We start from the raw sequence: 57,671 nt of genomic DNA, 5'->3' as shown, positions 1-57,671 counted from the left end.
TTTATCCTCATTTTTTCTTCCATTCCCTGTTCGTCGGCTATAAAAAATGGCTGCTCTTTGAGTGCGTCGGGAAAATGCTGTCGTTGCACATAATGATTAGGTTCTTTTACAAGGCATAGCCCACCACTTCATTCAGATCTAAAAGTCGATTGTATTTTAGACCCTTAATTTCTCCTTATGATTAACGACTTTTGACTAATAACTCGATTGCCTCTTGAACAAGTTTACCGCCCAGTGTTTCTTGGAAATGAAAAATGCCCCCGCAAGGAGGCATTACTTTCTGTTTTCTTTGTCGTAATATCGAGCATAAATTTTTGATTCGGTTCCTGAATTTTGCGGGAAGTAAAACTTTTCGTTCTGAATTTCAGGCGGCAAGTACTGCATTTTGGAGTTGGGATTATCAATCGGGTTTATATAGCTTCTAGAGCCGTCTCTGATGTTTTCCGGAACAGGATAAGCACGATGATTTCTAACCGTCTGAAATGCGCTTGCAAGCCCTTTATAAACACTATTGGACTTAGGACTCTCCGTAATGTAAACCGTGGCGTGAGCAAGCGCTAAACGTCCCTCGGGCATCCCGACAAATTCAACCGCTTGCTGCGCCGCTATCGCTATTTGTAAAGCATTTGGATTTGCCATTCCGACGTCTTCTGATGCATGAACAACAAGTCTTCGGGCAATGTATAACGGATCTACACCAGAGTCCAGCATACGGGCAAGCCAATAAAGAGCCGAATCCGTTTGGGAACCGCGCAAAGATTTGCAAAAAGCAGATACAATATCATAAAAATCCGTAGTTGTTATGGAATTCACTCTGGAATCGTATGCCTCACGAATATGCTGTAGTTCAATAAGATTTCCTTCGTAAAGGGAGTAAGCAGCCATTTCCAGTGCATTAAAAGCGCTCCGCACATCCCCATTACACACATCGGCCAAATACTCCAAAGCTTCGTCCGTAATCTCAAATTTGTTTTCCAAACCTCTATTGCTTTTCAGCGCACGAACAATGATTTCTTTCAAATCATTGTGGTCTAATGCCTTTAAGGTAAAAGTACGGCATCTGGAAACCAGCGGCGGAATTAAATCGTGAGCAATGGATTCGGTGGTCAGTCCGATCAGAATGATAGTCCCGTCTTCTACATGTGGAAGCAATGCCATTTGAACATTACTTTTCATAGCGTGAATTTCATCTATCATTACAATGGTTTTTTGACCGTACATTTTTAAATTGTCTTTAGCGGTACTTATGGCTTCACGAAGTTCTGCAACGGTTAAGGAAACCGCATTTAAACGTACGAAATTGGCTTTTGTGGACTGAGAGATAATATAAGCAAGACTTGTCTTACCGCTACTTGGAGGACCCTGTAAAATCATACTTGTGATTTTGTCGGTTTCAATAATCTTCCGCAGGACTTTACCTGGCGCTAAGATATGGGACTGACCAAAATATTCATCAAGCGTCTGAGGGCGCATACGTTCGGCAAGTGGCTGGTGGTCTGTTGTTGGATTTAGGTCAAATAAGTCCAATGTGATTTCACCCTTACAGTTAAAAATAATTTCGAGCGCACATTATGGCGCTGCTTGGCGAAAGCCTACGGCCCTCGCTTGGTGGTAGATCGTCATAGCTTATGAGGCCATTCACAATCGGCGCCGGAAAGGCGAACTATGCGTTGCATAGTGAAAGCCTACGTCCCTCGTGTGGTGCTATGCATACTGGCCTTAGGCAAAAGAAGCAAAAGCGCATCCTTCTTCTCTTAAATCGCCTATTGTAGTGGGCAAGCCTGCAAAAATACATGAATTTCAGTTCATGACAGGCATTTTCTTCAATTTGATGCTCAAAAGCATGTATTTTCGCAGCAATTTTTGCCAACGAACCAGCAACCTGTTCAAAAGATGCAAAGTTGCAGGTTTTCCTACCAAAAGCTGTCACGACCAAGGATAAACGGCTGTCACCGACCTTTGGACAGGCGCACCGATGAAATATAAGAACAGGGATAAGGTCAAACTTATACGCTTAAATGTTGAAAAAAGAACATGCCGCCGGTTACCGGTCGACATGCTCTATTATACCATATTATTTGCCGGTGACCGTCCCTGTCCCCCCGGCTCGGGCCCAACGAGCCGAGCGGCCAAGCCCGGTAAGAGGGGCGCTTTAACTTTAGCACAGAGCGTCGCTCTCCCCTCCTGCAGCAATCTCAAAGACCGGCTGACTTAAGCAGATCACGCACGGCCACGCTTACCATAATTAATCCCGCCACCGGCGGAACGAACGCGTTGCTGGCCGGCGGCTGTTTAGCTTTGCGGATTTCGGGCGCATTCTCCGGTACGATCTGCTTCGTAACATCTTCCCTCGGCCTTACCGGTTCTTCGGTGGAGAAGACCACCTTAACCCCCTTGGTAATCCCTTCTTTCCTCAGCTTCTGGCGAATGACCCGGGCCATCGGGTCCATCGTTGTCTTCGAGATGTCCGCCACCTGAAAGCGGGTCGGATCCATTTTGTTCGCCGCTCCCATACTGGAAATAAGCGGGATTTTACGCTGCAGGCACTGCTTGATCAGATGAATCTTATAGCTGATCGTATCGGAAGCGTCAATGACATAATCTAGCGGATACTCGAACAGCTTCTCGTATGTTTCCTCAGTGTAGAACATCTGCAGCGCTACGGCATCGCAATCCGGATTGATATCCCGGATTCTTTCCTTCATCAGCTCCGTCTTCTGACGGCCGACGGTCGACAGCAGCGCATGCAGCTGCCGGTTGACATTCGTTATATCGACAACATCCTTGTCGATCATAACGATGCGGCCAACGCCGGTGCGGGCCAAGGCTTCTACCGCGAAAGAGCCGACGCCGCCGACGCCGAGCACAGCTACGGTGCTTCTTTTCATCACGTCCAGCCCTTCCGGGCCAATGGCGAGCTCCGTCCTCGAAAATTGATTCAGCATTGCTTTTCCTCCTTTTGACAGGCTTAATCAGACAGTTTTATTGGGAGGAGGAAGGCTGCTTCACCGCAACTCGAATGGAGAGCTGCTCCAATTGCTGGCTGTCCACCTCTCCGGGAGCGTCCATCAGCAGACAAGTGGCGCTTGCCGTCTTAGGGAATGCAATCGTTTCGCGAAGATTGGAGCGTCCGGCCAACAGCATAACCAGACGGTCCAGCCCGAATGCAATTCCTCCGTGCGGTGGAGTACCGTACTCAAAGGCTTCCAGCAAATAGCCGAACTTATCCCAAGCCTCTTCCTTGGAAAAGCCGAGAGCAGCGAACATTTTCTCTTGGATATCGCGCTTGTAGATCCTCATTGATCCGCCGCCTACTTCGTATCCGTTCAAGACCAGGTCATAGGCCTGTGCCCGAATTTTGCCCGGATCGGTATCGAAGTAATGAATATCCTCTTCCTTCGGCCGTGTGAACGGGTGATGCTCAGCGACATAGCGCTTCTCTTCTTCGTCGTAGCCAAGCAATGGGAAATCGACGATCCAGGCAAATTTGAACTGGCTCTCATCAATGAGCCCCAAATCCTTGCCCAGCTTCAGGCGCAGATTGCCGAGCACATCCGCAACCACCTTAGGCTTATCTGCCGAGAATACGAGCAGGTCTCCTTCTTCCACCTGCAGACGCTCAGTGAGGGCCGCTTTCTCTTCCTCGGTAAAAAATTTAACGATCGGTCCTTTCCAGTCGCCGTCCTTCACCTGAATCCAGGCAAGCCCTTTGCCACCGTAACGTGCGGCGAACGGCTGCAGATCGTCCAGCTCTTTACGGCTCCAGGAGGCGCACCCTTTGGCATTCAGCGCCTTGACCTGACCGCCGTTGCCGACCACCGTCGAGAACACTTTGACGCCGCTGCCCGCCACAATATCGGACACCTCGACCAGCTCCAGGCCGAAGCGCAGGTCCGGCTTGTCGGAACCGTATTTGCCCATAGCATCGGCATAAGTCAATCTTTGGAACGGACGCGGAATGTCTACTCCGATAGTTTCCTTAAACAGCTTCGCCATCAGCTCCTCCATCATCTCCTGAAGCTGCTCCGGAGACAGGAAGGAAGTCTCGATGTCCACCTGGGTAAATTCCGGCTGGCGGTCCGCGCGCAGATCTTCATCCCGGAAGCATCGCGCGATTTGATAATAGCGCTCCAGCCCCCCGACCATCAGCAGCTGCTTGAAAATCTGCGGAGATTGGGGCAAGGCGAAAAATTCTCCCGGATGTACGCGGCTCGGCACGAGATAGTCGCGCGCACCTTCCGGCGTGCTTCTTGTTAAGATCGGCGTTTCCACTTCGACGAATTCCTTCTCGTCCAGGAAATCGCGGAAAATTTTGGCCGCTTTGGAGCGCAGCATGAGCGTCCGCTGCATTTCCGGGCGGCGCAGGTCGAGATAACGATATTTCAAGCGCAGCGCCTCGTCGATTTCGATACCATCCTCGATGAAGAACGGAGGATTCTTGGCCGCGTTTAAAATTTCAATCTCCGACACCTGAACCTCGATTTCACCGGTAGCCAGGTTCGCGTTCTTCGTCTCTTCCGCCCGTTCGACCACCTTGCCGCGAACGGCCAGAACATACTCGTTGCGCGCCCGGTCTGCGATCTCCAGCGCTTCTCCGGAAAAGTCCGGGTTGAACACGATCTGCACAATACCTGTCCGGTCACGAAGGTCGATGAACAATACCCCGCCCAGGTCCCGTCTTCTTTGGACCCATCCGTTTAATTGAACGGTCTCTCCTACGTGAGCTTTGCCAAGCTGACCACAATGATGCGTTTTTAACATGGACATATCTTTCTTTCCTCCTCTAAAAGTATGGGGATTTCATCGTTCTTCTCTTCACTCGAAACCTAAATGTATTCCTGTTTATCGCAGCCAAACTATGCGAATTTTTAACCGAGGGACGATTTCAGGAAGGACAGCAGCTCGCCAAGCGGTACGGACTGCTGTTCCCCCGTAGCCATTTCCTTCAGAGCTATGACGCCCTGCTCCAGCTCATCCTCGCCCAGAATCGCCACATAGCGGGCCTGCGAGCGGTCTGCCGCCTTCAACTGCGCCTTCATCTTCCGCTGCAAATAATCCTTCTCGGCAGCTATCCCGGCCGAACGAAGCTCGAACAACAGCTTCACCGCTTCACGCTCCGCCCGGTCTCCCATCGGCACCAGATAAACGTCGATCGGCTGTGCGCCGGGAACGTCCGCCTGCTGGGATTCCAGTACGAGCAGAGTTCTCTCAAGGCCTAGCCCGAGGCCGACACCCGGCTGATCCTGACCGCCTATCTCTCCGACGAGCCCGTTATAGCGTCCGCCCCCGCCGATCGTATCGATGGCTCCGATGCCTTCCGCCTTATACTCGAAAGCGGTGTGAGTATAGTAATCGAGGCCGCGGACAAGCCGCGGGTTGATCCGATACGGAATATTCATGGCGGACAGGCTCTGCTTGACGGCCTCAAAGTGTGCCGCGCATTCCTCGTCCAGGTGATCGATCAGCTCGGGAGCCCCGGCGAACCGATGCTGGTCGACTTTGCAGTCCAGCACGCGAAGGGGATTCTTCTCCATCCGGTTCTGGCAGTCTTTACACAGCTCGCTGCGCATCGGCTCAAGGAAGTTCAGGAGCGTCTGACGGAACCGGGCCCGAATTTCCGGGGTACCCACGGAATTGATCTCAACCGTCACGTCGCGAATGCCAACTTCCTTGTAGAAGCTGTAGCCCAGCGCGATGACCTCCGCATCCAGGGCAGGATCGGTCGAGCCGAACGCTTCAACGCCGAACTGGTGGAGCTGGCGGTAACGGCCCGCCTGCGGCTGCTCATAGCGGAACATCGGCCCGATATAATACAGCTTGGTAACGTCTGGTTCCGCGTAGAGCTTGTTCTCCGCGTAGGCTCTCACAACGCCCGCCGTTCCTTCGGGCCGAAGCGCTATATGACGGCCGCCTTTGTCGAGGAAAGTATACATCTCCTTCTCCACGATATCGGTCGTCTCGCCAACGCCGCGCTGAAACAGCTCCGTATGCTCGAAAATCGGCGTGCGGATTTCTTTATAATGATAGCGGCGGCACAAATCTCTTGCTTTCGCTTCGATGTACTGCCACTTTTCCACAATGCCGGGCAGCAAATCCTGTGTGCCTTTCGGCTTCTGAAAACTCATTTCACTTCCTCCTTCTGCATTTCATATAGAGACTCGGGCAGTGCGGATCGGGACACATCGGGCATTCCGCAAGGATAAACGGCTATCGCCGTCCTTAGGACGGGCGCGTTTACCGATGAAATATAAGAACAGGTATAGATGAAAACTTATACTTTCTTATATTTACAAAAAATCCCCCGTCTCCGGCCATAACAGCCAGGGACGAGGGATTATATACAAATCACCCGTGGTACCACCCACATTCGGGGCATTCTTCCCTTACCGTCAAGTAAGAGGAACGAAAGCTCCGCACTTCTCCGGTTAACGCCCGACTACGCGAAGCCGCTACTTCCACCCGCATCTTCATGCTGTGGGGGTCACGGCCCGTCCTCCGGGAGGTTATTCATTCAATCATCCTCAGGAAGCTTGCAGCCATCGGCTTCCCTCTCTGCAGAGGTGGGGTTGAATTACTGGGTCCCTTCAACGGATTTCGATATTCTCCAGTGATAAAGTCCTTAGTTGCGGTAGGCGCCGATCACCGGAGGGTCGTAAGATTTAGTATTGATTGTAATGCGCCGGCTTAGGATTGTCAAGTCATCCCAGAACGGATGTGTCATCTTGGAACAAATGACCCTTCTTAGAAGACTCCGAATCCCCTGAGCTGTGGAAAACTGCGGAATAGAAAAACCGGCCAAAAAGAAAAGAACCTGCGGCATCGGCTGCAGGTTGAATTAGTTATATATGTTACAAAAGGGGTCAGTTCTAAGTATAGACATTTATTATTACAAAGGCATGAACCTAACATTACAGTTTGATTACATCTATCGGACCTATGCCTGTTAGAAGACAGATCGCTGTGATGAAACGCCTCAACGCGCACCGAATAGGCGCGCGTTGAGCAAAGAATAATGCCTCGAGCTCTAAAACTTCACACCGACTATCCGTTCCAGAGTATCCTTAAGCATCATGAACGTCTCTCCATTGGTCAATTGTCCCTGATCCTTAATCATGTCTATCGTCGACTGCTTCAGCAGCCCCTTGTCGATCAGCTCGCTCTGAGCCTGCTCCTTCGGAACATCCAGCTCCACTGCTTTAGCTATCGTATAGCAAGCTTGCTCCAGAGTTAACGGCTGCTTGGCTGCTTCTTCCATACCTGCGATAGCAGCAGATGCATCTCCTTTGAACGAATTCGGATATACCCGCTTGGCTATATTCCATTGATTAACCAATCTCTGCGGATTGGATGTGTCATCGAGACGGAAATCGTTATTGTAGCCCCCGTTGGCAATACCCAGATAGACAGCTACCTTCAATCCCGGATAGGCAGGATGCTCCATGTAAGGATGTACCTTCGGAGTATATGGCTTGACATCCATCCCCTTGCTGTTGATGAGATCCTGAAGCTTCTTGATCTCTTCCTTGGATTCAGCCAGCTCCCGGAAGGTCATCTCTCCATCCATGGCAATTTTGACGGCTGCCCCGGCCGCTTCACCGGTTGCCATCCCGGTCGGAATGACCCGGGCGCTTCCATGCGGAAGCGTATCGAAGCTTGCGGAACGGCCAACCACCAGCAGATTATCTACCTTCTGGGGAACAATGCTGCGGAAAGGAATGGCGTATTTCGGCGGATCAAGAACGACCGCACCGTCATCCGCCGGACTTGTGCGCTGAATATCAACGGCATAGGAACCGAAAGCAATGCGGTCCCAATGATCGCGGTTTTCCAGCAAGTCCAGTATCGTCAGCCGGTACATTCCTTTCATGTGCCGGCTTTCTCTCACATAAAGCTCCGGCGCGGTATCGAGAAATTCTACATTGGCAAATTCCGGATACAGCTCCTTCATATGCTCCACTACATGCGGAATTTCTTCCTTGGCCAATACGAAGGCTTCTTCCCGCGATTTGGGATCGAACGGATCCACCCCGAAAATTTGCAGAGCATTAATCAGTATAGTGCCGTCGTTCTGGCGGCCTATATTTAATCCGCGCATCTTCATCCGTTCTTTATTGACTGCCGGGTACTTCTGCATCTCGACATAGCCCCAGGCCGACATATCCGTAGCACCGGTATTTGGATCGTTGTCATTGCTGAGCCGTTTGCGGACCTGCTTCCAAACCTCATCGTCCACATTCCCCAGACGGAAGACGAGAGTAACGGCCATCTTGGACTTCATATCGCCCAAATCTTCCCGGCCAATCGTGAACGGAACTCCCGCGGCAGCGGCAAAATCGCCATCCTGAGTCGCATCGATGACCGCTCTGGCCTTAATTTGCTGGACGGTTCCGTCCTCACGCGTAAGCGATATCCCCTCTACAACCATGTGATCCTCTTGGCCTTTGGCGAGAATCGGTTCAATCGCCCGCGCCTTCAGATGCACATCGAGGTTCTTCTCTCCCTGAACTATTTTATTAAAAGCGTTAGCCGCCGTAGTGACGTCGAACGAATCCCCCTCGACCTTCTCATACCATTCCGAGAAAATCCCTTTGTTCAGAACCGGCATCTTGGCACCGGGGACGATCGATTTATTCTCCACGTCATAATTCATATCAATACTATTGAGCCAGCCAAGGGTCATCAAACCGCCCAGTATTTCGCGGTCATGACCGTCCACCATAAGCGTTCGCAGCCCATTGCGGGAAGCGGAAACCGCCGCCGCGATTCCTTCCGGATCGGTTCCCACCACGATCACGTCATAATCATCCGCAGGCTGTGCAACAACCTCCACCTTCTCCAGCTCCTGCGGCTTGTTCCCTGCCGTAAAGCGGATACCGCCGCCGTACTTTTCCATATAATAAATCCAGCTGCTTCCCGCCGCAAGCAGGATAATAGCAGTGGCCATCAGTAAAATCCATTTATTCTTCACTGTAGACCCCCCATATATTAATCTATTAAGGATGAACGAATGTCAAATTCCCGCTTCGGACAAGTACGCCTGATTCAGCAGCTTTATTTTTTTGTCCACGTATTCCTTGTAATTTTGAATGTAAGCGGCAGGCTCTTTCGGGTTGGGAAAACGTTCAATCTTCTGCTGGGTATCCTCTTCCGTTCCCGGGTAAACGATTTTGCTTACCGCACCGCAGCCAAGTCCGAGAATCGTTTGCCGTTCTTCCATCATCACAATGTTATACAGGCTTTCCCTTCCTTCCAGGGAGTAACCGACATTTTCCAAATTGCCCAATATATTTTTCTGGCGATACAGATAGTAGGGCTGGTAACCGTTCCGCTCGGTCCAATCCGCAGCCATCTGCATCATTTCGGCGATTTCATCCCGTTCAGCTACTTCATAGTCACTGCGGTTTTTGGTCATTTTGGATGCCCGCTTAAAGGAAAGGGTATGGACCGTCAGCGATTCGGGCATCAGCTTGGCGGTTTCGTCCAGCGTTTGCTGAAACTGCTCTATCCCTTCATTAGGCAGGCCGATAATCAAGTCCATATTGATATTATTCATGCCCATTTGACGGGCCAGCTTAAATTTCTCCAATGTTTCGGTTACCGTATGGTGGCGTCCGATGGTATCCAGCGTCGATTGCGTGAAGCTCTGCGGGTTAATGCTGATCCGGTCCACCTTCCACTTTTGCAAGACCTCAATCTTCTCCGGGGTAATCGTATCCGGACGTCCGGCTTCAACCGTCAGCTCCCGAACCTTGTCCAATCCGGGGAATGATTGTTGAATCGTCTGGAACAAGGCGTCCATCTCATCCGCCTCGATGCTCGTCGGTGTTCCGCCGCCCCAATAAATCGTCGTAATGCCCAGACCGGCTTGCTGAAGCCACCGGCCCATCTCGCGGATTTCATAATGCAGTCCTTCCAGAAAACCTTGAACAGACCCGTTGTTTCCCCGAATATCATAAGCCGGAAACGTACAATAGGCACATTTGGTGGGACAGAACGGTATTCCTATGTAGATACTTATCTCTTTATCCAGCCGGAACAGATCGGGAATGACCTTCAGCTGCCGCTCTGCCACATCCGCAAGCAGCTTCACCTTGGGTTCGGTGATCAAATACTGCTCTCTCAATATTTGCTTACAGGTTTCTATATCCTGTTTATTCATCATGTTGTGCATTAATTTGGTCGGGCGGACCCCCGTGAGAATTCCCCATGGCTGCTCCAGCCCGGTGGCATCCTGCAGCACCTGAAGCAGGGAATAGAGAATCGCCCGCTTCACTATCCCTCGCTCTCCGGAATCGGGAATGGGCATCGTATGCTCATGTGACCAAGCTTCTCCCCCATCTGCCGCCGATAAATCCGTCTTCACATAGATATCACGGGTGTCTTCCTTCTTCCGCATTTCTATGACCGCTTGCCACTCCGCATCCTTCTCCTGCGTCTCCCACTGAACATTGGGCTGTTCAAAAAACAAGCGGGTAATATGATAAATTTCAGTCGAAAAATCATCGAATCCAATCCGATGAATCGCAATATTTAACAAGTGCGCACCTCCGAGGTGTATTTCCGTAAGCATGATTAGCCTATTGTAGAGTGTAACATAAGATGCCCGCCGAATAAAACATTTCCGGCAGATTTAGTGCGGCCGTAGGAACCCGCGGATTCCTTCATGCATCCTCCGTCTATATTAATTGAATCCTTCCTCCCAGAGACAAAAAAAGGACAGACTGAGTGTCCGTCCGTGGCTATTATGTTATCTCATTATAATCGTTAGCGAATGATTTTGCGCGGAACTCTCTTCATCGCGTCCCGTTCGGATTCGAAGCTGTGCTTGCCCTCCGTTGACCCGTCCAGGGTCAGGGAAGCGATCGCTTCATGGTAAGAGGCCGGAGCAGAAATTTGCTGGGAAAGCAGGACGGTTTCCTCCTTGACGGATCGGTGCACGTCTACATCTCCTTTATGCCAAGGTGTCTAGTGGCTATTATTTCCCTCCGCGGAAACTAATAATCTGCCAAAAAGAGGAGCCTCTTCCCCTGACTATACACCTTCTGCTTGTCCCGAACTTTAGCCTGACCGAGGCCCGTCTGCGCACGGCAATCGAACCTTGTTCTCGTTATTTGCTCTCCAGAATAAGAGTAACCGGCCCCCAATTCACCAGCCGAACATCCATCATTTCGCCGAACCGCCCAGTCGCAACGGTTAGTCCCCGTTCTCTCAACAGCTCGTTAAACCGGTGGTACAGCGGTTCTGCCAGTTCCGGCCTCGCCGCCGCCATGAAATTGGGCCGCTTGCCCTTGCGGCAATCTCCATATAGAGTAAATTGCGAAACCGACAAGATTTGACCCCCTATCTCTTGAACAGACAGGTTCATCTTGCCGCCGTCATCCTCAAATATTCTCAAACCGGCCACTTTATCCGCCAAGTAGCGGGCATCCTCTTCCGTATCCTCGTGGGTGACCCCGACCAGCAGCACGAGCCCCTGCTCGATGCTCCCCGTCAGGCTTCCGTTAATGGTCACACTCGCTTCTTTACTGCGTTGTACTACAATCCTCAACCCTATCCCTCGTTTCCAGTCAATACCGTCTTATGACTGCATGATTCTTTGCACGGAATAGACGTCCTGAATTCGTTTAATCTTCTCGACGACAGAATGGAGATGATCGATATTGCGGATCAGGATCGTCATATGAATCAACGCCATCTTGTTCTTGTCCGAACGGCCGGAGACGGCGGACATCATCGTCTTGCTCTCCGACACGGCCTGCAGCACTTCATTGAGCAAGCCCGGCCGGTCATGTCCTGTTATCTCGATTTCGACACTGTAATTCGCTTCTATCGAATCCGCCCATTCAATCTCAATAATCCGGTTGCCTTCCTCACCGTCCGGTGCCGGAATATTGCTGCAGTCCGAACGATGCACCGACACTCCGCGGCCGCGCGTAATATAGCCGACGATATCGTCTCCCGGAACGGGATTGCAGCAGCGGGCGAAGCGGACCAGCAGGTTGTCCACTCCCTTGACCCGGACTCCGTGGGTGGGACGGCTCTTCTTCTCCGGTGCGGACTTCACTTCCTTGACTTCGTTAGTCAGCTGCAGCGGAGGGATCTCTTCCTTGCGAAGCTTCTCCGTCAGCCGGGTAACGATCTGCGCGGCGGTAATTCCCCCGAAGCCGATCGCGGACAGCATATCCTCTATATCGTTAAAATTAAACTTGGATGCGACCTCCTGCAGCTTGTCATCCGTCATCCATTGGGCCGGATCGATGGCCAGGCGCTTTAACTCCCGTTCGATGGCTTCCCGGCCTTTAATGATGTTCTCTTCCCGCTTCTCCTTCTTGAACCACTGCTTGATCTTGCTCTTCGTATGAGAGGATTGAGCAATCTTGAGCCAATCCTGGCTGGGGCCGTACGAATGCTTGGAGGTCAGAATTTCAACGATATCGCCGTTGTTCAGCTTGTAATCCAGCGGGACGATCCGTCCGTTGATCTTGGCCCCGATCGTCCGGTTCCCGACCTCCGTATGAATTCTGTACGCGAAGTCAAGCGGTACCGAGCCCGCCGGAAGCTCAATGACCTCACCCTTGGGCGTGAACACGAAGACAAGGTCGGTAAAGAAGTCCATCTTCAACGACTCCATGAACTCCGAAGCATCCCGCGTTTCGTTCTGCAGCTCGAGAATTTCACGGAACCAGTTCATCTTCTTGCTGAAGCTGCCGGACGGAACCGCCGAGCCTTCCTTATACGCCCAGTGGGCGGCGATACCATATTCGGATGTGCGGTGCATTTCCCAGGTCCGAATCTGCACTTCCAGCGGCTCCCCCTTGGGTCCGATCACGGTCGTATGCAGGGATTGGTACATGTTGGCCTTGGGCATGGCAATGTAGTCTTTAAACCTGCCGGGCATAGGCTTCCATAAAGTATGAATAATCCCGAGGGTGGCGTAGCAGTCCTTGATATTGTCCACAATCACCCGAATGGCCAGCAGATCATAAATTTCATTGAACTGCTTGCCTCTCGAGGTCATCTTCTTATAAATGCTATAGATATGCTTGGGCCGGCCCGATATGTCGCTTTCGATCCCCATTTCGGACACTTTTTCCTTTATTTTCACAATAACATCCTGAATATATTGCTCCCGCTCGGTTCTCTTCTTCTGCATCAGATTTGCAATCCGGTAGTACTGCTGAGGATTTAGATAACGGAGAGCGATATCCTCCATCTCCCATTTGATCGCAGATATCCCTAACCGGTGGGCAATCGGGCAGAAAATTTCCAGAGTCTCATCGGCAATCCGGCGCTGGGCTTCTTCCGATTGAAACTTAAGAGTCCGCATGTTATGAAGCCTGTCCGCCAGTTTGATAAGAATGACCCGAATATCCTGAGCCATCGCGACGAACATCTTCCGATAATTCTCATTCTGCTGCTCCTGCTTCGATTTAAATTGGATTTTCTCCAGCTTCGTCAAGCCGTCCACCAGCATCGCGCAGGTATCCCCGAACCGTTCGCGCAGCATGTCTAAAGAAACGCTGGTATCTTCCACAACGTCATGCAGCAGAGCAGCGATGATCGAGGTGGCATCCATCTGCATTTTAACCACTATTTCGGCTACTGCGACCGGATGCAGAATATAAGGCTCTCCCGATTTTCTTACCTGACCGTGATGAGCCTGTTCGGCAAACAGATAGGCCTCTTGTATCTTGTTCAGGTCGTTCTCTTTTAAATAGGTTGATGCCTTCTCAAGTAACAGCTCGATCCCCATTCCTAAATCCTTTCCGTTTGATCATTTTTATTCATTATGAACCTCAACAGGGCATCCCGTCAAGAAACGTGTCGAATCGTCCCGTTTTTCATGTCGAGCCATTCCCAAAGCGTACCGCAGACTCCCCGTTGGGCGAATCTGAATTGGGTTCCCGCCATCTATAATTTGTAGTATTATGGGTGGGAGTCATTGGAAAAACGGCTTATCTTCGGCAGTGAACTCGTTCAGCTTAGCTGAACATCGAGTAATCAGATGGAGACTCTACTCCACCTGATTTAGAGCCCACCTATAGAGGTGGGGGGCTTAACCCGATAATACAAACATCGGGATAAAATGTACAAAAAATCCCTTTGCTTGCTTTGATCAGAAATCAACGTAAGCAGCAACGGGCTTTCAAATGATATTTAGGAAGGAAGGTTGTTTTATGGTCAAATGGTTGGCTCTTCTGGAAGACCGTTATCATCCTGCAGAACGATCGCGTCACAGTCTTGAGGCTATATCCCGTTCTATCGAATATGATTTGGAAATTTTGACTCGGGCGGAGGAGTTCCCGTGGGACCGTCTCAAATCTTATGACGGAATTGTGATTGGCCGCGATGCCCTGCTCGTGGAGAACGGCGTGCGGACGGACAAGCTCTGGTGTCCGGAAGAACGCCAGCAGGAGCTTGCCGATTACGTTGCGGCAGGCGGAGGCTTGATTGCCATCCATTCCGGGCTGGCTCAATATCCGAAGGAGGGAACGTACCGCAAGCTGGTCAAGGGGACGTTTACTCATCATCCGCCGGGTACCCGCAAGCTGCTCGTCAAATCCTCTCCATCCGCTAACCATCCGGTAACGGCCGGAGTCAGTGATTGGGAGATAAATGACGAGCAATATTTTATCGATATGGATGGAGATCCCCTGATTTTGGCGGAGCTTATCTCAGAGGAAGGGGAAGCGGCTCCCGCCGCCTGGGCTCATCGCCACGGACAAGGCAAGGTCTGTGTCCTGACCCCCGGCCATACTGCGGAGACATGGGCTCATCCGACGATGGGCCGCCTTATCGCCAATGCTATGAAGTGGGCCGGTCAGCAAGAAACATAAGCGGGATTATACCGGCCAAAAAAACTGATGTCTTTCCGACTTCTTTCTGATAATATTGTCGATGGGCTTTTTTAGTAAACGAAAAAGATTATATAAACAAGGAGGAAGTTTCTTGCAGCAGCACATGATCCGGGTGGACGAGCGTCCGCCTCTGTTGAAAAGCATTCCCCTGAGCCTTCAGCATCTGTTTGCTATGTTCGGCTCTACGGTGCTCGTGCCGATCCTGTTCAAGGTCGATCCGGCTACCATTCTATTGATGAACGGAATAGGCACTCTGCTGTATCTGTTCATTTGCAAGGGACAAATTCCAGCCTATCTGGGCTCCAGCTTTGCTTTCCTGTCCCCTGTATTCGTAGTTCTGAACAACGGGTCTTACGAAATGGCGCTGGGGGGCTTCATTATCACCGGAGTCATCTTCTCGCTTGTCGCCCTTCTCATTCGCAAGGTCGGTACCGGCTGGATCGATGTGGTCTTCCCCCCTGCCGCAATGGGTGCGATTGTGGCCGTTATCGGTCTGGAGCTTGTTCCGACAGCCGCCCGGATGGCCGGGTTGATCAAGCCCGAGGATATTCCATCATCCGCATGGAGCATCGATCCCAAGGTGGTTACCGCTTCAATGGTGACGCTGCTGGTCGCCGTGCTCGGCAACGTTCTCTTTCGCGGCTTCCTGAAGATTATTCCGATTCTGATCGGAATCGTCGTCGGCTATATCGTAGCCTACCGGCTAGGCCTTGTCGATTTCGCTAAAGTTCATGAGGCAAGCTTGATTGCTGCGCCTACATTTTATACCCCCAAGTGGGATTGGGCCAGCATAGCGGTTATCCTGCCCGTATCGCTGGTCGTTATCGCCGAGCACATCGGTCACTTGATTGTTACCGGCAACATCGTAGGCAAAGATTTGACGAAGGATCCGGGACTTGACCGGTCTCTGCTCGGCAACGGCATTTCCACCATCATTTCCGGTTTCGTGGGGTCTACCCCGAATACGACGTATGGGGAAAATATCGGCGTTCTCGCCCTGACCCGCGTCTATTCCGTATTCGTCATCGGCGGTGCGGCGGTATTCGCCATCATCCTGTCCTTCTCGGGCAAGCTGTCCACACTGATCATGACCATCCCCGAACCGGTCATGGGCGGCATTTCCCTGCTGCTGTTCGGAGTTATCGGCGCATCGGGTATCCGGATGCTGGTCGAGTCCAAGGTCGATTATTCGAAGCCGGCCAATCTGATTCTGACCACAATCGTTCTCGTTATCGGAATCAGCGGAGCGGCCTTCCGCTGGGGGAATTTCGAGCTGAAGGGCATGGCGCTTGCTACTATCGTGGCCATACTGCTAAGCTTGTTCCTCCGCTTGCTGGAAGTTCTGAAGCTGTCTAACGACCAGGAAAAGTAATATAAATCACCTAAGCAAAGCTATATTAAATGAACGGACAGGGGCACGCGGCTCCTGTCCGTTTTTCTTTTTTCGTTGGCTTCTTCTCCAAAACCGGCGAGGAATCACTTGATCATCCCGGTACAGTGACCGTTAATCGCTCGCCGAACGAATGGCATCCCCCGGAGACAAGCGTGTGATTTTTCGTGAAGGAGCCAGATTCAGCAGAAGAGCGATCAGCATTAAAGTGCCGATAATGGGCAGGATGATCTCCCATGGATAATCAAATGACAGGGCCGGCGAGGTAGGCGGCTTAGTCAATTCGGCCAATCTTACGATCGTATAACCGCCAATGGAGCCGAACAGGCAGCCATTCAAGAGACCCAGCCAGCTGATCGTTGTTCCTTCCAGCAGCAGCATTTGTCGAATCACTCGGATGCTGAGCCCGATACAGCGCATCATCGCCATGGTTTTGGCTCGCTCCTGAACTGCGCGATATTGAAGGATGGCTAATCCGGCTAAACCGATATTCAAAGTCACCAGGGTCATAAATCCGATGAAAATCCACAGCATTTGGATCATATTCATGTCTTCTCCGGCCTTGGAAATCCCAGGCGAATAGAAGCCTTTGATCCCTTGTGCGGCGAGGCGCTGTTCGATTTTGCGCAGATCGCGAAGATCGTTAGAGGGCAAAGACAACAGAACATACCCTGATTCCTTTAAATACTCCCAACGATATCCATGCTCTTTCAATTGGTCGTAAATTTGCGGATGGACAAACATGACATTATAAAATTCCATCCCCGTAGAAGTATCGGCGAAGCCAATAATGTCGATGTCGATCGTATCGACAACTTTTCGAGGCTTTCCGAAATCAGGAGTGTTAGGTTCTGCCGGTTTATTGTACACGTTAAGCGTCAGATGATCGCCCACGTTCAACTTCCTTGAGAGGGCGGTACTCATCTCGTAGCTGTATTTATGATCCAGAATCACGGCATGGGGGTTATTTAGCACAGCCGCCCAGGCTTCTTCATCAGAAGCGAATGCCGGGGAACGCTGTGACAGCTTGGGCGCCCCATGCGCGAGAAAGGCCTCGCTCGGCACCGTCAAATTCAACTGCTGTAAATCCAGAAAGACATCGTTCGGCTCGAATCCAAGCATATAAGGTTCCATCACCGGCGGATTTTGAGCGGCCTCTGCCAATTCGGGATCCTGCTGTAAACCAGCTAAGATCTGCTGCTTCTCCTGCTCACTATAGTACTTGATATAAGCAGGATAACCGAGAATCGAATACGATTTCTGGCTGATATCCCGATAGTTATGCTGGGTGACGATCAAGATTAGTACTAGGATCATGAAACAGCAGCTAAATAACAGCGTGACAATGAACGTGCGCCGATAATTTCCTGCCGGATAACGGAACGCCAATAGTTGAGCTGCATCTCCTATACCGATCCGGGATAAAAGCGGTTTTAGCCCTTTTTGGATGTAGGGCAGACCCTGAACGACCAAATACAGCATCGATACTGAAGCCCCAAACCATAGCGCTAAGACAGACAACGATCGGTGCGGTACAAATCCTGTATTGGTAGTCATGATCTCCAAACTTTTCCCGCTGAAAAATTGAATAAAGTGGCTGAATACAATAATCGCAGCACAAACCGTCAGCACGATCCGCAGCCCCTTGCGAATCCACTGTCCGCCGCCTGTTTTCTCCGGATCTTGATCTCCCCGCAAAGCAAGCACGATGTTCATTTTGCCCATCCGGTAACAAGCGACGAATGAGATAACTGTTAATAACCCGAGAACCGCAGCGCAAGACAGGGCGATACCGCCCAAAGATACATAAGGCATAATAGGAATTGAGTTTGCACCATAGGCGTAGAGCAGGTCCTGATTAAACCATTCAAACAGACGAATGACGCCGAAGCCCAGCGGTATTCCCAGCACAATACCTACGCCCGTACTTAATAAGTTGATTAATGTCGTTTCGATGAAAAAAATGGCTCTTACTTGTCTGTTTTGAAAGCCGAGCGCACGCAGCAGAGCTAAGGATTCCTTGCGTGAATAGACCAGCATCTGCAGAATTTGGATCATCAGCAAGGCTCCGGCCAAAATAGCGGTTAGGCTGCAAATGATAAAAATAGCCCCATGCCGCTGTTTCATTTTGTTTACCTGGTTTTCATCCGCTACTTTCTGCTCATGCAGATCGAACAACGGCAGCGGGGTCGGAAAGCGTACAGCCGATTGTTCTGCTAATGTATAATCTTCCCGGCCAGCCAGGATAGAGGTGAAGGCTCCGTCAGGAGCTGCGCTTAAATTTCGGGCCTGGCGGATTCCCATAATGAGGGTTCCTTCGGCAGCGAATAGGCCCCTATAACCGGTTATGCCTTCTTCTTTGACGATTTTCTTCACTTGAAAAAGCTTAGAGTTTCCACGTTTATCAGGGATCGCCACCGTATCGCCCTCGACGAGACCGAGTGGCTTCGCAATCGCTTCGGATAGTATAACTTGATCGGCAGACAAAGACAGCTCCCAAAGCGGATGATCGGGATCAAATTCAGCGGCTTGAGCAAAGTCAACTCCTATGGCCAAGTAGCGTAAACCTGTTTGCACGGGCTGCAACTGACCGTCGACTTTGCTGACGCTTGTTTCAAAAATAGCAGCAGGCAGCAGCTGTACATTGTATGGCTGTAACCGTTCGGCGATCGCCTGCACTTCCTCTTGCGTGAAATGTCGGGTTCCTGCCGGAGGCTTCAATTCCCAATCAATCGGACCATAATGCTGTTTCAGCCAGCGGTTTCCACTTTCATCAAACGATTGAAAAAAGACAACGGCTGCCATGATCAATGCAGCTCCGATGCAGCCGCCCAGCACGGTCAGCAGCGTTTGGCGGGGCTGAGTCCACAGGTTCCGCCACGCCATACGCCACACGAGGGAAGGAGTCAGCATGCTTCTCATCGTTCCGCCCCCGCTTCCCCGTGGTCGATGATGCGTCCGTTTTCCATCCGGATCGTCCGGTCCGATTGGGCAGCGATGCTTTTATCATGGGTGACCATGACGATTGTGGTACCCATCGTTTCGTTAATGTGCCGCAGCAGCCCGACAATTTGTTCGGAGGTCTGGCTGTCGAGCGCACCGGTTGGTTCATCGGCCCAGAGGACAACCGGGTCGGAAACGATGGCACGAGCAATGGCAATTCGCTGGTTTTGCCCTCCTGACAATTCGGTTGGGCGAACGTTTAACTTGTCGCCGAGACCGACTTGGGTAAGGGCGATTTTTGCTTTATCGTTCGCTTTCTTTGTCGGCATTCCCTGTCCGATCAGCGGGAGCGCCACATTCTCCAATGCGTTCAATACAGGAATTAAGTGAAAGGATTGAAACACGAATCCGGTCTTGTTCAGACGGAAAGCGGAGCGAGCTTTTTCTGCTGCTCCATACAGATCAAATCCGTCGATAAGGACGGTTCCTTCTGTCGGAAGCTCTATCCCGGAGAGGACATGGAGCAGGGTCGTTTTACCGCAGCCGGACGGTCCGACAATGCTGATCATTTCCCCTCTGGCGATCGATAGATCCACTTCTTTAAGGGCTCGTACCATCGAACCGCCGGAGCCGAATGTTTTTGTGAGTCGGTTTGCTTGAATCATCTTCACACCTCTTTATTGCAATGTAAGTCATAATGTAACAAACCATTATGAAAGAGTGATGGAGGAAATATGAAGATGTTGTGCAGATCGCAGTCTCATGCTTCAGGGTCATGGAAGATAGGAATTTGGATTCGAAAAGTCGTTCCGATATTCCATTTGCTCGTGACGGTAATGGTTCCTTTATGCAGCTCGACAAGCTGCTTAACGATCGGAAGCCCTAGTCCAAGCCCGGTTGACGACCCGTTCGACGCTTCACGGCGTTTCATCGTTCCCCGATAAAAGCGTTCAAATACGTGCGGGAGTTCTTCCTCCTCCATGCCCATCCCATCGTCTGTTACAGTAATCGTACACATCGATGCATCGAAGGATACTCGGATCAGTACCGAAGAGCGCGCATACCTTAATGCATTGCCGATCAAATTGATCAAAATTTGTCTGAAGCGAGTTTCATCGGCATAGATGCGAAAGCTGCCTTCCCCCTGCAGGCCAATCTTGATCCCGCCTGTTTCTTCTGCGTCAATGGCGAATAATTCGATAAGCTCATGAATCATATTTCGCAGCGAAAACCAGGTCGGATAAAGCGGCAGATGGCCGGATTCCGCCAGAGCCAGCTGTTGCAGGTCGGACAGCAGCTTGCTCATGCGATAGATTTCATCCTGCAGCAAAGCTGCCTGCGTCATATCCAGAGGGATTTGCTGGGTTAAACTATGGTCTAATTGCGTTCGCATCACAGATAAAGGTGTTCGCAATTCATGGGCAATATCCGCGACCATCGATTTGCGGATCGTCTCCAGACGATACAGCCGCTGCGAGATTTTGGCGATCTCAGCATCTATCATTTGCATTGTGATTTTCCCGGAATTACGGGTCTGGCTTGTCACGTGTTCCGGGTGCGTTTGAGCCAACGGTGTCAATTGATCGGATAGACGGTGGAGTAATTGAGCTTGGGCCTCATCTTTTTTTCGCAGCATCAGGTAGCTGACCACGAAAATCAACAGGCCGAAAATAAGGGGAATATAGACTAGATGAGGACTCCCGGCGATTTCAGCCGGAAAAGATATTTGATAATAACCGATCACTTCCCGGTCTAACAGTAAAATTTGTCGTTCGTTCAAAATACTGTCCGAATTCGATGACTCGACAGGCCAAACTAATTCGTTATCAGCAGACCATATCTGTAGATTCCCAGTTGTTTCATTCAAAGGAGTTGGCAGTTTCTCCTGTCGTGCTGTTTCCAGCTTTGCTATCACCTGATCCCAATCCCCAAACAGCTCGTAGAGCGAACTAAGGTACGTGCTTGTCTGTACCGTTTGCTGCCGTTTATATGGATCCTCTGTTTTGATCTGGATCCAGGCGGTCACGGCGTAGAGGCTCAAAGCACAGAAAGCCGCCAGGATCATCGCTGTCAGAAGGGAGCCTCTATTTCGTAGTACGAAACTTTTTCTATTTATATTCCTCTGCGGCATCACGGGCAAGCTCCTCCGCCAAACTTGTAGCCGACCCCATAAACGGTAACTATATATTGCGGTTGGGCAGGATCATCTTCAATTTTACGGCGAAGATTGCGGATGTGAGAATCAATAGTCCGTTCGTAACCATAGTATACCTCACCCAACGTTTGATCGATCAATTGCAGACGGCTGAAAACCCGGCCGGGCTGTTCGGCTAAAGTGACCAGGAGTTCAAATTCGGTAGGTGTCAGCGAGATTAATTTGTCATTCTTCTTCACTTCATGCCGAAGAGGATCGATCGTCAGTGATCCGCTCCGCAATACCTTGTCTTCCGCAACGCCGGCAGAGCCGGTTCTCCGCAGAACCGCTTTGATCCTGGCCAGCAGTTCTCTCATTCCAAACGGCTTGGTGATATAATCATCGGCCCCGATCTCAAGCGCAATCACTTTATCCCACTCATCCGTTTTGGCCGTCAGCATAATAACCGGAACTTTGCGTTCTCGTTGAACTTCCCTGCACAAATCCGTTCCGGATAGTCCCGGCAGCATCCAGTCGATCAAGAGCAGGTCATACAATTGTTTGCGAAGCAGTTCTAATGCCGCCTCTGCACTTATCGCATGGGTGACCCGGCACCCCTCCTGGTTCAAGAAAGGAACAACTCTTTCGATCATTTTAACTTCATCTTCGACCCACAATATGTTCATCTCGTTTTATCCCCTCATCCCCGTCAACAATACCATTTTCAATCTCTAAGACGCAGTCTGTCATAACTATTCTCGTTAATACTATTATACCATTTCTGATGATCAGGTTACCGGGCAGTGGCAAATATTGAAAAATTCATGAAAATGGAAGAATCATGTTCCCATTTCAGCACACAATGTGATTTTTCTCACAGTTCAAACAACAGCGTTCCATTATAGTAAGAGTACTATACAACAGGATAAAGGGGAGAGAAGGATGAAAACAAATGTAGCAATTATAATTGGTTTTTTCCTGTTAGGAGCTTTTCTGGTAGGATACAAAATTACCGAGCAGATGAACATTCCGCAGAAGGAAGCGGCCCCCCGCTATGCGGAGCCTTCGGCCCGTGAAATCGCGTTTAACCCGCCCAGCCTCGACGATGTGCCGGACGGACCGGTTGGAGAAGCCATTAAGTATGGACATCAGTTGATTAGCGAAACGGATACGATGCTTCCCGATTACGTCGGCAACAAGTTATCCTGCATCAGCTGCCATGCCGGCGGAGGTCTTGACATTAACAGCTCGCCGTTTGTCGGGGTAACCACCGCATTTCCGCAGTACAGGCCGCGGGAAGGGGTTGTCTTTACACTGGAGGACCGGATTAACGGCTGTATGGTGCGAAGCATGAACGGCAAGGAGCTTCCTTATGACAGTAAAGAAATGCGTGCCATGATGGCGTATTTGACCTACATCTCCGAAGGCATACCGGTTGGAGCGGACCTGCCCTGGAGGATGCAGAACTCGACCGATAATCTTCCTATTCCTAATCTCGAGGACGGGGAGAAGCTATACAAGCAATCCTGTCTCGCTTGTCACGGTGCCGATGGTTCGGGAACAGGCTCCAGTACGGGACCCGCTCTGTGGGGAGACAATTCGTTCAATGACGGCGCCGGATTATCGAGAATGACGAAGCTGGCCGGCTATATTATGAACACGATGCCCAAAGGCCAGGGAGGAACGCTGTCCGATCAGGAGGTATCCAACTTGGCGGCATTTATTTTATCCATGGATCGTCCAGAGTGGAAAGGTCACGATACCGATTGGCCTAACGGCGGTCGCCCCAACGATATTATCAATAAAGAGCTTCGCGAACAGATACGCAACGGAACGATCGATTGGGAGCAAGTATTGAACTAGCTTGGCATCACTTTAAGGCTGATTCTATTCTCACTGAATAGGATCAGCCTTTTTGGTGTGCTGGAAAAACTATCTTCTTCGAAGTTAATTGTCCGTTGCGGTTTCCCGGGAAAACTAATATTGGACAAGTGAAATGACTTCCAGATCTCCCAGCTTCTCTCTTCCATTCAAATAAGTAAGCTCGATTAGGAAGGCCCCTGCCACGATTTCTCCACCTAATTGCTGAATTAAATCTATGGTAGTAGATAACGTTCCGCCGGTAGCCAGCAAATCGTCAGCAATCAACACCTTGCTGCCGGGCTGTATGGCATCTCGATGCATAGCCAGCTTGTCTTTGCCGTATTCCAGCGCATAGCTGGCTTCAATACAGTCTCCGGGCAGTTTGCCGCTCTTGCGGATAGGCACAAAACCAACCCCCAAAGCATAGGCCAACGGCGCACCTATAACAAAACCTCTCGCCTCGGGGCCGGCTACATAATCAATCTCGTAGCGGCTAACCTTTTCTTTCAATGCATCGATCGCCTCTTTGTAAGCCGGCCCGTTCTTGAGCAATGTTGTAATATCCTTGAAGCGAATGCCCGGCTGAGGGAAATCGGGAATGACCCGAATATGCTGCTTGAAATCCATATTGTTCCTCCGTTATCTATTATTTGATTTTTGTTGCGGCAATCGTGAAACAATCCAACGGCTCAATTCCTTCGCGGAGGAATACATCAGCATTTCCTCAATCCGCTGCCGGTCTATATAATTGCTGTAGAGCCTGGAGGATGACAGTTCTCTCTTGGCCGGAGAAGCTACGCACCGGTATCCGGTTCCGTCGCGTTCAACAAAGCTCAATTCTTCAAATACTTTCATAATAAACTGTATTGTGCTTCGCGGCAACCCAGACCTTCTGCTAATATAATCCACCAAAACATTTTCTTCGACCGGTGACTTTGCACGCTGCATTAGCACTGCATACACCTGCTTAAACTGCTCCCTTCCCGGTATCGTTCTCCTTCCGGGGGACGGTTCCTGAAATACGCTGTATACCCTCTGTACCCCTGCTGCTTCGCGCAGCGCCAGCTCCAGCTGGTTCTGCCCCGGAGGCATAGAATAAAGAATCAAGTCCGTAATCTCAGAATACGAATGCTTCAGATCATTATGTATATCAATCCATTGACCCGTGTCTTTAAAGCACCAAATGCTGCTTCCGGATTTCCATTCCGGGGGGAGTCCGGCAAGCTCTTCCTCATCAAATATAACAACAGCCTTATTCCGTTGGTAAGAACCGTGATCGGGTTCCGCAGCCCCTTCCGCAAACAATTCTGCCCATCGGGAATCTGTGCTGCGAATTCCTCTCCAATCAAATACTTGTGGATCGGGTACCCGTAAGTCGTGAATGATGATTTGGGGTTTGCGGATACCGTTCCATTCGTTAACTGACAACTCCCCCAATATATCTATCGATGCAGAGGGTGCGATTCTTTCGGCTAGAGAGCCTTTGCCGAAACCGACCGCTTCGATGGCCGGTACTTGCCTTTCTTCCTGTACCAGAGTCAGCTTCAAATGCTGCTTCTCTCGCCCTATTTTCTTGCAATCCTGCAGTTCCAATTCTTTAATGACTATCCGTGGAGACGGATTGCCCATTCCGAAAGGGGCCATCCTTTCCAACTGCGTGATACCTTCTAACGTCGCATCCTCCAGGCCGCAATGGAAATCGACCTGAATTTCCGGAATTAGATCCTGTTCGGTCAGACAGTCTGCTGCGTACGCCTCCAGCCTGAGCTTAAGCTCAGGAATACGCTCACTCGCGATGGTCATTCCCGCTGCCGCTTGGTGTCCCCCGTAATGCTCAAACAATTCCGAGCAGGAGCTTAACGCCTTATACAGGTCGAATCCGGTTATGGAACGGGCTGAGCCTTTGGCCAGGCCGGTTTCGGGGTCGATTCCCAGTACGATGGTAGGACGATAGTATTTCTCCAGCAGCTTGGAAGCAACAATACCGATTACCCCGGCATTCCAGTTCTCCTTCCAGACCACCAACACTTTATGTCCGGCCAAGTCGGGAGTGTTCTCCAGCATGGCCAATGCCTCTGCCGTCATCTCCTCCACTATTCTTTGCCGTTCCTTGTTTAATTGATCCAACTCGAAAGCCAGGCGGTCAGCTTCTTCCCGGTCATTTGTCGTCAGTAACCGCACCGCATCATCGGCGCTTTCAAGTCTTCCGCTGGCATTGATTCTGGGAGCCAATGAAAAAGCGATATGGCCGGCTGATAGCTCCTTTTTGTCAACACCGGCCGCATCCATCAACGCTGACAACCCCGGATTTGTCGTAGATCGCATGGACTCTATGCCCAGCTTCACCAGGACGCGGTTCTCATCGGTTAGAGGCATCAGATCGGCCACCGTGCCCAAGGCCGCCATCTCCAACAGCTCCTGAGGCAAACGGCCCAACAGAGCATGTGCCAGCTTGAATGCCACCCCTACCCCGGCCAATTGCTTATAGGGATAAGGGCAGCCCGGTTTCTTCGGATTAATGACCGAATAGGCAGGAGGAAGCTTCTCTGGCGGTTCATGGTGATCGGTAACGATCACATCTATTCCAAGAGAAGCCGCATACTCCACCTCCGGCCAGGCGCTGATCCCCGTATCCACTGTAATAATTAGCCCGACTCCGCTTTCCTTGGCTTGATCCAAAGCATTCTTGTTCAAGCCATAGCCTTCATGAATCCGATGGGGGATATAATAGTCGAAGCTGGCCCCCAGCTGTCTCATTAAATGTACCATCAGTGAAGTGCTGCTGACTCCGTCGGCGTCATAATCTCCATAAATACGAATCCATTCCTTGCGGTCCAAGGCACAGCGGATTCTCTCCACAGCTTCCCGCATCCCGTCCATCAAATACGGATCATAGATCTGGTCCGCATCCGCCTGCAAAAATCTTCGAACCTCTTCCACGTCAGACATTCCTCGGGCAACAAGCAGCTTCGCCAGCAGCGGGGACAGATTTAGCTGCTCAATGAGCCGTGCAGCCGCTGTATTATCAACTTCCTTAATTTTCCATCTCGCTCTCGAAGCAAGCATCCTATCCTCCCCCTTTCCTAATGAAGCAGCGTTCTGTTCTCCAGATCATGTTCCATGGCATTCCGATAAGGGTATCCCCCGTCATACGGCTGTACATTAACCGACACATCGGCAATATGCATAAACCGCTTCATTAGATGATGCTTGACCAATCTGGCAATGTCATTGCCTTCCGACACTGAAATCTGCGGGTTAACGCTCACCTGCAGCTCGACCAGAACAAAATGGCCTTGCTCATAAGCCTTTAAATCATCTACTGCTATAACCCCTTTGACCCGTTGGGCCGTGCGAATAAGCTCCTCCACATCTTCCTGTTCCAAAGCTTGGTCTCCGGCGGCGGGCCTGGCATCGTACAGCAGCCGATAACCGGATCGGAGCACGAGAAGCGTGATCGCGATGGCCGCTAACGGGTCCATTATACCAATCAGCGGAAGAGGCAGCCATCCACTGCCCCAGGCTCCTGCCGAGCCGATCAGAGCCATCAGCGAGCCCGCATACGATAATTTATGATCCCATTTATTACTATGCATGGATCGCAGCTCTTTACGTTCACCGCCGTTTCTCGACCAGCCCGCAATCCCTTGTAAAATTATGGACAGCATAACCATCGGCAGCGCAAACCATTGGACAGGTAAATAGCTGCCTTGTTGGAGCTTGCTTACGGTACTCCACCCAAGCTCTATCCCGGCAACAAGCAGTATGGCCCCGGCCACGACTATCCACGCACGGCTTGCTTTCCTCCGCTTGCTGCCCCCTCGGAGACGGTCCTCCTGCAGACGCGCGAGAGCAGCCAAATTTCGGATCCCATAAGAAGCGGTGTGTAAGGCTTCGGCTATTAAAGCCGAGCTGTTGGCTAACCACCCGACGATGCCCTTGGCCAAAGCGAGCAGCAGGTTTCCGGCAATTCGGATGAAAGCAGCCAGTTCCGCCTTGACATACGGATGATGAGACATAGTTGCACCTCTCTTGGGAAATAGTATTGAAGACAAATGCCGCGGGACAAGTCTCGCGGCATTTAAAGCAAAGTCCTGTTACTTAAACTTCGTTCTTGGCGGCAGCTACTTTTTTAGTTGTTCCTGGCCACTTCGTTTTTAACAGCAGCCATAGAGGACTTGCTATGAAAATCGAGGAATAGGCCCCGATTGCCAATCCTAGAACAATGGCTAACGAGAAGTAACGGATCGACTCGCTTCCCAAGACAAACAGAAGCACGGCTGCGATCAGTACAGTTACTACCGTATTGATGGATCTGGTCATCGTCTGCCAGATACTGCGGTTGACCAATTCGGACAGATCACTGAAGGATTTGATCTTAGCAAACCTCAGATTCTCACGAATCCGGTCAAAGATAACAATCGTATCGTTAATGGAATAACCAATGATGGTCAAAATTGCCGCAACAAACGGTAGATTTATTTCCCAACGGAAGATGGAAAACAGGGTGATTACGAAGAAAGCGTCGTGCAGCAAAGAAACGATCGCGGCAATGCCGAACCTCCACTCGAAACGGAAAGCGACATAAATAATAATCCCCAAGCTCGCAAGCAGTACGGCATAAACGGCTTTAAGCGCGAGCTCGTTAGCCAGCTCTACATCGACGGTGTTTTCCTCCTTGTTGACCCCCTCCCCATAGACAGCGTGAAATCCTGCCATGATTTGTTCCACCTCTTGTTGAGTCAGCACTTTATCAAACCGGGCCGAAGCCGTCGTCCCGCCTACCGTAGGATTTATATCATATCCGGCCTCTTTGAAAATTTGCTCAACCCGCTCCTTCTCCATCGGCTGAGGGCTTGTAATATCAAGAGTAGTCCCCGCTTTAAAGTCGACTCCTCGATTCAAGCCAAACACAAGGAGTGCCACAATACCGATGATCGTTACTATAATCGAGAAAGCAAAAAACTTCTTCCGATGCTTGACGAAATCGAAATGGACATTATAATGCACGGATTTCCGCCTCCTTTACGCCGAAATACCCCGGTTTCTTAACGGCATTAGAGCGGATCAGCAGGTGCAGCAGCAAACGTGAGAAGAACACGTTCGTAATAATACTGATTAGAATACTGAAAATCAGTGTCAGCGCAAACCCTTGGATGGCTCCAGTTCCGAGAAAATATAACACAGCACCGGCCAATATGGTAGTAATATTCGCATCCATAATAGTCCGGAAGGAATTTTTCGAACCTGCGCGGAGAGAAGACAGGACGCTCTTGCCGCTTCTCATCTCTTCCTTGATCCGTTCATACGTAATAATGTTGGCATCCACGGCCATCCCTACCCCGAGAACGAAGGCTGCTATCCCCGGAAGCGTTAATGTGGCGTTCATCAGAACAAACACCAGCAGCAGCAGCCAGGTAAAAGATATCAGCGTGATCGAAGCGATAATGCCCGGTACCCGGTAGAAGATGATCATGAACAAAATAATAAGAACAAAGGCGATCAGACCGGCCTTGACTGTCTGCTCCAACGAAAGCTGGCCGAGGGTGGCGCCTACACTCTGAGTATATTTCTCCGTCAAATTCAACGGCAGGGCGCCAAGGTTAATCGTATCCGCCAGATTTTTGGCTTCATCGTAGGTAAAATGACCGGTAATCGTTGCTTTGTCGCTGTTGATGACATAATTTACCCTGGGGTTGGAGATCATCTGATCATCCAGGTAAATGCCCAGATTTTGGCCAATCAGCTTTCCTGTCACTTGTGCAAACTTCTCGGCATTCTTTAATTCAATAGAGACGATAGGCGTCGTTCCGTTCTCATATTCCACCTTGGCTTTGCCCGGTTTGAAATCGGTCCCGTCCAGCTCTATATTGCCGTCCGGGCCGCGGAAAGTCAGAACGGCCGGCTTCTTAAGCATCTCCCGAACTTTAGCCTCATCGGTAACTCCGGCAATTCTTACGCGAATCCGGTCTTTCCCCTCAGGAGTAATCTCCGGCTCGGCAATTCCTTGAGCATTGACCCTCTTCTCCAAACTTTTTGCTGTTTCTCTTAATGCATCCTGGGTTACCTCCCCTTCTCCATGAGCCGGAGTGGCAACGTACAAAATTTCAAATCCGCCCCTCAGATCGAGGCCCAGTCTAACTTTGCTCAGCAATTGCGGGCTCGTCCAGGTGATCACGCCAAGTGTAATGACGACGAGCAAAACAAATGCGGCCATTCTCTTGCCATCCATATACTGAAAGTCTCCCTTCCATACTCAATATTGCTATTATACTAACCATAAAAAAACGAGTCAATTTGCTATAAATAGCAAAAGCCTCATTCTAACCAAAAAAACCCGTTCCTAGAACGGGGCGCCCTTGAAAGCCTGCATTGTCATCCAGTTCATAAATTGGGGAACACTAAGTGACAAGATGTCATTAACCAGTTGATGAAGAGGAGGATGCCCCTTGTGACGGTATTTGTCGTTAAAATAATTCCTTATCTCCCGCTCGCTAACCTGTTCGTATCCTATGACCGCAAATTCCTCCGCTTTCATGCGACATAAATGCAGTATCACTTCCTCCAGTTCTTCCGTCGTAAATGATCGTTCGTGATCCATCGGCCTTCCCCTCCCCAAGGAGTTGTTGCTGACCCTGCCTAAATCAGGTGATACCAGACTATATCCGCAGATTATCCCAATAGTCCTACATCTTCTAAAAGAATAACGCTGGAAAATGGAGAAACTCTACTTCCTCAGCCCTTCGGCCGCCCCCTAATTGATATTACAATCGGCGATCCTCTAGAATATTCTGCGTCCAACGGCTTAATCCTGCCAAGGTTATTATTTTTCTGCTTCGATTTAAGCATGAGCTTGGCCACCTTCTGCATATCCATTATTTAAGACAACCTGCGGGTTAACGGGAAGAGGGGACATAATTTGGGAAAGTATAAGCAATCGTTTATTCAAGGGGCAATGATTCTGCTGGCTGCCGGCATTATCAATCGGCTTCTCGGTTTCCTGCCCCGGATTACATTGCCGCGTGTTATTGGCGCGGAGGGGGTTGGCCTTTATCAGATGGGATGGCCCTTCCTCAGTGTCGTGTTGACCATTACGACGGGCGGAATCCCTCTTGCCATTGCCAAGCTGGTCGCCGAAGCGGAATCCCAAGGCAATGAAAGGAGAGCCCGGCAGGTTCTCCATCTATCTCTGGCCGTCATCATCAGCCTGAGTCTGCTTTTCACGCTGCTTATCGTCATCTCCTCGCGCTGGATAACCACTCATTTGTTTACCGATTCACGTGTATATTATACTTTCTTATGCATGAGTCCGATTATTCCGATCGTCGGTATCTCGTCGGTTTACCGCGGTTATTTCCAGGGAAGGCAGAACATGATCCCTACAGCGGTTTCCCAGACTTTCGAAACGCTCGTCCGCATTGTTACAATGCTCCTCTGTTCCTATGTGATGCTTCCTTATGGAATAGAGTTTGCCGCGGCGGGAGCTATGTTCGGCGTCCTGATCGGAGAAATTTCCGGACTTGCCATTCTATTGTACCAATATAGCGTTACACGTAAAAAGTACAATGTTTACCAATCCGCCAAAATCGGTTCCGGAAACGGGGGCAGGCTGGATACTTTAAAAAAGATTTTTCATATTTCCGTTCCGGTTACCGGAAGCCGGCTTGTCGGCTCTTCCTCCTACTTCCTGGAGTCCATTCTGATCATCCAAAGCTTGGCGGTTGCGGGAGTGGCCACCGCCGTGGCCACTTCACAATACGGGGCTCTGCAGGGCATGATCCTGCCAATTCTAATGCTCCCGAGTGCCCTGACTTATTCCCTTTCGGTCTCGCTCATTCCATCTTTATCTGAGGCTGCCGCACGCAAGGATATGCGCACGATTCATAAAAGGCTGCACCAATCGCTGCGGCTTGCGCTGGTTTCAGGAGCTCCTTTTGCCGTCATTATGTATGTGCTGGCTGACCCTATTACTTACTACTTGTACAATCAAAGCGATATCGGCGTCATGTTGAAAATGCTTGCGCCTGTTGCGCTGATTATGTATTTAAAAGGGCCTCTTGAGGCCACCCTGCAAGCTCTGAATCGACCCGGGATTGCTCTTAGAAACACATTGGTCGGCGCAATTATCAAGCTATTTCTGATTTATTGGCTGGCTTCAAAACCAAATTTCGGCATACTCGGAGCCATTATGGCAATCAATATCCACACGATTGTTGTAGCTTGGTTAAACTGGTCGAGCGTATCCAGAATGCTGAAGTTTTCGATGAACGCGGCCGACTTTTTTAAAGTCGTTGTCGCGATGGGGATTACCGGCTTAGGCTCCTATGCGGTGATGAACTCCAATTGGATACAGCAGCCCTTTCCGAGATTTATCTATGCCTGTCTGCTGGGATTCACTATCTATCTCGTCTGTATAACCATACTTAAAATAGTAGACCGCAATGATTTGAGGAGGGTTCCCTGGATCGGCAAAAAGCTGTAACAACATGACGATCAATGACGAAACATCGCCCCCTTTTACATGACGAATAAGGCGCCCCAGGTCAGGCGCCTATTATTCATTTTTTATCCACAAATAATTTCCCCTTATGATCAATAGAACAGAAGAACACTTCTTTAAAATCGTTAACTCCATTCGTCTGAAGCTCATTTTTTAGCCAGAAACGAGTTTTACCGATTTTGTCCAAATTTTTATCCTGCACCTTTCCGTCCATAATAAGGGGAAGGGGCAACCCTTCGTAGCGGACTTTTTCCTTTGCCGGTTTGGCCGGAGGATTGACTGTTTGCGCCTGGGCCTGAGTTTGAGCCTGTGCTTGCTTGGACTGTTTGTTTTTCTTCTTCTTGCCCGCTTGCCCCTGTTGTTTGGATGATTGGCTAGAGGACTGAGGCTGGGGCTGGGGCTGACTTGCCTGTTGAGTAGATAGTGATTGACCTTGCGGTAATTGCTGAGCTTGATTTTTTTGCTTTTCTACTACCGTAAGCTTTCCTGTAGTTTCCAAAATGGCGAATTCAACATCGGAAACATTCGTAATTTTGTTTTCGCGCAGCTGAAGGATTAAATCATCCAAATTATACCTTTGTTTCTTCATTTCTTTTCGGTTCAATTTTCCATTTTTAATCAAGTAACTGGGCTTTCCATCCATAAATACCCTGAACTTCCGGCTATAGAGCATGATATAGGCAAGGCCAACCTGAATCACGAGCAGGATGACGATGGGCAATAACCCTTCCCAGAAGGGCTTATCTTCATCCTCGATAACGAACACCGCAATTTCGGCAATCATTATGGAAATAACAAAGTCGAATACAGACAGCTTGCCGATTTCCCTTTTGCCCATAAGTCGAAGCACGATATAAACAATAACATACATGGCAATGGTTCGAGTGGAAAGAATCAGAACGTCCATTGTAACATCCTCCTGTTCCCTGCTTGCACTGTTGCTCGACAGAACGAAAGGTTCAATGGGTATTCTGACCTTTACCTGCTGCTCTCATGCAATAAATCCTTGTCTAATTGCTGGCAATTCGCCATCGGCCTTGTTCCAGAAGAGATTAAGGATCGCTAGGGTTGAACCATTTCAAATCTTCCTATATTTTCAATTGCGCCGCCGGTCATAGTAAGACAAAATAAACATATACGGACGAAATAACAAGAGAAATCAGGGTTACCGGTGCTCCTACTTTAAGAAACTCCATATAAGAAAATGCTTTTCCTTCCTTCTTGGCCATTCCAGCTACGATCAAATTGGCTGATGCGCCGATCAACGTTCCATTGCCTCCCAGGCAAGCCCCTAACGCCAAAGACCACCAAACCGGGTTCAAAGCGGACGGATCTACATTAAGCTGAGCTCCCATATCTTTAATTAGAGGAATCATAGTCGCTACGAACGGAATGTTGTCTATTGTTGCCGAAGCAAACCCCGAGACCCACAGAACCAGCATTGCGGTAAAAGCGATATCCCCTTCCGTAATCTGCAGCATCCCTGTAGCCAAACTGCGAATAACCCCGACTTCAATCAATCCGCCAATAAGCACAAATAGTCCTGCGAAGAACAAAATGGTGACCCACTCTACCGATTGAAGCATCTCTTCAACATCATTATCTTTAACGGCCACCAGCATTAGAATCGTAGCCCCGGCCATGGCAATTACGGCGACTTCAAGATGCAGGAGATGATGGATAAGAAAGCCGATAATCGTTAATCCAACAACGATTAAAGATTTTATAAGCAAGGGTTTATCCGTTATGTAGCTTCTTGCGCTCAGCTTCATTAATTCTTTGCGCTCCTTGGCCTGCACCTTGAGCTGTTTGCCGTACAGCAGCTTGAAGAACAATAGGGTCACACCAAGAATAATAAGAATAACCGGCGCCAGATGAATCAGAAAATCAATAAAATTAAGATGTGTAGCCGAACCAATCATAAGATTGGGGGGATCACCGATAAGGGTTGCCGTTCCTCCCATGTTGGCCGAAATAATTTCGGCAATAAGGAAGGGAACCGGATTCAGCTTGAGAATACGTGTTACAGAAAACGTAATCGGCACCATTAGCAGTACCATAGTCACATTATCCAGCAAAGCCGAGCCTCCTGCAGTAAGCAAAGAGAGCAGAATCAGAATCCGGATCGGGTCCCCCTTGGCTTTCTGCGCCGCTCGGACCGCCAAATATTGAAAAACACCGCTTTTGCTCGTAATTCCTACAATGATCATCATGCCGATTAATAAAAATATCGTTTTCCAATCCACGTAGGATTGGTAGGCTGCCTCGAAATCAACCAGACCCAGGATGATCATCAGGATAGCGCCGGCCATGGCAATCACTGCCCGGTTCCATTTCTCCGCAACAATCAGTGCGTAGCTGACCAGGAAAATCACTACAGCAGCAACGACTTGCCAGGTCGCCGCTTCCATCGATAACTCGTTCATAGTTGCACTCCTTTGTGTTTCGATTGTGCTAATTGAAGATTATACATAAATCTTCCAATCCCGTCTATTACCTGCTCAACCTTTCCCTCCTTTGTACTAATCACTCCTGCTTGGCCATACAATGTACAAGGATGAGTTTTGCATTCCCAAAAGTAAGGAGGAAAGCTATATGGAAACCAAGAACGACACTTCCCGTGTACGGATTCAATCCCCTATCCTGTCCGGCCTGCTGTATGCCTTCATCATTATGAGTATTGCGGCTGTCATTACTTCTCTTATCCTTATGCTAACGGATCAAAAAGAAGACGCGCTCCCTGCATACGCATACATTATTCATACCATTTCTTTATGTCTGGGAGGATGGGTTGCCGGCAGGAAGGCGGAAATGAAAGGATGGTATTACGGGGGGATTCTGGGGCTGGTCTATAGTGTGATTATAATTATGATCGGTTTCCTCGGATTTGATAAAGGCTTTGACTTAAACACGATTTTATTCAGCGCAGCGAGCTTCTTTATCGGGGCTCTGGGCGGCATTATAGGCGTAAATACCCATAAATAATTACCATTTACAATCCGTCCTAATGTGATATAATACGGTTCGTTGTGTTTTTGGGCGACAGACAACCACATTAGGAGGAATCCATGATGTTTAACTTCCACTCTATGACAGGGGTAACCATCTGGACCATTGTTGCCGTCATTGTATTGTTAGGGCTCGCTGCAAGAGCGAATCCCATAACGGTGGCCGGTTCTTTCGTAAGGGAATTATTGTCATCCCGCAAATACTTTCTTCATTTTGCGGCTGTTATAGCCATCTTGTTAGTAAATAGGCTCGAACTTTGGGTTGAGGAGAAATTACCTGCCCAGACCGATTTTACACCGGCCATCTTTCATTTGGAGGGTAATCTGGTAGCTTCCATACAGCACTTTTTTGAACATCCGACGCTGACATGGCTCTCTTCCTTCTTCTATGTTGTTGTCTTTCCGGCGGTCATGATCGTCTCCATTGCCGTGTATACCTTTCACAAACAGCAATCTCTTTTTTATGCGGTTTGTTATGCCATCATCGGCAACTATTTGGTGGCGTTCCCGTTTTACCTGTTTTTCCCGGTTTTTGAAGTCTGGTCTTTCCATCCCGACGTACGTCTTCTGATTTTGGATTCGTTCCCGACCTTTGAAGAAACTTATCGTTCTCTATCAGGTCTGGATAATTGTTTCCCAAGCCTTCATACTTCGCTATCCGTTACTATGGCCGTTATCGCTTTTAAATCAGGGAACCGGTTCTGGAGCTGGTTTGCGGGCCTAACCTCGGCCTTCATCATCTTCTCCATTTTTTATTTGGGGATTCATTGGGTTACGGATATGGTCGCAGGAGTCGTGCTTGGCGTTAGCGCTGCGTTGGCAGGCATGAAAATCAGCGAAAGAAAAACGGGAAAATCCAAAGCGTACCACTCTCGGAATGACAGCCTTAGTCAGTAAATTGTCAATTGCTGGGGAGCTTTCGGAGAACGAATGTGTATAACTGTGAGACTGACTTTGCTGCGGATAAATGTACGAAACTATCTCACAAAACGCAAAAAGAGCCTGAACAGGCTCTTTTTTTGGATAGTCTATGTACATGATCATTCTGCGGCGACGCTCTCTTATGATTCCGAGTTTGAGGAGACGACGGAATTAATCGCCGATCTTTCGAAGGTCATCTTGGTCGCATCATTCACCCGCAGCACGCATGTATCGTCGGTAATCTCGATAATCGTTCCGTGCAGCCCGCCGATGGTGATAACCTTGTCTCCCTTCTTCAAAGCTTGCAGCATCGCATTTCTAGCTTTCTGCCTCTTCTGCTGCGGTCGCAGCAACAAGAAATAGAGGATCAGGAACATTAAGGCAATCGGCCAGAGGGACAGAAGCAAATTGCCAGTACCCACTGGCTCAGCCGCCGCTTCAGCCATATATCTCATTAACATTCACCCCTTTCCACTTCGACCCCGATTTCTTTAAAATCCGCTTGAGTTGCTATTCATTCCATACTGCTCGAAGAACTCATCCCTGAAGTCCTGTAAACGGTCTTCACGGATAGCTTGTCTTACCTTGCGCATCAATTCCAACAGAAAATGCAAGTTATGATACGTAGTCAGACGAATCCCGAACGTTTCATCCGCTTTCAACAGATGGCGAATGTAGGCGCGGGAATAATTGGAGCAGGTGTAGCAGCTGCATTCCGGATCGAGAGGCCCGAAATCATCTGCAAACCTGGCGTTGCGGATCACCATCCGTCCCGAGCTGGTCATCACCGTGCCGTTGCGGGCGATCCGTGTTGGAAGGACACAATCGAACATGTCTATGCCGCGCATCGTTCCCTCTATCAACGCGTCCGGAGATCCCACTCCCATTAAATACCTTGGTTTCCCTGCGGGAAGCAAAGGAACAGTGTAATCCAGCACCTCGTACATCAATGCTTTAGGTTCTCCTACACTCAGTCCACCAATAGCATAACCCGGGAAATCCAACGAAGTCAACTCCGCCGCACTCTGTTTTCTTAAATCCTCGTACATCCCTCCCTGAACAATTCCAAACAAGGCCTGTTCGTCCGGACGGGCATGACTTTGAAGGCAGCGTTCCGCCCAGCGGGTGGTCCGTTCCAACGATTGCTTGCAGTAGGAATGATCCGCCGGATAAGGAGGACATTCATCGAATGCCATCATGATATCCGAGCCGAGCGCATTCTGAATTTCCATAGCCTTCTCCGGAGAGAGGAACAGCTTATCCCCGCTGAGATGAGAACGAAATTCAACCCCCTCTTCGGAAATTTTGCGCATTTCGTTCAGGCTGAACACTTGAAATCCGCCGCTATCGGTCAGGATGGGCCTGTCCCAATTCATAAAGCGGTGCAATCCCCCCGCCTGCTTAATGATTTCGTGACCGGGACGCAGGAACAGATGATAGGTGTTGCTTAAAATTATATGCGCGTCCATCTGCTTTAATTCTTCCGGGCTCATAGTTTTGACCGTTGCCTGAGTGCCAACGGGCATAAAAGTGGGAGTCTCTATCACGCCGTGAGGAGTATGAACACGTCCCAGGCGCGCCCCCGTTTGCTTGCAGGTTTTAATTAATTCATAAGTTACCGCCGCCATAACCGCTCATCCCTTTTCTCTTTTCGCATTAAATGTAGTACCGGTTTGCCTGGCCGTTAATAGATAAACATGGCATCTCCAAAGCTGAAGAAACGATACTTGTGTTGAACAGCTTCCTCATAAGCTTTCAGTATGCGCTCACGACCGGCCATTGCGCTGATCAGCATCATTAATGTAGATTTCGGCAGATGAAAGTTCGTCAAGAGAGCGTCCACAAGCAGAAATGGCACCCCCGGGTATAGAAATATATCTGTCCACCCGCTGCAGGCCTGTATCTCTTGCAGTGCTTCCTTGTCCTGTACCATTGGTCCGGCTCCCAGTCCACAAACTCTTGCTGCCGTTTCCAATGTTCGCGCCGATGTTGTTCCCACAGCAATAACGCGGCCCCCGGAAGCCCTGGTTTCATTGATGGCATCGGCCGTCTCCCGGGGTAAGCTGTAGTACTCCGCATGCATTTCATGCTCCTCAACGCGGTCGACAGATACCGGGCGGAACGTCCCCAGACCAACATGCAGGGTTACATAAGCGATACGGACCCCTTGCCGCTGCAGCCTTTCCAAATATTCGGTCGTAAAGTGAAGCCCTGCCGTCGGGGCCGCCGCAGATCCTTCATGCTTCGCATAAACGGTTTGATAACGCTCCCGGTCTTCAAGCCTTTCCTTAATATAAGGCGGAAGCGGCATTTGTCCCAGGCGATCAAGAATCTCGTTGAATATTCCTTGATACTCAAATCGCAGAACCCGGCTCCCCATTTCTCCCGCTTGCTCCACCACCGCTGTGAGCAGCGGCTGACCGGCGGAAGCGGGGGCCCCCTCCGATGCATCGCCCGAACCGAACTCTATCCGTGAGCCTTCCTTGAATCGTTTGGCCGGTCGCAGCAATACTTCCCAGCGGTCTTCCCCCAACGATTTGAGGAGCAGTACTTCTGCCTTGGCACCGGTATCTGCTTTATAGCCAAAAAGCCGGGCTGGAATGACCCGCGTATCATTTAACACGAGTAAATCCCCGGCTTTCAAATAACTTTCCAACTGCTCAAAAAGATGGTGTCCGATCCGGCCCGTCTGCTTATCGAGAGTCATTAACCGGGAATGAGTCCGGTTCTTCAGAGGTGTCTGAGCAATTAATTCTTCGGGCAGATGATAATTAAACAATTCTACATCCATAGATATTATTCAGTCCTTAGTAATGGTAACTCCCTTATAATAGTGTTCCAAAATTTTCTTATAATCATAACCTTGCTCCGCTAATCCGCGGGCACCCCATTGGGACATGCCCAGACCGTGTCCGTTGCCTTTGCCCCTGAATATAAATTTCTGGTCCTTGGTCGCCAGACGTACGTCACCGGCCCCGTTCAATACCAAGAACTCGTTGGGCAAAGCGGCGCTTGGCGAACTACCTTGTACTACGTACATAGATAATGCGGATTCCGGGTAGGTCCGGGATACATCATTTGCTCCCAGTATAGTATACCTTCCCGTTTCTTCAATTTCAAACAGGGTGCTCGGAAGGCCTCCCAGCAGGGTACGGATGGCATCGGGATACTGTACCCGGACGGCTTGGCCGTTAGCCTTAATTTCGAGAGCCCTTCCGCTAGGCCCCCGCTTGGATACTTCCAGGCTTCTGAGCGGCCCGGCCAGAGGCTCCGCCAGCTGCTTATTCATAATACCGGTCATTTCAGCAGACGTATAGGTGCCTCTTATCCAGGAATAGGCATTGCTCTCGATCACTTCATCTAGAACAACGATTTTATCCCCCTGGTTTACTTTATCAACAGCAGAAGCTCTGTTCGTATCAGGAAAAGACCGGACATTAACCCCGTTCTCCGTAGGCTCGTAATAAGACAGGCCCGCTGCGTTCTTGGACCCGGTATCCTTTAACAAATCGGATCGGATATACCCGGTCTTCCCGTTAGGCAGCCACACAAAGTACCAGGTAAGCTTGCCCTTCTCCGCTATCGAATCCGGACTGTTTACACTTGCGTAATTGGGGGCCGGATTTCCCCAAACCTCTTCGGATTCGGCGGTAATCCCGCCTCCGTTTGAATAAAATAACGGACTGAAAATTCCCTTGCCCATTACCATGACCTCTCCGGCGGTCGCATTAACGGCCTCGATCACATCGTCGAATTCTACACCATTGTAGGCCTGATCGATGGTACTGTCCGTCACATGGGCGATTTCATATTTCATTCCCTTCTCCAGAGCATAGCTGCGGGCAGTTACCGCTTGTGCCTTGAGAGCCTCCATGGGCCAGCCCTGGCCCATCTCCGTGCTCACGACGGAATATAAATAGTGTTCCAAAGGAAGCTCATTCACTACAGCAAGCTTCCCGCCGTATTGACTTAACTCGAGACTGCCGCGATAAGAGCGGTTGTCTTTCTCGGTTACTTTAATTCTGGATTGCTGGGATGATGAAATCCACAGCTTGCTGCCGGCATTGAATTGCAGATGCGGCAGCGTTTCTCCCATTCCCTGAGTACGATCATCCCGCTTAACCGCATACGGTTGCGAAGTATCGACCTGTACCAGCGCCAGCTGCGGCATCACCTGCAGAGCTTGTGCCTGTATGGCGGCCATTCCGGTCTGGTCGGCCTCTTGTCCAATCCATGCGGAGAAAGCCGGGTTCCCGGCGCCATCCTCATGATAAGCGAGCACAGCCGGCAGTCCGGCCTGCTGCAATTCCGTTACCCGGGCCGAAGCTTCCGCTTCCGTAGAATAAGTTCCCGCACTCCAACGGAGAGGGCCGGTCAGGGACTGGGCAGACGCCGATGCGGCCAAGGAGGAGTCGGCCTTTACCTTGTCCCGTGCCGCTGCGGCTAAAGCAGCATCGGCATAACCGCCGATCCCAACCTGATAAACTTCCTTACCCTGCTTGGCTGCAGCAAATAATGTGGAGGAATAGCCGGCTTTAACCAGTTTATCGTAATAGGCTTTAGCCGCCGTATACTGATCCGTCTCCATCAGAAGAACGCCATATTGATCCAGGCTTGCCCGCAGGGCCGACGGAGCCCCGTCCGGCACAATTGTGGGGCCGGCAGCTTGACGGAATCCGATGCTGAGCCCGCCATTCGTCGAGACGGTAACTGCAGGTACGGAAAGTTTATACTTAGGCGATTCAATATATAAAGCGACCCGGATCGTATCCGTAGTGGCGACGGAGGCTTTAGCCGCTGGAACCGGTCCCGGAAGTACCGGCGAGCATACAATGCTAAACGCAACTACCCATTTCAGCCATTTCGAACGCTTAGATTGTGGTTGTGTCATTGACAGGTTGTCTCCTTCATCATTCAGTTTAACGTGAGAGCTATGGACAGCCCCTGTAGAATATAGACTCCTGCCTCTGGAAAAAGTTGCACGCGATTTCCCTGAAGCCAAGGATAAACGGCTATCGCCGTCCTTAGGACGGGCGCGTTTACCGATGAAATATAAGAACAAGTATAAGTCGAAACTTATACTTTCTTATATTTCCAAAAAACCTTATCACAGACGATAAGGTTCATTCTTGCTCTTATCTCTTCCCCGACTCAGGCTCTTCCTTCTTATCCATTGGCAGATGAAGTTGACAGCTCCCCGATTCACAATCTTCGTTCCGTCCGAACAGCTTATACCGATTGTCGGCGATCCACTTATAGATCCGATCGGCCAAAGGACGTAGGAAAGGAATACGATACAGAACCGCAATCCATCTCCACCCCTTAACCTTGGACATAATCCGGCAGACAGCCTCTGCTCCGCGGTAAACCTCATTCTGTTCATCGATAACATGCAACTGAGATTGCAGTTGTTCTAGAGTCAATCCTTCGGGAAGCTGCGAAATTTCGGCCTCCTGATAAGGAAGCATAATCAGTTCGCTGCCGACCTCCAGCCGGCTCAGGGTATCCACCGTTCTTCTGCACAGAACACAATGGGCGTCGTAGAGTAAAATAAGGCGCTGTCCGTTCTTCATTCCTTCTTCTCCGGCGGCTCTATCCCCAGATGTCGATAAGCATGAACCGTTGCCATTCTGCCGCGGGGAGTTCTCTGCAGGAAGCCGATTTGCAGCAAATAGGGCTCATACACATCTTCGATAGTCTGTCCTTCTTCCCCGATGGTTGCGGCAATCGTATCCAATCCGACCGGCCCCCCTCTGAAATGGGTAATGATGGCCTTCAGCATCTTATGGTCGATCTCGTCAAGCCCAAGCTCATCCACCTTAATTAAACGGAGGGCAACCTCGGCGATTTCCTTCGTAATCATCCCGTCCCCTTTGACCTGGGCGAAGTCCCTTACTCTCTTCAGCAGTCGGTTGGCAATACGCGGAGTGCCGCGGGAACGCATCCCGATTTCCATGGCCGCCTCGCCCACCATCTCCACCTGCAGAATTTCGGCAGCCCGGCTCACGATATAGGCAAGCTCCTCGTTGGTATAATACTCCAGCCGGCAGACCACCCCGAAGCGGTCTCGCAGAGGAGCGGACAACAGCCCAGCCCGGGTAGTAGCTCCAATCAGGGTGAACGGCGGCAAATCGAGTCGGACGGAGCGTGCGCTAGGCCCTTTGCCGATAATAATGTCCAGAGCGAAGTCCTCCATCGCCGGATACAAGACCTCTTCCACGGTGCGATGCAGCCGATGAATCTCATCGATGAACAGCACATCCCCCTCTTGAAGATTGGTCAGGATCGCGGCCAGATCGCCCGGCCGTTCAATAGCCGGACCCGATGTTGTGCGAATGTTGACTTCCAGCTCGTTCGCGATAATATTCGACAAGGTTGTCTTCCCGAGACCGGGCGGACCGTAGAGCAATACATGATCCAGCGCTTCCTTGCGCATTTTGGCTGCTTCTATGTAAATTTTCAAGTTTTCTTTAGCTTGTGATTGTCCGATATATTCAGCCAAATATTTTGGACGAAGACTGAGCTCGACCGCCTGGTCCTCCATCATTAAATTAGCTGATATGATCCGTTCGTCCATGACTGATCCTCCTTATCCCTATGCTCCCCTCAGCCATTAACCTTGAAACAAGAGCTGCAGCGCCGTCTTCACGACCGTGTCTACCGGGTCCGAATCCGCCGCTCTCTCCTTGACCGCAGGCCATACTCTATCGATTTCCGCTTCCGAATACCCCAGCGCCATCAAGGCTTGCTTGGCCTCCTCTTCCGAGGCGGATAATCCTGACATAGGCCTGGAACCCGCACTGGACGCAAGGTCGGCATGACTCCAACCGGCCGTCAAGTCGCCGAGCTTATCCTTCAGATCGAGAATGAGCCGCTGCGCGGTCTTCTTCCCTATCCCCGGTAGCTTGGTCAAGAAGGCGATGTTCTCCTGACAGATCGCTGTAATGACGGCCTCCGGCTGACCCGCAGACAGAATTCCTATAGCTACCTTCGGCCCTATGCCGTTCACCTCGATCAGACGGCGAAACAGCGACTGCTCCTCTCTAGTAGCAAAACCGAATAACAGAATCGCATCCTCACGGACATGCTGGTGGGTAAATAGCGTAACCGGTTCGCCGGAATGTCCTCCCAAGGCGTAAGGATTGGCGCAATAAACCTGATACCCGACCCCCTGAACATCCAGTACGGCGTAATCCTTCTCCCGGTGGACAAGTTGACCTCTCAAAAAATCTATCATCGTTTATATACCTCGTTCATTTTTTGCATAAGGACATAGGAATGGGAATGGCAGATGGCTACCGCCAAGGCATCGGCCACATCATCCGGCTTGGGGACTTGTGACAGCTTAAGGAGCATCTTGACCATCTCCTGCACCTGCTTCTTCTCTGCATTCCCGTAGCCGACTACCGCCTGCTTGACTTGAAGCGGAGTATACTCCGCCACCGGAAGTCCGTTCTGCGCCGCTGCCAGCATCAAGACTCCCCGGGCCTGCCCGACTGTAAAAGCGGTCGTAACATTCCGATTGAAATACAGCTTCTCGATGGCTACCGCCTCGGGCTTATATTTGTCAATCAATTGCAGCGCAGCGTCATAGACTTCCTTGAGCCGCAAGGAAGGCTCCGTGTGGGCCTCCGTCTGGATGCAGCCGTACTGTACCGGAACCAAGCGGCTTCCCAGCTTATCGATAAAAGCGAACCCGACAATCGCAATCCCCGGGTCAATTCCCAATATTCGCAATAGCTTTCCTCTCCATTCTCCGCTAAAGCCGGATACGGATATTATATCATCGGTATCCAATTGCCGTTATTCTCACGAAATATAATTAGGGCAGTCCCGGACAAGCTTGGACTTCCAATCATTCCAATCTACAAATCTGCAAACTGGCGAACATATGTATTCCTTGTCATTATAACAGATATTCTCTTCAGTGAGTATACGCCCGGGAGACTTTCCTTCCTTTTTGGCTTGCGGAGAAGCCTGAGAAAACAAACAGGCAGAGAAGGAAAGATCATTCCCTCTCTGCCTGGCTATTCGGAACTGAGATTTGTATTCCATTGAAATGTAAATGTTATTCGCTCTTGCCACCCCGAACCGCATAGTCGCTGAACGTGGAAATAACGCTGTTATAATCATCGAGGTCCAGAATCCGAATTCCGTCATACAACTGATTCAAGGTTTCACTGGGAAGACTGCTTTTCAAATGCTGAACGTTAAGCTGGAAGAACGTCCGGATAATTTGCTCTCCTGCGGGCATTCCCTCAAACAAAGACAAATTGCCGTCCTTGTCGATTCCGAAATAAACATTCCCTTTGCATTTTTCCGATAAATCGTCTATCTGTTCCGTTAAATAAACCTGCTGATTGTCCTGCAAAGATATAACTGCCCTCGGGTGCTGTAAAGAATAGTCGGCAATTTCTCCAGGCTTTAGCCAACCGAGCTGCACGACCTCCTCCCCGCATACGTAATTCTTCTGGTGAAAGACCAGCTTGGGCTCGTTATCCTGCATAAGAACGTCTAAGACAGCCTCATTGCCTTCCTGTAATTCCTCCGGAGAATCAACCCGGGAACTCCATACGGACAAAGATTTTTGCTCCTGCGTTCCGTTCGAAACCGTCCTGTTCTTGTTCCAATAATATGCCGAAGCCGTTACGGATACGCCCGCGGCCAAAATAACGAGCCCTAACGATAACCATCGTTTTTTTTGCTTTAGCAGCTTCTTGAGCTGTTTTAACAGGCTTGATAAGCTCACGGTAATCCCCTTCTTCTGAATTTTTTTTTAGTGTTTCCAGAATGAAGGGGATTATACGTTAATAACCGGATCTAGTAATTAATCCACGGTTGGTTGGTTTTCGTTTTTTTCACGGTGCTGCGTTTTTTCTTCTTACGCGGGTAGGAATGCAGAGAGGCTTTGGTGCCGGATCCTCCTGTTTTGGTACGGCTATTCTTTTTTATTTCAGCGGTTTCCGTATTCTCTGCTTCCTCGCCAGGGGTCGGCTCTTCATTGTCCGTTCCTCTGGAGTTGGAATGCTTCTCTTCTGAGAAGCTGCCGGCATACGGGGCGACCATTGGCCCGTATGTCCATGGGGCTGCCGAGGACCAGTAAGGCGCATAATAAGGGTCTACTGCAGCGGCTCCGTATTGGATTGCCGGCATCCCATACGGTATAGGGCCCATATTGGGGAAAGAACCGGCATTAGCGGCTGCCTCTAGATTCGGCATGGAATTTATCTTCGGCCCGGATTTGGCCTGCGCCGCCAAATTCGCATTTGACGATGCAGACACATTCTCTGCCCCGCTCTTAGCTATCGGTCCGCTGTTCGACCAGTGGCTCATCGGCTGCATATAGCCCCCATCCTGCGGCCAGTGGCTCATCGGCTGCATATAGCCCCCGTCATGCGGCCAGTGGCCCATCGATTGCATGTAGCCCCCGTCATGCGGCCAGTGGCTCATCGATTGCACATTGCCCCCGTCATGCGGCCAGTGGCCCATCGATTGCACGCTGCCCACATTCTGCGGCCAATAGCCCATCGATTGCACATTGCCCCCGTCATGCGGCCAGTAGCCCATCGATTGCACATTGCCCCCGTCATGCGGCCAGTGGCCCATCGATTGCACGCTGCCCACATTCTGCGGCCAGTGGCCCATCGATTGCACATTGCCCACGTCATGCGGCCAGTAGCCCATCGATTGCACATTGCCCCCGTCATGCGGCCAGTGGCTCATCGATTGCACATTGCCTCCGTCATGCGGCCAGTGGCTCATCGATTGCACATTGCCCCCGTCATGCGGCCAGTGTCCTGCCGAATGTATATGACCGCCATCCTGCCAAGTTCCGGCCGGATTTTTATTCTCGGCCTTCCCTTTTTCCTGTACCGGGCTCACATTCGCCATAGGGCTAACGTTTGTCATCTGCACAGAATAAGGCTGAAGGCCCGGATAATCCGCATAGGAGGCATGATGATGCCCTTGGCATCCGCAATCGTGCTTACCCTTAGACTCGTAAGAATAAGGCGCATATTGCGGCTGCGGCAGTACATTCGGGTCAACTCCCGAAAGCTGCGGGAGGTTGGCATACTCATAAGGAGCGTTCAAGGCTGCCTCGTTAGACGTTGGCCAGGAGCTCCAGTCTTGATAAGGGCTCACTTGCGGCTCCACATTTGCATTCGCTTGAGCCCAGCCCGTATATTCCACGGCAGCTTCAACGGCAGGCACATTATACTGTTCAAACAAGTGCTCCGTATACATAATAGAAGGATATGAATGAGGAACCGATTCTTTCTCCAAGGGGGCAACCAAATTCACATTCTCCTCCAGAGCTTCCTGATGTATGTTTTCCTTAAACGGCAGAACGGACGGGTATGCTTTCTCCTCTTCCTTCTCTACCGCCACCTCTTTTATTTCTTCCAATTCCACGACTTCTTTCGGCTCGACCTTTTCCTTCAGAAGTTCTTGTACTTCTTTGGCCTCTTCTTTGATCTCTTCCTTAGCTTCCTTAACCTCTTCTTTAACTTCTTCGATCTCTTCCTTTACCTCCTCTGCCATCGGCAGAATTGGAGCTTCCGGCACAATCGGGGCTGTATTCTTCTTGTGCGGCGGTACAGGCATGGTCATTTCGGGCATAAGATTGGACTCCGCCATAGCATTCATCTCTGCCATCACATTCAGTTCCTGCAGTGAGGCTTCTCCAGGAACATTCGGTTGATTGCCCCCATCAGGATTCCACTTGGGGATATAAACCAATTGTCCGGTCATTAATATACTTGGATTTTTAAGCTGCGGATTGGCGTCAATCATAGCCTTGAGCGGAATTCCCCATTTTTTGGACAATTTCCACAAAGTATCCCCCTGCTTAACAATATGTTTATGTGCAATGTCGCTTTCGGGGGGTTCCATCGGTATGGAAGGGCTCGGAATTTTCACCTTCGTGCCGACATCAATTTTGTCCGGGTCTTCAATTTGCGGATTAAACTCGATCAATTTGTCGAGATCTACATTGTACTTCTTCGACAATTGATACAGCGATTCACCTTTCTTGACGATATGAATTTTCAAGCCTAAAACCTCCTTGTAATGTACGGAGCGAGCCGATGGCCTCAGGCCGACTTCTTCGGTAGCCGGTGTCTCCCGCTCCGCGCCTGGTGATTGAAGCTGGAATCAACCTGACCTTGCCCCCGGCACCTTCACCGTGCCCAGAAATGACATTACATTGTATGCAGGAAATAGGCTTTTGACATCCTTTACGCAAAAAAAACTCCCGCAAGACTAAACCGTCTCGCAGGAGCTTTGTACTTTATAAAAAATTATTCGTAAACTTTAACACCGTCAACTTCTACGATATTCCGGAACTCCTGAAGAAGACGGGTGGTGATCGGGCCTGCCTTTCCTTCACCGATGATGCGTGCGTCCACTTCCCGAACGGCAATCACTTCCGCTGCCGTACCCGTAAAGAACACTTCATCCGCGACATACACATCATGAAGGGTGAACGGTTCCTCTTTGACGGTGTACCCGATCTTTTGACAAATTTCAATAATCGCTGCCCGGGTAATTCCTTCCAGAGCTCCGCAATAGCATGGAGGAGTAAAGACGGTTCCACGCTTAACGATAAATATATTATCCGAGGAGCCTTCGGCTACATACCCTTGGGAATTGAGCATAATAGCCTCTCCGACCCCGGCCAAATTGGCCTGGATCTTAACCAGAATATTGTTCAAATAGTTCAACGATTTGATCTTCGGATTCAATGCATCCGGAACGTTGCGGCGAGTCGATACGGAAACGGTCTTCAAACCGTGAATGTATGCTTCCTCCGGATAGATGGAAAGCTGTTCAACGATAATGATGACGCTGGCTTTGGGCGAGCGCCGCGGGTCCAGACCGAGGTCCCCGGGACCGCGCGAAACGACAAGTCGGATATAGCCATCCTTCAATCCGTTCCTGCGAATGGTTTCCACTAAAGCTTGCTCCATCTCCGAGTACGTCAGGGGAATGTTGAGCATAATCGATTTGGCGGAATCGTACAATCGGTCCAGATGTTCTTTGCATTTAAAAATATTTCCGTTATAAATACGAATACCTTCGAAGATTCCGTCACCGTACAAAAAGCCGTGGTCATAAACGGATACGGTCGCTTCCTCTTTAGTTACATATTCCCCGTTTAGATAGATCCATTGTGACATGGATGACTACACCTCCATATGTGCTGTGTCAGAAGTTTCGTAATTATAGCTGGGATAAGAGCCCAGAATACGGACCTGGCAGCCCAGAGCCTCGATTTCCTCGATGGCTGCCGGCATCAGTACGGAATCCAAGGAGCCTTCCGCATCGATATAGAAATAATAAGTTCCGAGCTTCAGCTTGGTCGGCCGCGATTCTATTTTGGACAAATTGATTCTCCTCCAGGCGAAAGCGGACAGCACTTGATGCAGGGCGCCCGGGTAATCTTCCGGAAGGGTTACAAGCAGAGTTGTCTTGTATTTATTTGCAACTTTGAGCGGCGGTGAAGAATTCCCCACCAGGATGAAGCGGGTGAAATTATTCTGGTGATCCGTAATGTTGGACGCCAGAAGCTCCAGTCCATACTGCTTAGCCGCCAGCTTCGTGCCGATCGCCGCGACAGCGGGGGAAGCCAACTCCCGAACTCTTCTTACTCCCTCCGCAGTGCTGCTGACAAATTCGAACTTGACCTCCGGCAGATGTGCCTGCAGGAAGTTACGGCATTGAGCGATAGCGACATCGATCGAAATGATTTTCTCAATTTCCGCAAGCCCGTTCTCCTGGGGTTGCTTGAAACCGATTAAATTCTGAATTGAGGGATAAATCCATTCCGCTTGGATCTGCAGGTCGCCAAGAACGAGCTGGTCAACATGCAGTTTGACGGAGCCGTCGATCGTGTTTTCAATCGGAATGACACTGACATCCGTGTGACCCGATACGGTAGCGTTATATACGTCCGATATAAAGCTGTATGGAATATATTCGTAAGACTCGTTATTGAAAAAATATTGTGCAGACTCTTGAGATACCGTTCCCTCGGGTCCAAGAAAGGCTATTTTGGTCACGCCCGGACCTCTCCTTTTTATCCTGTCGATCCTCTTTGGCCATTCCAACCTTAAAGTACATACTTACTGTCGGAATTCGCCAAAATATCGAGTTTTTTCTTCTGAATCTTAACACCTGCCATGCGAAATTGCAAGACAGCGGCCTGTTCCCCGGAAGCTAAACCGGTAGTTCATAGCCTGGCTTCCGGGCTGTTACGCACGTTATCCAGGAAGCTCCGCTGCTCATCGAAATGATTGAGTTCTTCAACCCCATGCAGGGCAGGCTTCAACCACATCGTCTGTGCCGGCACTCCCTCCCCTTGCAGCGTCGATAACAGAAAATGCTCCAGCTCGGAACGGCTTTCGCTCTCCGCGTCAACTAAAGCGAGAAGCGTAGGTCCTGCCCCGCTAAGAGCTACTCCTAATGCCCCATAATCCGTAGCCTTGTCCAGTATTGTCTTCATTCCCGGAATCAAGGAGGCACGGTAAGGCTGGTGAAGCGCATCCTTCATCGCATGGCGTATGACATCATATCGTCCGCTGCATAATGCAGCCACCAGCAAGGAAGTGTGGCTGACATTGAAGACGGCATCCTTCAGAGGAACCTGCTCAGGCAGAACCTTCCTCGCCTTGTCCGTAGACAGATGAAACTCCGGAATAGCGACGAGCACCTCTAGATTCGGCCGCGGTTCTATCCGGATATATTCCGCCCGCGAACCATCCCAATAGGCCGTTATAATGCCTCCGAACAAAGAAGCACCGACGTTGTCGGGATGCTTCTCCAAGGCACTGGACATCTGGAACAGCTTGTCATCCGAAAGCGGACTGCCGATCAGCCGGTTCGCCGCCGCCATCGCTCCGACGATAGCCGATGCGCTGCTGCCCAGACCGCGGGTAAGCGGGATCTCGCTGTAAACGGATATTTCCAATTCCGGGCATTCTACTCCCGCCTCCGCAAATACCATTTGTGCTACCTTATAAATCAAGTTGCTTTTATCGGTCGGCACCTGCTCCATATGATCTCCGTAGAGCTGAATCTCCGTGCGATCGGATGCCTTCATTTCGATCCAAGCATACAGGTTGAGGGCCATTCCGAGGCTGTCAAATCCCGGTCCGAGATTGGCGGTACTGGCGGGAACCTTGACGCGGACTTTTGCCTTGTTCATGTCGTTCACTCCGGTTTCTTATTACGATTCGAGCTTACGGATAGCTTCCATAACGGCCTGTTCGTTGTCTTCGACAACAAGCGGCTCCGATTCTACGCTCTTGATGGCGATATTCGGATCCTTAAGCCCATGTCCGGTCAGAACGCATACCACGGATTCTCCACCTGTAAAATAACCTTCCTTCTTGAGCTTCATCACCCCGGCTATCGAAGCGGCCGAAGCCGGTTCGGCGAAAATTCCTTCCTTGGAGGCAATGGTTCGGTATGCGTGCAGAATTTCTTCATCCGTTACATAATTAATCTGCCCTCCGGACTCCTCGGCCGCATTAACGGCACCTGTCCAGCTCGCCGGGTTGCCGATCCGAATCGCCGTAGCTACCGTCTCCGGCTCGCGGATAGGCTCGCCTTTAACGATGGCCATGGCACCTTCGGCCTCAAAGCCGATCATCTTAGGCAGGGAAGAGGTTTTGCCAAGCTCATTGTATTCCTTGAATCCTTTCCAGTAAGCCGTAATGTTCCCGGCATTCCCTACCGGTATGGCCAGATAATCAGGCGCCTTGCCAAGCTGATCGCAAACCTCGAATGCGGCGGTTTTCTGACCTTCAATCCGATATGGATTTACGGAGTTAACCAATGTGATCGGATGCTTGGCCGTAATTTCCCGGACGATTTCCAGAGCACGGTCGAAGTTCCCTTCAATGGCGATTACCTTGGCGCCATAAATTATCGCCTGGGCCAGCTTGCCGAGAGCAATATTATTGTTAGGGATGAGGACGATACAGTTTAAATTGCCGCGTGCCGCATAGGCGGCTGCAGCAGCGGAAGTATTCCCCGTCGATGCGCACATAATCGTCCGGCTTCCTTCCTCCATTGCTTTGGCAACGGCCATAACCATGCCGCGGTCCTTGAAGGAACCGGTCGGATTAAGCCCCTCGTATTTGAAATAAACGTCCAAATCCAGCTCATCCGACAGCTTCTCCGCGCGAACGAGTGGAGTATTTCCCTCATGAAGAGTAATCATTGGGGTACGATCCGTTACGGGTAAATAAGCTTTGTAAGTTTCAAGCAATCCTAGATATCTCATCTTTTCAGACTCCTAATTATAAATTTATATCTTCTTCAGATATCAGCCTTCCACACGATACACGCTTTGCACTCTATCAATGCCGTCCAAAGTTTGGAAATCCTCAAGCACCTTCGTCATGCTCGCCTGGTTGGCGTCATGGGTAATAATAATCAGCTCCGCTTTCGGATTGTTCGGGTTCGGCTGCTGCAGCACCGACTCCAGGCTAACCTCATGCTGTGCGAATACTTTGGCAATTTTGGCAAGCACTCCGGGTTCGTCCTCCACATGGAGCAGCATAAAGTTTTTATAATCGACCTGTTCCGCCGTTCTGAGCTTCTTCTCTTTATACGGGGTAAAGACTCTGCGGCCGCTGACTCCCAGATTCCGGTTCTTGGCTACCGCCACCAGATCGGCCACAATCGAGGTGGCCGTAGGCAGCTCGCCGGCACCCGGCCCATAGAACATCGTCTCTCCCACAGCTTCGCCATATACATAGACAGCATTAAATACTCCGTTAACGGAGGCCAACGGATGGCTTCTGTTAACCATCGTAGGCTGTACCGTAACGCTGATCGAGTCATCCTTGCGTTCCGCTATTCCAAGAAGCTTCACTTCATACCCGAGCTTCTTCGCATACAGAATGTCCTCTTTCGAAATCGAGCTGATTCCCTTAACACTCACATCGTCCAGAGATACATTGACGTTAAAGCCCAGTGTGGCGAGAATCGTCATTTTCCTGGCGGCATCGAGCCCCTCCACATCGGATGTTGGGTCAGCCTCGGCATACCCCAGCTCCTGAGCTTCCTTCAGAACATCCTCGTAGGAAGCCCCTTCCTGGCTCATTTTAGTTAAAATATAATTGGTAGTGCCGTTCACAATTCCCATAATTTTCGTAATTCTGTCCGAGGCAAAGCCTTCCACCAGCGTACGGATAATGGGGATTCCCCCCGCCACGCTCGCTTCATAGAAGACATCGCAGCCGTTCTCCGCTGCCTTGGCGAGAATCTCCTGCCCGTGAAGAGCCATTAAATCCTTATTGGCGGTGACTACATGCTTGCCGCGGCTCAGGGCTTCAAGTATATAGGTTCTGGCGGGCTCAATTCCCCCCATAACCTCCACAACAACATCAATCTCTTCATGGTTGATAATCTCCCACGGATCCTCCGTAAGCTTATCCGGTCCGACAGTAATGCTTCTCTCCTTGCTGCGGTTCTTGACCAGAATCTTCTCTATGGTGAGAGAAGAACCCGTTTGCATGACCAAATCTTCCTGGTGTCCTTCCACAATCCGGACCACGCCCGTCCCTACCGTTCCCAAACCAAGCAATCCCGCTTTTATCGGCTTCATCCACTATTCCCCCATCTTCCAGTCTTTCTATTCTCGTGTATATATGCCCGGCCCTATTAGCTAGGCAAATGAAGCTACTGCAGGTCTGTCCGGAATTCCGGCACCCGCAAGGAAATACATCGCACTAAAATAAATCTGATCGCGGTTCTCTTGAATGGAGATTCCCGTCCATCCTGCTCTCGTTTCCCGCCAATGAGTGGAAATCGTCCCGTTCCCGGTCTCCCGAACCGGTCGGACAAAGCTATCCCTGCCCGATGACGAGTGCTTTGCGAACCCCGTCCATATTATTCAAGGCTTCCAGCATGCCGCTAATCGGATCGTCCATTCGGGAAGTATCTACAGAAATAACGACGTTAGCCATCCCCTGCAGCGGGATGCTCTGATGAATAGTGAGCACATTCCCTTCCAGGCCGGCAATACAAGCCAGCACCTTGGACAAAATGCCTGAACGGTGCTCCAGATTCATGGAGACCGTCACAATTCTCTCCCTGTCCACCTTGTTCAAAGGATAGATGCCGTCTCTGTATTTATAGAAGGCACTTCGACTGATCCCGACCTTGTCGACAGCTTCATGGATCGTCTTCGCTTCGCCCCGGGCCAGCAGGTCCTTGGCCTCCATCGTTTTCAGAACGGCTTCCGGCAATATATCTTCTCTAACCAGATAAAAAGGCTCCCTTTCATTTCTAGCGGACATATTGCCAATCGTCCTCCCCATACATACTTTTGTTTCTATATAGTGGACATTATAACGGATACCCTGCTTGGTGGCAATAGGCAATTATTAACCGCGAGCATGTGCAAAAAGAAAAAACGCAGCCTCGCCTTCCCTCATGGAAAGGCGGTCTGCCTATTTCCGGGGTCACGAGTTTCAATCGTGATTCCCAGGTGAGACTATTGTCTCTCCAGCCCAGCCCCTGTGGGCCGTTATCCCCTATAATCAGATTAAAGGCCGTCTTTACCCCTGCTCAACAAACTCGAACTCAAAATCTCCAATCCGGATAATGGTTCCGTCGGTAGCTCCGCGTTTGCGCAATTCATCGTCAACGCCCATCTTGCGCATAATACGGGCGAACCGCATCACCGCATCATGCGAGCCGAACTGGGTTCGTTTCAACAAGTTCTCAATAGTGGGACTTTCAACGACATAGACTTCGTTCTCCCGACGGATAGTGAAGCCTGTATCGGTCTTTTCTTCGTAACGGTAGATCTTCCGTTCTTCCGCTTCCGGCACTTCTTCCACATGCGGTGCGTCCGGAATGGCGTCCAATTGATCTGCCACCTTGTAGATCAGCTCCTGGATTCCTTCGCGCGTAGCTGCGGAGATAGGAAGCACTTCCTCGATTCCATGGTTCTCCAGCAGAAGCTGCCTAAAGCGCTGCAGCTTCTCTTCCGCCCCAGGAATATCCATTTTGCTGGCAACTACCAACTGCGGACGTTCCTCCAACTTGGCATTATAAAGCTTGATTTCCTCGTTGATCTTGAGCCAATCGTCATAGGGATCTCTTCCCTCTTCCTCAGTGACAGCCATGTCCACAACATGGACAATGATCCGGGTGCGCTCGATATGGCGCAGAAATTCATGGCCCAATCCCACACCTTGATGAGCGCCTTCAATCAGGCCCGGCAAATCCGCCATGACGAAGCTTCTTCCGTCCCCGACGTCCACCACTCCCAGATTGGGTGTCAGGGTAGTAAAGGGATAATCCGCAATTTTCGGCCGTGCGGCCGAAACGACGGAAAGCAGTGTGGATTTGCCCACGCTTGGAAAACCGACAAGCCCTACATCGGCCATCACCTTCAATTCAAGGATAACCCACCGTTCCTGGCCTTCCTCACCCTTCTCGGCAATTTCCGGGGCCGTATGCTTGGCGGTAACAAAGCGGGTATTTCCACGTCCCCCTCTTCCACCCTTGGCGACTACAACTTCTTGACCGTGTGTGGTAAGATCGGCGATGATCTCTTGAGTATCGTCATCGATAACGACCGTTCCCGGCGGCACCCTAACGATCATATCTTCCGCATTGGCGCCATGCATCGATTTATTCCTTCCTTTAACGCCGCGCGGAGCCTTGAAATGACGCTGATACCGAAAATCCATCAGCGTCCGCAGCCCTTCGTCCACGCGAAAGATGACGTCGCCTCCGCGTCCTCCGTCTCCACCCGCCGGACCGCCTTCGGGAACATATTTTTCCCTCCGGAAGGCAACTATTCCGTCTCCTCCATCGCCGCCTTTTACGTAAATCTTGGCCTTATCTACAAACATAAACGGTTCACCCCGAATTTCCTACATCTATAGTATAGATACGCACAGCTTGTTCTCATATCCGGCCCGCTGCATTCTTAAATCGGCAGGTAAGCACGACATGGTTCTGACCGATTTCCTCCTCTATGTAAACCCGGCTGTTATTCCGGCGTTTCTTCATCGCCGTCACAGCCTCTCCCAGCAGATCCTCGCGATAATTTCCGTCATAGACAAAGTCAAGCAGCAAGTCCGTGTCCTCCAGCCCTATTTCGATGCTTAGCCGGTTTGGTTCCCCGTCGCTCCCTTGCGCACAGCCGCAGAAACATTCCACGGTCTCCTTCAGCAGGGAGGTCACCCCGTCCTTCTCTACATTTAGCTGTGCCAGATTAATTTCCTGCTCAACGTTTACCTCCAATTCCAGCGGGCGCTTGTCCGCACGAAATGACATCAAATACGCGATTAACGAAGAAGAGCCCAACTTGGCCATGCAGCTTTCCTGATGCATTCTTGCTTTTATTTTATCCATATAAGGCTGCATACTATCAAATTTCTTGAGCTTCATTAAACCGAGCAGCACTTGAAAATCATTCATCCAATCATGCCGATGATGACTCACCGTCTGTATAAGCCGATCATCACAGGCCGCTTGCCGGCGGGCTTGCTCCAGCCTGAGGAAAGCATAACCGCTTACAACCAGCAGTGCAGCGAACGACCAGCGTGCAAAAAATGGCATCGCATATGCAGCAAGACTTAATAATGAGGCAACAAAAATAACCAATGTCAATGCCTGCAGCAATTTCATCCGGCTCATGGCTTGCACCGTCCCCTATGGATTCCACATTGTTCAAGTATAGCATTTTCCTACTCGAACTGCATCCGCCTAACTTAAGAATGATCCGGCGAATGTCATGGGACACACTGTTCAGAGCGAAAAAAACTCCGGCAGAAGCTGCCGGAGTCTGTTCACCGTTGATTATCTTTCTACTGCTGCTGCTACAGGGGCAGCTTCAGCCGGGTAGACGCTCACTTTCTTGCGATCGCGGCCCCAGCGTTCAAACTTAACAACGCCTTCCACTTTCGCAAACAAAGTATCGTCGGAACCGATGCCGACATTCGTTCCCGGATGAATCTTGGTTCCGCGTTGGCGAACCAGGATGCTTCCTGCCGTTACCAATTGGCCGTCGGCACGCTTGACACCCAGACGCTTGGCAATGCTGTCACGTCCGTTCTTCGTGGAACCGACACCCTTCTTCGATGCGAACAACTGAAGATTTAACTTCAACATGTCTGTCTACCTCCTTTTCCCAATTTATTCTTAACCGTTATATAGGAACCGTATGATTGTTCAATGGATTTCAACGTGACCACCATAGCTTCCAGCAGCAGCTGAAGCTTCTCCTCTTGCTCCTGCGGGAGTCCGTCCGGAAAGCAGGCCGTAAGCCAGCCGCTCTTCATCTCGGTGTCCGGTGCAATGCCTAGCAACTCTTCAACGGCATTAATCGTTCCGATCGTTACGGCCGAAACACCGGCACAAACGATATCTTTGCCGGATTCGGCAAAGTCGGCATGTCCTTTCACAGAGAAGGATTCAATGGTCTCATCCGATGCCCGTCGCGTAATGATTACTTTAATCATCGGAAGGCTCCGGTTACGCTTGAATCTTTTCGATCACTACTTTAGTGTACGGTTGACGGTGTCCTTGCTTGCGGCGATAGTTCTTCTTAGCTTTGTACTTGTAAACGATCACTTTGCGGCCTTTGCCCTGCTTCTCCACTTTCGCGGAAACCGAAGCGCCGGATACGACCGGAGATCCGATCGAAACGCCTTTGTCTCCCGAAACGAGAAGAACACGGTCGAAAGTAACCACATCGCCTTCGTTAACATCCAGCTTCTCGATGTAAATAGCATCGCCTTCTTGAACCTTGTACTGCTTTCCGCCAGTTTCGATAATTGCGTACATTCGTTGCACCTCCTCATGTCTCAGACTCGCCATCGTCCAGGTGGCCTTGCCCTTGCGGAGCCCGGTCTCTTGATAACCCGACATGCGCGGTTACAGCATGCTGCTGCAACATACTGAATCATTCTATCATATTATATCCCGTAAATCAATTCAAAAAATTAACGATAGCCCAGCGGATGGCCGGAATTCTTCTGCCCATTCAGCCGAGGCGGGCAAGCACCTCTTCCAGCCCCATATCCTTCATGGAGTTCAGGCGCAAATCATAATGTCCGAAGGTCAATTGTTCAGTCAGCTTGTTCGGGACAATGACACAACGCATATTAGCTCTGATAGCAGCCAAAGCCCCATTAGGAGAATCTTCAAAGGCTACTGCCTGCTGCGGATTCACCCCCAAGGCATCCAACACGTTGAGATATAGCTCGGGATCGGGCTTAACGCGAACCGCATCTTCATGCGTCCGGATACATTCAAAATACGGGACCAGCCCCAGCTCCTCCAAGTTCGGCATCACCCAACTCGAAGGGGCGCTCGAGGCCAAGCCGATCCGCAATCCCATCCTCCGTGCGGCTTGCAAATAATCCTCCACCCCGGGTCTGGTCTTCTCCGTATGAATAAGTTCAGCATAGATTTCTCTCCGGCGTTCTCTCAGACGTTCTCGTTCCAGCGTCCTGCCGATGGAAGATTCCAGGTAGGAGTATGGGCAGAAGGTATTCGTATCCCCGCCGATTCTGCTGCTGTATAATTCAAGGGGCAGCTCTACTCCATATTCTCCAAGCAGATTAACAAATGAATAGTATTCATACGTTTCCGTATCCCGGATCAGTCCGTCAAAATCGAAAACAACCGCTCGGATCATCCATGTCTCTCCTTCCCTAAAAAAGAGATGTATTATTTTATTACGTTATCACTTTACCATATTAAAATAATATCATATTATTTACCTTTGGCAACCTTCTTGCTCCATATAATCCCTTTTTTTCTAAGTCCTTTTGTTTCTCAATACCCGGGAAGTCTTTCCTACCTGGATCAACGGGCCCATGCCTTTCCTTTCGAGGAGGCACAATAGACCTACGCCTTTCTTTTTTCAACATCAGGCAGCCTTTTATGATAAATGTAAAATAACTCCATTTTACGAACTTTGTTTTTGGCCGAAGCCTGGTCGAGTAGGCGGGGCCTTTCCTTCGAGGATTGTGCCCCTTACCCCTCACAGATCCGTACGTGCGCAATTAACGCA

General features: G+C 50.3%; 49 protein-coding genes and 1 other annotated feature. Of the genes, 6 read left to right on the top strand and 43 right to left on the bottom strand.

Going from position 1 to position 57,671, the window contains the following annotated elements; all coding sequences use genetic code 11:
• Window positions 1-273: 273 nt before the first annotated feature.
• From FS806_RS11385 to FS806_RS11350, 9 genes are all read right to left on the bottom strand, one after another.
• Window positions 274-1,527 carry a replication-associated recombination protein A gene (locus FS806_RS11385; protein WP_144936069.1) on the bottom strand — a complete coding sequence of 418 codons (1,254 nt, stop codon included), beginning with the start codon at window positions 1,525-1,527 and terminating at the stop codon, window positions 274-276.
• A gap of 668 nt (window positions 1,528-2,195) precedes the next feature.
• Window positions 2,196-2,945: a tRNA threonylcarbamoyladenosine dehydratase gene (locus FS806_RS11380; protein WP_144936066.1), complete on the bottom strand. Its 750-nt coding sequence runs from the start codon at window positions 2,943-2,945 to the stop codon at window positions 2,196-2,198.
• A 37-nt stretch (window positions 2,946-2,982) separates the two neighbouring features.
• The gene (gene aspS / locus FS806_RS11375) at window positions 2,983-4,761 is read right to left on the bottom strand and encodes an aspartate--tRNA ligase (RefSeq protein WP_186328327.1); all 1,779 of its coding nucleotides are present in this window, start codon (window positions 4,759-4,761) and stop codon (window positions 2,983-2,985) included.
• Window positions 4,762-4,868: 107 nt separating this feature from the next.
• Complete coding sequence (hisS, locus tag FS806_RS11370) at window positions 4,869-6,125, bottom strand: histidine--tRNA ligase (RefSeq protein WP_144936061.1); 1,257 nt, start codon at window positions 6,123-6,125, stop codon at window positions 4,869-4,871.
• Between the two features lie 899 nt (window positions 6,126-7,024).
• Window positions 7,025-8,944 carry an FAD-dependent oxidoreductase gene (locus FS806_RS11365; RefSeq protein WP_144936109.1) on the bottom strand — a complete coding sequence of 640 codons (1,920 nt, stop codon included), beginning with the start codon at window positions 8,942-8,944 and terminating at the stop codon, window positions 7,025-7,027.
• A gap of 66 nt (window positions 8,945-9,010) precedes the next feature.
• The gene (locus FS806_RS11360; RefSeq protein ID WP_260982059.1) at window positions 9,011-10,537 is read right to left on the bottom strand and encodes a coproporphyrinogen III oxidase; all 1,527 of its coding nucleotides are present in this window, start codon (window positions 10,535-10,537) and stop codon (window positions 9,011-9,013) included.
• 227 nt (window positions 10,538-10,764) lie between these two features.
• The gene (locus FS806_RS25730) at window positions 10,765-10,938 is read right to left on the bottom strand and encodes a hypothetical protein (protein ID WP_186328324.1); all 174 of its coding nucleotides are present in this window, start codon (window positions 10,936-10,938) and stop codon (window positions 10,765-10,767) included.
• Window positions 10,939-11,107: 169 nt separating this feature from the next.
• Window positions 11,108-11,548: a D-aminoacyl-tRNA deacylase gene (dtd, locus tag FS806_RS11355; protein WP_144936057.1), complete on the bottom strand. Its 441-nt coding sequence runs from the start codon at window positions 11,546-11,548 to the stop codon at window positions 11,108-11,110.
• Between the two features lie 30 nt (window positions 11,549-11,578).
• The gene (locus FS806_RS11350) at window positions 11,579-13,753 is read right to left on the bottom strand and encodes a RelA/SpoT family protein (protein ID WP_144936054.1); all 2,175 of its coding nucleotides are present in this window, start codon (window positions 13,751-13,753) and stop codon (window positions 11,579-11,581) included.
• Between the two features lie 424 nt (window positions 13,754-14,177).
• Between FS806_RS11350 and FS806_RS11345 the strand changes: the two genes are divergently transcribed.
• Both FS806_RS11345 and uraA read left to right on the top strand, forming a co-directional pair.
• Window positions 14,178-14,837 carry a ThuA domain-containing protein gene (locus tag FS806_RS11345; protein WP_186328323.1) on the top strand — a complete coding sequence of 220 codons (660 nt, stop codon included), beginning with the start codon at window positions 14,178-14,180 and terminating at the stop codon, window positions 14,835-14,837.
• Between the two features lie 124 nt (window positions 14,838-14,961).
• Window positions 14,962-16,230 carry a uracil permease gene (uraA, locus tag FS806_RS11340; protein ID WP_144936106.1) on the top strand — a complete coding sequence of 423 codons (1,269 nt, stop codon included), beginning with the start codon at window positions 14,962-14,964 and terminating at the stop codon, window positions 16,228-16,230.
• Window positions 16,231-16,362: 132 nt separating this feature from the next.
• Here uraA and FS806_RS11335 read toward each other — a convergent pair whose 3' ends face one another.
• The 4 genes from FS806_RS11335 to FS806_RS11320 all read right to left on the bottom strand — a co-directional run bounded on the left by FS806_RS11335 (window position 16,363) and on the right by FS806_RS11320 (window position 22,011).
• Window positions 16,363-19,170: an ABC transporter permease gene (locus tag FS806_RS11335; RefSeq protein WP_144936047.1), complete on the bottom strand. Its 2,808-nt coding sequence runs from the start codon at window positions 19,168-19,170 to the stop codon at window positions 16,363-16,365.
• Window positions 19,167-19,856, bottom strand: coding sequence for an ABC transporter ATP-binding protein (locus FS806_RS11330; protein WP_144936044.1), 690 nt, complete (start codon window positions 19,854-19,856; stop codon window positions 19,167-19,169). Before FS806_RS11330 ends, FS806_RS11335 begins: the two co-directional genes overlap by 4 nt.
• A gap of 95 nt (window positions 19,857-19,951) precedes the next feature.
• Entirely contained in the window at window positions 19,952-21,217 is a 1,266-nt protein-coding gene (locus FS806_RS11325; protein WP_222126640.1) for a sensor histidine kinase, read from the bottom strand.
• 104 nt (window positions 21,218-21,321) lie between these two features.
• Window positions 21,322-22,011, bottom strand: coding sequence for a response regulator (locus tag FS806_RS11320; RefSeq protein ID WP_144936038.1), 690 nt, complete (start codon window positions 22,009-22,011; stop codon window positions 21,322-21,324).
• A 256-nt stretch (window positions 22,012-22,267) separates the two neighbouring features.
• Here FS806_RS11320 and FS806_RS11315 point away from each other — a divergent pair, with 256 nt between their 5' ends.
• Window positions 22,268-23,188, top strand: a complete 921-nt coding sequence (locus tag FS806_RS11315) for a c-type cytochrome (protein WP_144936035.1) — start codon at window positions 22,268-22,270, stop codon at window positions 23,186-23,188.
• A gap of 114 nt (window positions 23,189-23,302) precedes the next feature.
• Here FS806_RS11315 and FS806_RS11310 read toward each other — a convergent pair whose 3' ends face one another.
• From FS806_RS11310 to FS806_RS11285, 6 genes are all read right to left on the bottom strand, one after another.
• Window positions 23,303-23,815: an adenine phosphoribosyltransferase gene (locus FS806_RS11310; RefSeq protein WP_144936031.1), complete on the bottom strand. Its 513-nt coding sequence runs from the start codon at window positions 23,813-23,815 to the stop codon at window positions 23,303-23,305.
• A 12-nt stretch (window positions 23,816-23,827) separates the two neighbouring features.
• Window positions 23,828-26,254: a single-stranded-DNA-specific exonuclease RecJ gene (gene recJ / locus FS806_RS11305; protein WP_144936028.1), complete on the bottom strand. Its 2,427-nt coding sequence runs from the start codon at window positions 26,252-26,254 to the stop codon at window positions 23,828-23,830.
• A gap of 17 nt (window positions 26,255-26,271) precedes the next feature.
• Window positions 26,272-27,207 carry a cation diffusion facilitator family transporter gene (locus tag FS806_RS11300; RefSeq protein ID WP_144936025.1) on the bottom strand — a complete coding sequence of 312 codons (936 nt, stop codon included), beginning with the start codon at window positions 27,205-27,207 and terminating at the stop codon, window positions 26,272-26,274.
• An 82-nt stretch (window positions 27,208-27,289) separates the two neighbouring features.
• Window positions 27,290-28,198 (bottom strand): protein translocase subunit SecF, encoded by a 909-nt coding sequence (gene secF, locus FS806_RS11295; protein WP_144936022.1) that lies wholly within the window; start codon window positions 28,196-28,198, stop codon window positions 27,290-27,292.
• Window positions 28,188-29,420, bottom strand: coding sequence for a protein translocase subunit SecD (gene secD / locus FS806_RS11290; protein ID WP_144936019.1), 1,233 nt, complete (start codon window positions 29,418-29,420; stop codon window positions 28,188-28,190). Before secD ends, secF begins: the two co-directional genes overlap by 11 nt.
• Before the next feature lie 111 nt (window positions 29,421-29,531).
• Window positions 29,532-29,789: a post-transcriptional regulator gene (locus FS806_RS11285; RefSeq protein ID WP_144936016.1), complete on the bottom strand. Its 258-nt coding sequence runs from the start codon at window positions 29,787-29,789 to the stop codon at window positions 29,532-29,534.
• A 318-nt stretch (window positions 29,790-30,107) separates the two neighbouring features.
• Here FS806_RS11285 and spoVB point away from each other — a divergent pair, with 318 nt between their 5' ends.
• The gene (gene spoVB, locus FS806_RS11280; RefSeq protein WP_260982058.1) at window positions 30,108-31,670 is read left to right on the top strand and encodes a stage V sporulation protein B; all 1,563 of its coding nucleotides are present in this window, start codon (window positions 30,108-30,110) and stop codon (window positions 31,668-31,670) included.
• A 76-nt stretch (window positions 31,671-31,746) separates the two neighbouring features.
• Here spoVB and FS806_RS11275 read toward each other — a convergent pair whose 3' ends face one another.
• Together FS806_RS11275 and FS806_RS11270 are read right to left on the bottom strand one after the other, a co-directional pair.
• Entirely contained in the window at window positions 31,747-32,595 is an 849-nt protein-coding gene (locus FS806_RS11275; protein ID WP_144936013.1) for a DUF421 domain-containing protein, read from the bottom strand.
• Between the two features lie 205 nt (window positions 32,596-32,800).
• Complete coding sequence (locus tag FS806_RS11270; protein ID WP_144936010.1) at window positions 32,801-34,114, bottom strand: ArsB/NhaD family transporter; 1,314 nt, start codon at window positions 34,112-34,114, stop codon at window positions 32,801-32,803.
• Between the two features lie 169 nt (window positions 34,115-34,283).
• Between FS806_RS11270 and FS806_RS11265 the strand changes: the two genes are divergently transcribed.
• Together FS806_RS11265 and FS806_RS11260 are read left to right on the top strand one after the other, a co-directional pair.
• The gene (locus tag FS806_RS11265) at window positions 34,284-34,673 is read left to right on the top strand and encodes a TIGR04086 family membrane protein (protein WP_144936007.1); all 390 of its coding nucleotides are present in this window, start codon (window positions 34,284-34,286) and stop codon (window positions 34,671-34,673) included.
• A gap of 83 nt (window positions 34,674-34,756) precedes the next feature.
• Entirely contained in the window at window positions 34,757-35,593 is an 837-nt protein-coding gene (locus tag FS806_RS11260; RefSeq protein ID WP_144936004.1) for a phosphatase PAP2 family protein, read from the top strand.
• A gap of 164 nt (window positions 35,594-35,757) precedes the next feature.
• On the opposite strand, the gene yajC is transcribed toward FS806_RS11260, so the two are convergent.
• The 22 genes from yajC to FS806_RS11150 all read right to left on the bottom strand — a co-directional run bounded on the left by yajC (window position 35,758) and on the right by FS806_RS11150 (window position 57,293).
• Window positions 35,758-36,072: a preprotein translocase subunit YajC gene (yajC, locus tag FS806_RS11255; RefSeq protein WP_144936001.1), complete on the bottom strand. Its 315-nt coding sequence runs from the start codon at window positions 36,070-36,072 to the stop codon at window positions 35,758-35,760.
• Window positions 36,073-36,108: 36 nt separating this feature from the next.
• Window positions 36,109-37,245, bottom strand: coding sequence for a tRNA guanosine(34) transglycosylase Tgt (gene tgt, locus FS806_RS11250; protein ID WP_144935998.1), 1,137 nt, complete (start codon window positions 37,243-37,245; stop codon window positions 36,109-36,111).
• A 56-nt stretch (window positions 37,246-37,301) separates the two neighbouring features.
• Entirely contained in the window at window positions 37,302-38,408 is a 1,107-nt protein-coding gene (queA, locus tag FS806_RS11245; RefSeq protein WP_144935995.1) for a tRNA preQ1(34) S-adenosylmethionine ribosyltransferase-isomerase QueA, read from the bottom strand.
• Between the two features lie 9 nt (window positions 38,409-38,417).
• On the bottom strand, window positions 38,418-40,508 hold the full coding sequence (locus tag FS806_RS11240) for a SpoIID/LytB domain-containing protein (RefSeq protein ID WP_144935992.1): 2,091 nt from the start codon (window positions 40,506-40,508) through the stop codon (window positions 38,418-38,420).
• 244 nt (window positions 40,509-40,752) lie between these two features.
• Window positions 40,753-41,190 (bottom strand): thiol-disulfide oxidoreductase DCC family protein, encoded by a 438-nt coding sequence (locus FS806_RS11235; protein WP_144935990.1) that lies wholly within the window; start codon window positions 41,188-41,190, stop codon window positions 40,753-40,755.
• Window positions 41,187-42,194 (bottom strand): Holliday junction branch migration DNA helicase RuvB, encoded by a 1,008-nt coding sequence (gene ruvB / locus FS806_RS11230; protein ID WP_144935987.1) that lies wholly within the window; start codon window positions 42,192-42,194, stop codon window positions 41,187-41,189. The genes FS806_RS11235 and ruvB overlap by 4 nt, the downstream gene beginning before the upstream one ends.
• A gap of 36 nt (window positions 42,195-42,230) precedes the next feature.
• Entirely contained in the window at window positions 42,231-42,854 is a 624-nt protein-coding gene (ruvA, locus tag FS806_RS11225; protein WP_144935984.1) for a Holliday junction branch migration protein RuvA, read from the bottom strand.
• Window positions 42,851-43,354, bottom strand: coding sequence for a crossover junction endodeoxyribonuclease RuvC (gene ruvC, locus FS806_RS11220; RefSeq protein ID WP_144935981.1), 504 nt, complete (start codon window positions 43,352-43,354; stop codon window positions 42,851-42,853). The genes ruvA and ruvC overlap by 4 nt, the downstream gene beginning before the upstream one ends.
• Window positions 43,355-43,685: 331 nt before the next feature.
• Window positions 43,686-44,366 carry a BofC C-terminal domain-containing protein gene (locus FS806_RS11215; protein WP_144935978.1) on the bottom strand — a complete coding sequence of 227 codons (681 nt, stop codon included), beginning with the start codon at window positions 44,364-44,366 and terminating at the stop codon, window positions 43,686-43,688.
• 71 nt (window positions 44,367-44,437) lie between these two features.
• Window positions 44,438-46,669 (bottom strand): LysM peptidoglycan-binding domain-containing protein, encoded by a 2,232-nt coding sequence (locus FS806_RS11210; protein WP_144935976.1) that lies wholly within the window; start codon window positions 46,667-46,669, stop codon window positions 44,438-44,440.
• A 248-nt stretch (window positions 46,670-46,917) separates the two neighbouring features.
• Window positions 46,918-47,796 (bottom strand): branched-chain-amino-acid transaminase, encoded by an 879-nt coding sequence (ilvE, locus tag FS806_RS11205; RefSeq protein WP_144935973.1) that lies wholly within the window; start codon window positions 47,794-47,796, stop codon window positions 46,918-46,920.
• Window positions 47,797-47,802: 6 nt separating this feature from the next.
• Window positions 47,803-48,678, bottom strand: a complete 876-nt coding sequence (gene pheA / locus FS806_RS11200) for a prephenate dehydratase (RefSeq protein ID WP_144935970.1) — start codon at window positions 48,676-48,678, stop codon at window positions 47,803-47,805.
• A gap of 170 nt (window positions 48,679-48,848) precedes the next feature.
• Complete coding sequence (thrB, locus tag FS806_RS11195; protein WP_144935967.1) at window positions 48,849-49,823, bottom strand: homoserine kinase; 975 nt, start codon at window positions 49,821-49,823, stop codon at window positions 48,849-48,851.
• Window positions 49,824-49,844: 21 nt separating this feature from the next.
• Entirely contained in the window at window positions 49,845-50,906 is a 1,062-nt protein-coding gene (gene thrC / locus FS806_RS11190) for a threonine synthase (protein WP_144935964.1), read from the bottom strand.
• Window positions 50,907-50,948: 42 nt separating this feature from the next.
• A complete protein-coding gene (locus FS806_RS11185) occupies window positions 50,949-52,235 on the bottom strand; it encodes a homoserine dehydrogenase (RefSeq protein WP_144935962.1) in 1,287 nt (428 codons plus the stop codon).
• Between the two features lie 241 nt (window positions 52,236-52,476).
• Window positions 52,477-52,929, bottom strand: a complete 453-nt coding sequence (locus tag FS806_RS11180; protein WP_144935959.1) for an ACT domain-containing protein — start codon at window positions 52,927-52,929, stop codon at window positions 52,477-52,479.
• A 261-nt stretch (window positions 52,930-53,190) separates the two neighbouring features.
• Window positions 53,191-54,498, bottom strand: a complete 1,308-nt coding sequence (gene obgE / locus FS806_RS11175) for a GTPase ObgE (RefSeq protein WP_144935957.1) — start codon at window positions 54,496-54,498, stop codon at window positions 53,191-53,193.
• Window positions 54,499-54,553: 55 nt separating this feature from the next.
• Entirely contained in the window at window positions 54,554-55,288 is a 735-nt protein-coding gene (locus FS806_RS11170; RefSeq protein ID WP_144935955.1) for a Spo0B domain-containing protein, read from the bottom strand.
• 162 nt (window positions 55,289-55,450) lie between these two features.
• Window positions 55,451-55,762, bottom strand: a complete 312-nt coding sequence (gene rpmA / locus FS806_RS11165) for a 50S ribosomal protein L27 (RefSeq protein WP_144935952.1) — start codon at window positions 55,760-55,762, stop codon at window positions 55,451-55,453.
• The gene (locus FS806_RS11160; RefSeq protein WP_144935949.1) at window positions 55,756-56,112 is read right to left on the bottom strand and encodes a ribosomal-processing cysteine protease Prp; all 357 of its coding nucleotides are present in this window, start codon (window positions 56,110-56,112) and stop codon (window positions 55,756-55,758) included. The genes rpmA and FS806_RS11160 overlap by 7 nt, the downstream gene beginning before the upstream one ends.
• Window positions 56,113-56,125: 13 nt before the next feature.
• Entirely contained in the window at window positions 56,126-56,437 is a 312-nt protein-coding gene (gene rplU / locus FS806_RS11155) for a 50S ribosomal protein L21 (RefSeq protein WP_144935946.1), read from the bottom strand.
• Window positions 56,438-56,449: 12 nt separating this feature from the next.
• Window positions 56,450-56,539: a sequence feature (ribosomal protein L21 leader region), on the bottom strand.
• Between the two features lie 97 nt (window positions 56,540-56,636).
• Window positions 56,637-57,293 carry an HAD family hydrolase gene (locus FS806_RS11150; protein ID WP_144935942.1) on the bottom strand — a complete coding sequence of 219 codons (657 nt, stop codon included), beginning with the start codon at window positions 57,291-57,293 and terminating at the stop codon, window positions 56,637-56,639.
• Window positions 57,294-57,671: the final 378 nt, after the last annotated feature.

The sequence above is a fragment of the Paenibacillus sp. 32O-W genome, from assembly GCF_007679495.1.
Taxonomy (GTDB): domain Bacteria; phylum Bacillota; class Bacilli; order Paenibacillales; family NBRC-103111; genus Paenibacillus_L; species Paenibacillus_L residui.
The sequence above is the reverse complement of the archived record's forward strand: the minus strand, read 5'-3'. Positions and strand labels throughout refer to the sequence as shown.

Coding starts and splice junctions, on each gene's coding strand:
- FS806_RS11380 (WP_144936066.1), bottom strand. CDS start 2,945: ATGCTGAATCAATTTTCGAGGACGGAGCTCGCCATTGGCCCGGAAGGG.
- aspS (WP_186328327.1), bottom strand. CDS start 4,761: ATGTTAAAAACGCATCATTGTGGTCAGCTTGGCAAAGCTCACGTAGGA.
- hisS (WP_144936061.1), bottom strand. CDS start 6,125: ATGAGTTTTCAGAAGCCGAAAGGCACACAGGATTTGCTGCCCGGCATT.
- FS806_RS11365 (WP_144936109.1), bottom strand. CDS start 8,944: ATGGCCACTGCTATTATCCTGCTTGCGGCGGGAAGCAGCTGGATTTAT.
- FS806_RS11350 (WP_144936054.1), bottom strand. CDS start 13,753: ATGGGGATCGAGCTGTTACTTGAGAAGGCATCAACCTATTTAAAAGAG.
- FS806_RS11345 (WP_186328323.1), top strand. CDS start 14,178: ATGGTCAAATGGTTGGCTCTTCTGGAAGACCGTTATCATCCTGCAGAA.
- uraA (WP_144936106.1), top strand. CDS start 14,962: ATGATCCGGGTGGACGAGCGTCCGCCTCTGTTGAAAAGCATTCCCCTG.
- FS806_RS11335 (WP_144936047.1), bottom strand. CDS start 19,170: ATGAGAAGCATGCTGACTCCTTCCCTCGTGTGGCGTATGGCGTGGCGG.
- FS806_RS11330 (WP_144936044.1), bottom strand. CDS start 19,856: ATGATTCAAGCAAACCGACTCACAAAAACATTCGGCTCCGGCGGTTCG.
- FS806_RS11320 (WP_144936038.1), bottom strand. CDS start 22,011: ATGAACATATTGTGGGTCGAAGATGAAGTTAAAATGATCGAAAGAGTT.
- FS806_RS11315 (WP_144936035.1), top strand. CDS start 22,268: ATGAAAACAAATGTAGCAATTATAATTGGTTTTTTCCTGTTAGGAGCT.
- FS806_RS11310 (WP_144936031.1), bottom strand. CDS start 23,815: ATGGATTTCAAGCAGCATATTCGGGTCATTCCCGATTTCCCTCAGCCG.
- recJ (WP_144936028.1), bottom strand. CDS start 26,254: ATGCTTGCTTCGAGAGCGAGATGGAAAATTAAGGAAGTTGATAATACA.
- FS806_RS11300 (WP_144936025.1), bottom strand. CDS start 27,207: ATGTCTCATCATCCGTATGTCAAGGCGGAACTGGCTGCTTTCATCCGA.
- secD (WP_144936019.1), bottom strand. CDS start 29,420: ATGGATGGCAAGAGAATGGCCGCATTTGTTTTGCTCGTCGTCATTACA.
- FS806_RS11285 (WP_144936016.1), bottom strand. CDS start 29,789: ATGGATCACGAACGATCATTTACGACGGAAGAACTGGAGGAAGTGATA.
- FS806_RS11275 (WP_144936013.1), bottom strand. CDS start 32,595: ATGGACGTTCTGATTCTTTCCACTCGAACCATTGCCATGTATGTTATT.
- FS806_RS11270 (WP_144936010.1), bottom strand. CDS start 34,114: ATGAACGAGTTATCGATGGAAGCGGCGACCTGGCAAGTCGTTGCTGCT.
- FS806_RS11265 (WP_144936007.1), top strand. CDS start 34,284: ATGGAAACCAAGAACGACACTTCCCGTGTACGGATTCAATCCCCTATC.
- FS806_RS11260 (WP_144936004.1), top strand. CDS start 34,757: ATGATGTTTAACTTCCACTCTATGACAGGGGTAACCATCTGGACCATT.
- yajC (WP_144936001.1), bottom strand. CDS start 36,072: ATGAGATATATGGCTGAAGCGGCGGCTGAGCCAGTGGGTACTGGCAAT.
- tgt (WP_144935998.1), bottom strand. CDS start 37,245: ATGGCGGCGGTAACTTATGAATTAATTAAAACCTGCAAGCAAACGGGG.
- queA (WP_144935995.1), bottom strand. CDS start 38,408: ATGGATGTAGAATTGTTTAATTATCATCTGCCCGAAGAATTAATTGCT.
- FS806_RS11240 (WP_144935992.1), bottom strand. CDS start 40,508: ATGACACAACCACAATCTAAGCGTTCGAAATGGCTGAAATGGGTAGTT.
- FS806_RS11235 (WP_144935990.1), bottom strand. CDS start 41,190: ATGAAGAACGGACAGCGCCTTATTTTACTCTACGACGCCCATTGTGTT.
- ruvB (WP_144935987.1), bottom strand. CDS start 42,194: ATGGACGAACGGATCATATCAGCTAATTTAATGATGGAGGACCAGGCG.
- ruvA (WP_144935984.1), bottom strand. CDS start 42,854: ATGATAGATTTTTTGAGAGGTCAACTTGTCCACCGGGAGAAGGATTAC.
- ilvE (WP_144935973.1), bottom strand. CDS start 47,796: ATGTCACAATGGATCTATCTAAACGGGGAATATGTAACTAAAGAGGAA.
- thrB (WP_144935967.1), bottom strand. CDS start 49,823: ATGAACAAGGCAAAAGTCCGCGTCAAGGTTCCCGCCAGTACCGCCAAT.
- thrC (WP_144935964.1), bottom strand. CDS start 50,906: ATGAGATATCTAGGATTGCTTGAAACTTACAAAGCTTATTTACCCGTA.
- FS806_RS11185 (WP_144935962.1), bottom strand. CDS start 52,235: ATGAAGCCGATAAAAGCGGGATTGCTTGGTTTGGGAACGGTAGGGACG.
- FS806_RS11180 (WP_144935959.1), bottom strand. CDS start 52,929: ATGTCCGCTAGAAATGAAAGGGAGCCTTTTTATCTGGTTAGAGAAGAT.
- obgE (WP_144935957.1), bottom strand. CDS start 54,498: ATGTTTGTAGATAAGGCCAAGATTTACGTAAAAGGCGGCGATGGAGGA.
- FS806_RS11170 (WP_144935955.1), bottom strand. CDS start 55,288: ATGAGCCGGATGAAATTGCTGCAGGCATTGACATTGGTTATTTTTGTT.
- rpmA (WP_144935952.1), bottom strand. CDS start 55,762: ATGTTGAAGTTAAATCTTCAGTTGTTCGCATCGAAGAAGGGTGTCGGT.
- FS806_RS11160 (WP_144935949.1), bottom strand. CDS start 56,112: ATGATTAAAGTAATCATTACGCGACGGGCATCGGATGAGACCATTGAA.
- rplU (WP_144935946.1), bottom strand. CDS start 56,437: ATGTACGCAATTATCGAAACTGGCGGAAAGCAGTACAAGGTTCAAGAA.
- FS806_RS11150 (WP_144935942.1), bottom strand. CDS start 57,293: ATGATCCGAGCGGTTGTTTTCGATTTTGACGGACTGATCCGGGATACG.